The sequence below is a fragment of the Microbaculum mangrovi genome, assembly GCF_051390635.1.
Taxonomy (GTDB): Bacteria; Pseudomonadota; Alphaproteobacteria; order Rhizobiales; family Tepidamorphaceae; genus Microbaculum.
The window spans coordinates 795,332-843,656 of sequence record NZ_JBPODT010000004.1 but is presented as its reverse complement, the minus strand read 5'-3'; the positions used below and the strand labels follow the sequence as shown (position 1 = coordinate 843,656).

Annotated in this window: 44 protein-coding genes, 1 pseudogene, 1 CRISPR repeat array and 1 riboswitch (1 of these 47 only partly in view); of the genes and pseudogenes, 18 read left to right on the top strand and 27 right to left on the bottom strand. The window is 63.6% G+C overall.

What is annotated here, in order from left to right; genetic code table 11:
* Window positions 1–200: 200 nt before the first annotated feature.
* Window positions 201–500: direct repeats of the CRISPR family, unit length 36 nt; unit sequence ATTGTAGCCGCTTAGAGATCGAGGGCCAGCCGCAAC.
* Window positions 501–950: 450 nt separating this feature from the next.
* The 5 genes from ACSF9G_RS20710 to ACSF9G_RS20690 form a co-directional block, all read right to left on the bottom strand.
* On the bottom strand, window positions 951–1,934 hold the full coding sequence (locus ACSF9G_RS20710; RefSeq protein WP_436644018.1) for a DUF6925 family protein: 984 nt from the start codon (window positions 1,932–1,934) through the stop codon (window positions 951–953).
* A gap of 17 nt (window positions 1,935–1,951) precedes the next feature.
* On the bottom strand, window positions 1,952–2,767 hold the full coding sequence (locus tag ACSF9G_RS20705) for an ABC transporter ATP-binding protein (RefSeq protein WP_436644017.1): 816 nt from the start codon (window positions 2,765–2,767) through the stop codon (window positions 1,952–1,954).
* On the bottom strand, window positions 2,764–3,795 hold the full coding sequence (locus ACSF9G_RS20700) for a FecCD family ABC transporter permease (RefSeq protein WP_436644016.1): 1,032 nt from the start codon (window positions 3,793–3,795) through the stop codon (window positions 2,764–2,766). Before ACSF9G_RS20700 ends, ACSF9G_RS20705 begins: the two co-directional genes overlap by 4 nt.
* Window positions 3,792–4,574: an ABC transporter substrate-binding protein gene (locus tag ACSF9G_RS20695; protein ID WP_436644015.1), complete on the bottom strand. Its 783-nt coding sequence runs from the start codon at window positions 4,572–4,574 to the stop codon at window positions 3,792–3,794. Before ACSF9G_RS20695 ends, ACSF9G_RS20700 begins: the two co-directional genes overlap by 4 nt.
* Window positions 4,575–4,697: 123 nt before the next feature.
* Window positions 4,698–6,692 carry a TonB-dependent receptor plug domain-containing protein gene (locus tag ACSF9G_RS20690; protein ID WP_436644014.1) on the bottom strand — a complete coding sequence of 665 codons (1,995 nt, stop codon included), beginning with the start codon at window positions 6,690–6,692 and terminating at the stop codon, window positions 4,698–4,700.
* A gap of 118 nt (window positions 6,693–6,810) precedes the next feature.
* Window positions 6,811–7,009, bottom strand: a riboswitch (cobalamin riboswitch).
* A 546-nt stretch (window positions 7,010–7,555) separates the two neighbouring features.
* On the opposite strand from ACSF9G_RS20690, the gene ACSF9G_RS20685 reads away from it, so the two are divergent.
* Window positions 7,556–8,782 carry a M24 family metallopeptidase gene (locus tag ACSF9G_RS20685; protein ID WP_436644013.1) on the top strand — a complete coding sequence of 409 codons (1,227 nt, stop codon included), beginning with the start codon at window positions 7,556–7,558 and terminating at the stop codon, window positions 8,780–8,782.
* A gap of 120 nt (window positions 8,783–8,902) precedes the next feature.
* Here the strand turns inward: ACSF9G_RS20685 and ACSF9G_RS20680 are convergent, their stop codons facing one another.
* From ACSF9G_RS20680 to ACSF9G_RS20660, 5 genes are all read right to left on the bottom strand, one after another.
* Complete coding sequence (locus ACSF9G_RS20680; RefSeq protein ID WP_436644012.1) at window positions 8,903–9,697, bottom strand: ABC transporter permease; 795 nt, start codon at window positions 9,695–9,697, stop codon at window positions 8,903–8,905.
* Between the two features lie 3 nt (window positions 9,698–9,700).
* Entirely contained in the window at window positions 9,701–10,513 is an 813-nt protein-coding gene (locus ACSF9G_RS20675; RefSeq protein ID WP_436644011.1) for an ABC transporter permease, read from the bottom strand.
* A 95-nt stretch (window positions 10,514–10,608) separates the two neighbouring features.
* A complete protein-coding gene (locus tag ACSF9G_RS20670; protein WP_436644010.1) occupies window positions 10,609–11,697 on the bottom strand; it encodes an ABC transporter substrate-binding protein in 1,089 nt (362 codons plus the stop codon).
* Window positions 11,698–11,782: 85 nt separating this feature from the next.
* Window positions 11,783–12,853 carry an ABC transporter ATP-binding protein gene (locus tag ACSF9G_RS20665; protein ID WP_436644009.1) on the bottom strand — a complete coding sequence of 357 codons (1,071 nt, stop codon included), beginning with the start codon at window positions 12,851–12,853 and terminating at the stop codon, window positions 11,783–11,785.
* A 1-nt stretch (window position 12,854) separates the two neighbouring features.
* Window positions 12,855–14,126 (bottom strand): M24 family metallopeptidase, encoded by a 1,272-nt coding sequence (locus ACSF9G_RS20660; RefSeq protein WP_436644008.1) that lies wholly within the window; start codon window positions 14,124–14,126, stop codon window positions 12,855–12,857.
* Between the two features lie 226 nt (window positions 14,127–14,352).
* Here ACSF9G_RS20660 and ACSF9G_RS20655 point away from each other — a divergent pair, with 226 nt between their 5' ends.
* From ACSF9G_RS20655 to ACSF9G_RS20645, 3 genes are all read left to right on the top strand, one after another.
* A complete protein-coding gene (locus ACSF9G_RS20655; RefSeq protein WP_436644007.1) occupies window positions 14,353–14,787 on the top strand; it encodes a cupin domain-containing protein in 435 nt (144 codons plus the stop codon).
* A 29-nt stretch (window positions 14,788–14,816) separates the two neighbouring features.
* Window positions 14,817–16,127: an NAD(P)/FAD-dependent oxidoreductase gene (locus ACSF9G_RS20650; RefSeq protein WP_436644006.1), complete on the top strand. Its 1,311-nt coding sequence runs from the start codon at window positions 14,817–14,819 to the stop codon at window positions 16,125–16,127.
* A 101-nt stretch (window positions 16,128–16,228) separates the two neighbouring features.
* Window positions 16,229–16,852: a TetR/AcrR family transcriptional regulator gene (locus tag ACSF9G_RS20645; protein WP_436644005.1), complete on the top strand. Its 624-nt coding sequence runs from the start codon at window positions 16,229–16,231 to the stop codon at window positions 16,850–16,852.
* Between the two features lie 199 nt (window positions 16,853–17,051).
* Here the strand turns inward: ACSF9G_RS20645 and ACSF9G_RS20640 are convergent.
* A pseudogene (locus ACSF9G_RS20640) lies at window positions 17,052–17,221 on the bottom strand (IS3 family transposase); the annotation flags it as partial.
* A gap of 340 nt (window positions 17,222–17,561) precedes the next feature.
* Between ACSF9G_RS20640 and ACSF9G_RS20635 the strand changes: the two are divergent.
* Window positions 17,562–17,852: a hypothetical protein gene (locus ACSF9G_RS20635; protein ID WP_436644004.1), complete on the top strand. Its 291-nt coding sequence runs from the start codon at window positions 17,562–17,564 to the stop codon at window positions 17,850–17,852.
* Between the two features lie 319 nt (window positions 17,853–18,171).
* Here the strand turns inward: ACSF9G_RS20635 and ACSF9G_RS20630 are convergent, their stop codons facing one another.
* Entirely contained in the window at window positions 18,172–19,422 is a 1,251-nt protein-coding gene (locus ACSF9G_RS20630) for an MFS transporter (protein ID WP_436644003.1), read from the bottom strand.
* 290 nt (window positions 19,423–19,712) lie between these two features.
* On the opposite strand from ACSF9G_RS20630, the gene ACSF9G_RS20625 reads away from it, so the two are divergent.
* From ACSF9G_RS20625 to ACSF9G_RS20590, 8 genes are all read left to right on the top strand, one after another.
* Window positions 19,713–21,227, top strand: coding sequence for a YfcC family protein (locus tag ACSF9G_RS20625; RefSeq protein ID WP_436644002.1), 1,515 nt, complete (start codon window positions 19,713–19,715; stop codon window positions 21,225–21,227).
* A 44-nt stretch (window positions 21,228–21,271) separates the two neighbouring features.
* The gene (gene arcA, locus ACSF9G_RS20620; RefSeq protein ID WP_436644001.1) at window positions 21,272–22,498 is read left to right on the top strand and encodes an arginine deiminase; all 1,227 of its coding nucleotides are present in this window, start codon (window positions 21,272–21,274) and stop codon (window positions 22,496–22,498) included.
* Between the two features lie 22 nt (window positions 22,499–22,520).
* Window positions 22,521–23,522 carry an ornithine carbamoyltransferase gene (locus ACSF9G_RS20615; RefSeq protein WP_436644000.1) on the top strand — a complete coding sequence of 334 codons (1,002 nt, stop codon included), beginning with the start codon at window positions 22,521–22,523 and terminating at the stop codon, window positions 23,520–23,522.
* 3 nt (window positions 23,523–23,525) lie between these two features.
* Window positions 23,526–24,458: a carbamate kinase gene (gene arcC / locus ACSF9G_RS20610; protein WP_436643999.1), complete on the top strand. Its 933-nt coding sequence runs from the start codon at window positions 23,526–23,528 to the stop codon at window positions 24,456–24,458.
* Between the two features lie 62 nt (window positions 24,459–24,520).
* Window positions 24,521–25,894: a porin gene (locus ACSF9G_RS20605; protein ID WP_436643998.1), complete on the top strand. Its 1,374-nt coding sequence runs from the start codon at window positions 24,521–24,523 to the stop codon at window positions 25,892–25,894.
* A gap of 25 nt (window positions 25,895–25,919) precedes the next feature.
* The gene (locus ACSF9G_RS20600; protein WP_436643997.1) at window positions 25,920–27,251 is read left to right on the top strand and encodes an amino acid permease; all 1,332 of its coding nucleotides are present in this window, start codon (window positions 25,920–25,922) and stop codon (window positions 27,249–27,251) included.
* Between the two features lie 127 nt (window positions 27,252–27,378).
* Window positions 27,379–27,750 carry a hypothetical protein gene (locus ACSF9G_RS20595; RefSeq protein ID WP_436643996.1) on the top strand — a complete coding sequence of 124 codons (372 nt, stop codon included), beginning with the start codon at window positions 27,379–27,381 and terminating at the stop codon, window positions 27,748–27,750.
* Between the two features lie 85 nt (window positions 27,751–27,835).
* Window positions 27,836–29,065, top strand: a complete 1,230-nt coding sequence (locus ACSF9G_RS20590; RefSeq protein WP_436643995.1) for a cation:proton antiporter — start codon at window positions 27,836–27,838, stop codon at window positions 29,063–29,065.
* A 115-nt stretch (window positions 29,066–29,180) separates the two neighbouring features.
* Here the strand turns inward: ACSF9G_RS20590 and ACSF9G_RS20585 are convergent, their stop codons facing one another.
* From ACSF9G_RS20585 to ACSF9G_RS20575, 3 genes are all read right to left on the bottom strand, one after another.
* Complete coding sequence (locus tag ACSF9G_RS20585) at window positions 29,181–30,200, bottom strand: AraC family transcriptional regulator (RefSeq protein ID WP_436643994.1); 1,020 nt, start codon at window positions 30,198–30,200, stop codon at window positions 29,181–29,183.
* 186 nt (window positions 30,201–30,386) lie between these two features.
* Window positions 30,387–30,704: a hypothetical protein gene (locus tag ACSF9G_RS20580; protein WP_436643993.1), complete on the bottom strand. Its 318-nt coding sequence runs from the start codon at window positions 30,702–30,704 to the stop codon at window positions 30,387–30,389.
* Between the two features lie 25 nt (window positions 30,705–30,729).
* A complete protein-coding gene (locus ACSF9G_RS20575) occupies window positions 30,730–31,056 on the bottom strand; it encodes a DUF1476 domain-containing protein (protein WP_436643992.1) in 327 nt (108 codons plus the stop codon).
* 322 nt (window positions 31,057–31,378) lie between these two features.
* On the opposite strand from ACSF9G_RS20575, the gene ACSF9G_RS20570 reads away from it, so the two are divergent.
* Both ACSF9G_RS20570 and atpC read left to right on the top strand, forming a co-directional pair.
* Window positions 31,379–31,891, top strand: a complete 513-nt coding sequence (locus ACSF9G_RS20570) for a hypothetical protein (RefSeq protein WP_436643991.1) — start codon at window positions 31,379–31,381, stop codon at window positions 31,889–31,891.
* A 151-nt stretch (window positions 31,892–32,042) separates the two neighbouring features.
* On the top strand, window positions 32,043–32,444 hold the full coding sequence (gene atpC / locus ACSF9G_RS20565; protein WP_436643990.1) for an ATP synthase F1 subunit epsilon: 402 nt from the start codon (window positions 32,043–32,045) through the stop codon (window positions 32,442–32,444).
* A 34-nt stretch (window positions 32,445–32,478) separates the two neighbouring features.
* On the opposite strand, the gene ACSF9G_RS20560 is transcribed toward atpC, so the two are convergent.
* The 9 genes from ACSF9G_RS20560 to ACSF9G_RS20520 form a co-directional block, all read right to left on the bottom strand.
* On the bottom strand, window positions 32,479–33,132 hold the full coding sequence (locus ACSF9G_RS20560; protein WP_436643989.1) for a hypothetical protein: 654 nt from the start codon (window positions 33,130–33,132) through the stop codon (window positions 32,479–32,481).
* 23 nt (window positions 33,133–33,155) lie between these two features.
* Window positions 33,156–33,950, bottom strand: a complete 795-nt coding sequence (gene ppk2, locus ACSF9G_RS20555) for a polyphosphate kinase 2 (protein WP_436643988.1) — start codon at window positions 33,948–33,950, stop codon at window positions 33,156–33,158.
* 71 nt (window positions 33,951–34,021) lie between these two features.
* The gene (locus tag ACSF9G_RS20550) at window positions 34,022–35,251 is read right to left on the bottom strand and encodes an HlyD family secretion protein (protein ID WP_436643987.1); all 1,230 of its coding nucleotides are present in this window, start codon (window positions 35,249–35,251) and stop codon (window positions 34,022–34,024) included.
* Between the two features lie 3 nt (window positions 35,252–35,254).
* A complete protein-coding gene (locus ACSF9G_RS20545) occupies window positions 35,255–35,728 on the bottom strand; it encodes a hypothetical protein (RefSeq protein WP_436643986.1) in 474 nt (157 codons plus the stop codon).
* Window positions 35,729–36,410: 682 nt separating this feature from the next.
* Window positions 36,411–36,878 carry a phage terminase small subunit P27 family gene (locus ACSF9G_RS20540; protein ID WP_436643985.1) on the bottom strand — a complete coding sequence of 156 codons (468 nt, stop codon included), beginning with the start codon at window positions 36,876–36,878 and terminating at the stop codon, window positions 36,411–36,413.
* Window position 36,879: 1 nt separating this feature from the next.
* Window positions 36,880–38,184 carry a site-specific DNA-methyltransferase gene (locus tag ACSF9G_RS20535; protein ID WP_436643984.1) on the bottom strand — a complete coding sequence of 435 codons (1,305 nt, stop codon included), beginning with the start codon at window positions 38,182–38,184 and terminating at the stop codon, window positions 36,880–36,882.
* A 530-nt stretch (window positions 38,185–38,714) separates the two neighbouring features.
* Complete coding sequence (locus ACSF9G_RS20530; RefSeq protein WP_436643983.1) at window positions 38,715–39,440, bottom strand: hypothetical protein; 726 nt, start codon at window positions 39,438–39,440, stop codon at window positions 38,715–38,717.
* The gene (locus ACSF9G_RS20525; protein WP_436643982.1) at window positions 39,433–39,669 is read right to left on the bottom strand and encodes a helix-turn-helix domain-containing protein; all 237 of its coding nucleotides are present in this window, start codon (window positions 39,667–39,669) and stop codon (window positions 39,433–39,435) included. Before ACSF9G_RS20525 ends, ACSF9G_RS20530 begins: the two co-directional genes overlap by 8 nt.
* Before the next feature lie 74 nt (window positions 39,670–39,743).
* A complete protein-coding gene (locus tag ACSF9G_RS20520; protein ID WP_436643981.1) occupies window positions 39,744–40,802 on the bottom strand; it encodes a hypothetical protein in 1,059 nt (352 codons plus the stop codon).
* A gap of 390 nt (window positions 40,803–41,192) precedes the next feature.
* Between ACSF9G_RS20520 and ACSF9G_RS20515 the strand changes: the two genes are divergently transcribed.
* Genes ACSF9G_RS20515 through ACSF9G_RS20505 form a run of 3 tightly spaced genes read left to right on the top strand, consistent with a single transcriptional unit; the run spans window position 41,193 to window position 43,473 of the window.
* Window positions 41,193–41,636: a DUF2924 domain-containing protein gene (locus ACSF9G_RS20515; protein ID WP_436643980.1), complete on the top strand. Its 444-nt coding sequence runs from the start codon at window positions 41,193–41,195 to the stop codon at window positions 41,634–41,636.
* Window positions 41,636–43,030: a recombinase family protein gene (locus ACSF9G_RS20510; protein WP_436643979.1), complete on the top strand. Its 1,395-nt coding sequence runs from the start codon at window positions 41,636–41,638 to the stop codon at window positions 43,028–43,030. Before ACSF9G_RS20515 ends, ACSF9G_RS20510 begins: the two co-directional genes overlap by 1 nt.
* On the top strand, window positions 43,030–43,473 hold the full coding sequence (locus ACSF9G_RS20505; protein ID WP_436643978.1) for a hypothetical protein: 444 nt from the start codon (window positions 43,030–43,032) through the stop codon (window positions 43,471–43,473). Before ACSF9G_RS20510 ends, ACSF9G_RS20505 begins: the two co-directional genes overlap by 1 nt.
* A 100-nt stretch (window positions 43,474–43,573) precedes the next feature.
* On the opposite strand, the gene ACSF9G_RS20500 is transcribed toward ACSF9G_RS20505, so the two are convergent.
* The 3 genes in view from ACSF9G_RS20500 to ACSF9G_RS20490 are tightly spaced (at most 7 nt apart) and all read right to left on the bottom strand, a layout consistent with a single transcriptional unit that may run on beyond the window.
* On the bottom strand, window positions 43,574–45,766 hold the full coding sequence (locus ACSF9G_RS20500) for a DEAD/DEAH box helicase (protein ID WP_436643977.1): 2,193 nt from the start codon (window positions 45,764–45,766) through the stop codon (window positions 43,574–43,576).
* 7 nt (window positions 45,767–45,773) lie between these two features.
* Entirely contained in the window at window positions 45,774–47,087 is a 1,314-nt protein-coding gene (locus tag ACSF9G_RS20495; protein ID WP_436643976.1) for an ATP-binding protein, read from the bottom strand.
* Window positions 47,084–48,325, bottom strand: partial view of a tellurite resistance TerB family protein gene (locus ACSF9G_RS20490; protein WP_436643975.1) — the 3' portion only. It continues 1,023 nt past the right edge of the window; 1,242 of the gene's 2,265 nt are visible here — the last part of the coding sequence; its start codon lies off the right edge, out of view; it ends in the stop codon at window positions 47,084–47,086. Before ACSF9G_RS20490 ends, ACSF9G_RS20495 begins: the two co-directional genes overlap by 4 nt.

Here is a 48,325-nt window from a genome sequence, read left to right as displayed (position 1 = left end):
GTTGCCGCGGAAGGGGAAGATCCACATCGTCGCGATAACCGACAAGCAGTATGGAAACGCACGAATCTTCACGGGACGAAAACGGGAACGCAGCGCCGGAAACCCGGATCAGCTCACGCTCTTCTGATGCCGGCGCGCGGCTTCTTCCTGTTCTGCACAAGGAAAAAGCCCCTGAAAATCAGGGGCTTGTCCAAGGATCGATTGTAGCCGCTTAGAGATCGAGGGCCAGCCGCAACCGCGAAGAGCTTCGCGGCGCGCAATTGCAGATTGTAGCCGCTTAGAGATCGAGGGCCAGCCGCAACTGGCTTTGCCTTTCCCTTGGTTCGCCGTCCATTGTAGCCGCTTAGAGATCGAGGGCCAGCCGCAACGCCAGTGATATGTACGCTCGTCGGTGCATAATTGTAGCCGCTTAGAGATCGAGGGCCAGCCGCAACAACGCGATCGCGGACGCCGTCGACGCGGCGATTGTAGCCGCTTAGAGATCGAGGGCCAGCCGCAACGGGCAGGGCGAGAACTGCACCGACGGCACGATTTTAACGGCTTAGGCCCTGTTCACGAAGTGGCTTCACGACACAGGTTCAGCTCAGGGCCAATGCCATAGGCCTACCGCTAGCCGCCGATATCACTGGCGGAAAAATCCCCGACGATAGGGGCTATGCGCTCCGGCCCCGAAGGTCCTGCTGGGGGATCGCGGCTATGACGGCGATCGCATTCGAGCCGACATCGCGGCGCGCTGCGTGACGCCCGCGATAGCGGGGCGGAAAACACGAAAGGTCCCCATCCCGGTCGACGCTTTCATCTACGCCCAGAGAACCGGGCGAACGCTCGATCAACAAGCTCAAATGCTCACGCCGCCTGGCCACGAGATACGACCAAACCGCCGACAGCTCTCTCGGCTTTGTCCGCATCACCAGTGTCCGGCTCTGGATCGGACACTTTGTCAACAGGGCCTAGAACGGCAGTGCCCCTGAAGAAGCGATCGCCGCGTGTTGCCGTTCCGCCAACTTCACGCAGGCGGAAACGTGACGGCCCCTCGGCGGTTCGCCTCCAGGTTTCTCGTCCTTTTGCAGGGCCATGAGCAGCCGCGTCTTCAGGGACATCAGTTCCGGATCGCCGAACGACCTGAGCAAGGCCTGGAATTCGACAAAAGCACGCCGGTCGAACGGCTTTGCCCTGCCCATGATGTCGACGACCGGATTCGGCGGATGAATATAGGCGCACGGCACCAGATGCTCCGGGATTGGGACCGTCCTGGCGTGCGTCTGTCCGGTCCGCAGGAGCTTCGGCATGAGATGCGTATGCGGCCCCTCGGGGCTCCTGCCGTCGGCCGGCGGGATCGGTTGGAACACCTCGATCCGCCCGAACCGGCAGGTGAAGACCCGGTGCGGACTGATGTCCGGCATCGCCGGCCCCAGCGGATTGCCCGGCGCAAAGAGCGACGTTCCGCACCACTCCCGAAACCGCGTGACGACGGCCGGGTCGGATACCCGGACGCAGGCGTCGACCTGCAACGTCCCGAGCCCCAGGTCGAACAGGATGGCCTCGCGATCGCGTGGCCGTACGGCGGCGACGTCGGGGCCGAGTTCCGTCAGCACCGTCCGGCGGCTCGCCGCGCACGTCGCCCGCGGGAGACAGAGCGCGACCGCATGCGACCAGCGGTCCGGTGCGCTGTTTGGCGTTTCGTAGGCGAACGCGACCATGTCCGCGTCGAAGTCGAGCCGGATCGCGCCGCGGTCGGTCGCGGCGCACACGTGATCCGACGCGGTCCCGAGCTCGATCGGCTCGCCATCGTCGTACAGGAACTCCGCGATCGCGCCGAAGGTCCCCAGGCTCCAGGCTGTGCCGGGGTCGCGCAGCTTTTCGGCGATCACCGTCGCAAGACAGGTGGCCCTGTCCGCGTGGGGGCCCGAAGCTACGGTCGTGTCGTCGGTCATCGTCATCTTCCTTCGCATCAACGTGTCGCGTCGGGACCGGCGGAACCGATCCGGCTCCACGGCACGACGAGGGACTTGCCGGCCGCGCACACCCGATGCGCGACGACCCGATAGGCGGTTTCGAGATTTTCGTCGGTCAGCACGGCGTCCGGGGCGTCGTCCGTCAGCAAGCGCCCCTGTGCCAGAAGGATCAGCCGGTCGCAGAACCGCAGCGCCAGCGACAGGTCGTGCAGCACGACGACGACCGTGGTTCCGGCAGCGGCGAGATCGCGCAGCAGATCCATAACCTCGAGCTGGTGATACGGATCGAGTGCGGCGATCGGCTCGTCGGCGAGAAGCACGTCGGCCTCCACGGCAAGCGCGCGGGCAAGCAGCACTCTCATGCGCTCGCCGCCCGACAGGGTCGCCGCCGGCCGGTCCCGCAGCGCCGTGATATGGGTCGCCGCCATCGCGGCCTCGACCGCCGCCCGATCACGCTCGCCGCCACCGCGCCCGCCCCCGCGCCCACCCCCGCGCCCAAGATGCGGCAGCCGGCCGAGCGCGACGACGCGCTCGACCTTCAGCGGCCAATGCACGCGGCCCGATTGCGCCAGGTAGGACAGCCGGCATCCCAGGACATCGCGTCCCATCCGGTCGGCCGTGAGGCCGTCGTAGCGGACGTCTCCGGTATCCGGCGCGTCGAGCCCCGCCAGCACCCTCAGCAAGGTCGACTTGCCCGCGCCGTTCGGGCCGATCAATCCCACGACGCCGGGCCGGTCGACGGTCAGGGTCAGCGGCGCCAGGATCGTTTGTCCGCCGCGCCGAACGGAAATGTCGCGTGCCGCGATCTTCATTCGACGTCTCCACGCATGCGCCACAGGAGCGAGAACAGGAAGGGGGCGCCGATGATCGCCGTGACGACGCCGAGCTTGAGCTCGGGCTGAACCGGCAGGAGACGCACCAGAATGTCGGCGGCCAGGGTCAGGACGGCGCCACCAAGCCCGCTGGCCAGGACAAGCGGGCCCGGCCGGTGACCGACGAAGGGACGCAGGATGTGAGGGACGACGAGCCCGACGAAGCCGATCGCGCCGGCCACCGCGACCGCGCTGCCGACCGCGAAGGCCGACGCGAGGACGAGCCGGACACGCAGCCGCGCCACGTCGAAGCCCAGGCTGCGCGCCGTGTCCTCCCCCAGCGACAGCGCGTCGAGCCCCCGGCCGGCGCTCAGCAGAAGCGCCCACCCGACCGCCATGAAAGGCATGGCCAGCATCACGTGATCGAGGCTGCGGTCGGCGAGCGACCCCATCAGCCAGAAGACGACCTCCATGACGGCATAGGGACTGGGCGAGAGGTTGAGCGCCAGCGCCGTCAGCGCTCCCGACAGGCTACCGATCGCGACGCCGGCGAGGATCAAGGCGGTCGTTCCCGCCCCCTGCCGCGCGAGCAGAAGCAGAAGCGCGGTCGCGACGCCCGCGCCGGCAAGCCCGCCGAGCGCCAGTCCGATCGAGAGAAACCCGGCCAGGCCCCAGTAGAACGCGATCACGGCACCGAGCGCGGCCGCGCCCGAGACACCGATGACGCCCGGATCGGCCAGCGGATTGCGCAACAATCCCTGCAGCGCGGCGCCCGTGGCCCCGAGACTGAAGCCGACCATCAGTCCGAGCAGCGCGCGTGGCAGCCTCAGCTCCACCATGACCAGCGCACCGACCGTGTCGCGTCCGGACATGGCATCCAGGGCCGCGGCAAGCGGGTCGAACGGCACGTACCCGATGGCAAGGGAGACGACGAACAGGATCGCCGATACGATGCAAAGCGTTCCGAGCAGGACAGGGGTCACGGTCTCCGCCGCATGGCGGCGCGCGGTCGGGACATCGGAACTCATCGTGCCGCCTCCGTTTGCGGGTTCGGTCGCGACCGCGCGTTCGCGGCGGCAGACTTCAACAGTGCCATCGCCTCCGCCAGCTGCGGCCCGGCACAGGTCCACAACCGCGTCGGCACCTCGACCACCGTCGCGGTCTCCTTGAGCGAGGCCAGCGCGGGGTGATCGAGAAGCGCCTGCGCCATGGAGTCCGGCGCGTCCGCATCCGCGTTGATGATCAGGACGTCGGGCCTTGCCGCGACAATCCGCTCCAGCGGCAGTTGCCCCAATCCATCGGTCCGGAGGTCGGCGGCGAGGTTTGCCAGCCCCGCGCGCTCCAGCAGCGTGTCGACGAGCGATCCGCGTCCCACCGTGAACCCGTTGGGACGCAGGACCAGTGCCGTCGGGGCAGGACCGCCCTTCGCGGCACCGCCCTCGCTCAACGCCGTGTCGAGCGCCGCAAGCATCGCCTCGCCCGCCGCCGCGTTGCCCAGCACGGTCGCCACCATCCGGACCTGCGCGCGCACCTCGTCCAGTGTCCCGGGAACCCCGAGATCGATGACGGGAATGCCGATCCGCTTGAGAAAGCCGACCGTCGTCCGCGTCGTATGAATCCCCGCGACGACCAGGTCCGGCGATAGCGGAACGATCTCCTCGGCGAGCCCCCGGTTCACGGGCACGGTGCCGGCGGGCGCTTTCACCGCGGATCCAAGGCTGTCGCGGGCAAGCCAGGTCACCGATTTGACCTGACCGGGATCGGCCAGCCGCAGCACCAGTTCGTCGGCGCACAGGTTGATCGACACGACCGACCGGGGTTCCGCCTCCGCCCGCGCCGGGAGCTGGACCGCCAATGTGGCGGCCAATATGGCGGCGACGGTCAGGGCCGCCGCTAGGCCTGTGTGCACTGCCGCGAAACCACGCATCGCTCAGAACGTCAGTCGCAAGCCGGCATAGGCCGCGCGCCCCGGCGTGCCGTAGCCCCAGACCTCCTGGTATTGTTCGTCGAACAGGTTGTCGACGCGACCGAACAGTTCCGCGGTGTCGCTGAGCTTGTAGGAGCCGGCGACGTTGACGAGCGTATAGGCGTCCAGCGTCACGACCGACCTGTTGTAGACGGCGTCGTAGACCCAGTCCGTCTGGGCGCCGTTGTAAACGACCGAGAGATTGGCGTTCGCGCGCCCGTCGAGGAACGCGTAGTTGACGTCCAGGCTCGCCAGATGCGGCGGTCGCCGCACCAGGTCTGCACCCGTCGCGTCCTTGCCATCGGTGTAGGTGTAGGAGGCCCGAACGAAGAGGTTGTCGAGAGGCGACACCGAGACACCGAGTTCGACACCGTGGATCCTGGACTCGCCCGGCATGTTGACCGACGTCGTGCCGGCACCGGTGATCAGATCCGCTATGCGCATATCGAAGTAGGTGGCGTCGGCCACGACGCGTTCGCCCCACAGGGCCTGATCGATGCCCACGTCCCAGCCGGCCGCCTGCTCCGGCTTGAGGTTGGGATTGCCCCGGTAGGTCTGCGTGTATCCGTAGAGCTCGAACATGGTCGGGTTCTTCACGCCCGTGCCATAGGAGGCGCGCAGCTTGGTGCCGGTCGTGTCGATGGTGTAGGCGCCGGTCAGCCGATAGGTATCGGCATCCTTGAAGAGATCGTTGACGTCGTGGCGAACGGCCGCCGTCACGAACAGGCTGTCGAACAGACCGAGTTGGTACTGGCCGACAAGTCCCGTCGACTCGATCGTCCGGTCGAGATTTGACCAGAGGCCGTCCACCTTGACGCCTTGGGTTTCGTGTTCGGCCAGAAACGTGAGCGTATGGCTCGCCGGCACCGTCTCCTGTTCGAGGTAGAGATTCGACTGGTAGTCCAGCTTGTTCTTGTCCCCCTGATACGTGCTGGTGACCGCCTTGTTGGTGAGGTAGTCCGTCGTCTGGTCCGTCCGCGTCGCGCCGAAGATGTGCTCCCAGCGCCCCTCGAACATGCGGAAGGTGCCCTGGACCCGGCCGAACAGCTGCTGGCCGCGCGAATCGTTGAACGCGTCGATCGGGCCGATGCCGCCGATGTCGGCGTCGCCTTCCCGCATGAAGTTCGTGACGCGCCCGACGAATGCCAGGTCGATATCCTCGGTCGGATGGATCCCGAACTTGATGAGGCCGGTTCCGTTCCGGTAGGCGTCCTTCTCGACGTTTCCGTTCGCCTCGTCCGCGCTGGATATGCCGTCGGTGGACAGTCCCACGGCGCTGACGAGCAGATCGAACGTGTCGTCGCTGGCGCTGACCGAGGCATGGCCGCGGAAGGTGCCGAACGACCCGCCTTCCGCCGATACCGTGGCGCTCGGCGCCCCGTCGCCACGCTTCGTGACGATATTGATCACGCCGCCGATGGCATCCGAGCCGTAGAGGGCGCTCTGCGGACCGCGCAGCACCTCGATGCGGGCGACGTCCTGGACCAGCAGGTTGCCGAAGTCGAATTCGGACCCGAAGGCGGGATCGTTCATCTCGATGCCGTCGATCCGGACCATCGTCTGGTTCCCTTCGGCGCCACGGATGCGGACCTGCGTGAAGTCGCCGAGTCCGCCCGTGCGATTGACGGCAACGCCCGGCACCTGGCGCAGCACGTCGGAGACGACCCGGATTTGCTGCTCCTCGAGCTCTTCGCCGGTAATGACCGTGACCGTGCTGCCCACCGCGCGGTCCGGCGTGGCGGTCCGGTTCGGGCTGACGGTGATCTCGTCGAGCGCCACGGCGGCCGCTTCGGTGACGGGCACGAAGCGACCGTCGAAAGCGGTTTCGTCATCCGCTTCCTGGGCATCTTGGGCAGAGGCCCGCGGCGCCGGCGCCAGGGCCAGCGCGGCAATCAGGATGACAACGGAAACGGAATGGAGTCGCGGCTCGGACGAGCCGGTGAGAACGGATTTCGGCATTTCAAGACCTCGGGCGGTACGCCAGGTGGCACGTCACCGCGAACGAAGTCTCGCCGGTCATCGCCCGAAAGCGATGGCGGCTTGCCAACCATCGAAACACCCCGTCCGACGTCGTCGCGTGTGACCACGGCTGACGGCAGGTCTCCTGGCTCGCGGGTTGTCACCGATCCGTCGCCTTCCCGGTGCCCGAGGCCCAGTGGCGTATTGACGGACGACTATCCGCTTACAGTTGCGGGGGCAGCCGCAGATTCGGATCGAACGATCCTCACTGCGTTCCCTTTTGATCCCCGAGGGGAACCGTCGCGCAGGACGCTAGGCACGTTTCGATGATATGTCAATTAGGCGGCCAAGGCGGGGGATGCCAAGCCGTGCACGCGCAAACGGCACCGCCCGGTTCCGGCCGGGTGAACGCATATGTACAGGACCGCGTGCCCTGTCGCCGATGCGGACATAGCTGCCGCTACACGTTCGGCAGAGGCTGGCGATTCGGCCGGACATCACGCGTTTGCCCCCGACGGCCGGACGCTCCCACACTTCGCCAGATGCACCGCCAAGCGCCAATCCAATGGCATGAATTCACAGCTTCACGAGTAGATCGCCTGAAGACGGCTGGCGGAGAATGTCAGACGAAAGCGAACTGATCTCAGTTTGTCCGGGGAGCGCTGGATTTCAGGCTACGCAGAGTCGCCGCCAGTCTTCGAGAGCGGCGGTTCGGTAGGCCGACGCTCGAAAAGCCCGGAGATAAACGAAGGGACTTGATGGCGGCACAGGCGTGCAGAGAGGAAAAAATTATTGAGATAATATTTTTTATTGCATTATAAAAAAATGCCCGTCGCACGGGCGCGCAACAACGGGAGAACAGCATGGATAAGGGCATTCGCGAGGGCATCGACTGGGAGCAACCGTTTCCCGACGAGGAGTATGCGCAGCGCCGGGCGCGGGTACAGCGCGCGCTGGAGCGCGCCGGCTATGACGGCATGCTGGTGACGGCGCCGCGCGATTATCACTACCTAACGGGGCACGATCACATCTGGCAGTATCGCCACGCGGTGATCGGGCTTTACTTCGACACCGCCAGCGGCAGCTTCGTGTTCTTCGACAACACCAGCCACAAGGTTCTGATCTCAAACACGCCGCAGATCACCGACATTCTCTACAACTCACGCAGCATTCCGGCGGCCGAGCAGGCGGTTGAGCTGGCCGAGAAGCTTCTGGCGCGCGGCTGGGGCCGCGGCCGGGTGGCAATCCAGACCTGGGGCTATGGCTGCCATCCCGACCATGTGCGGACGGTCGGCCGGCGTTTCGCCGCCGCCGGGGCGGAGATCGTCGAGGATTCCGACCTGATCGAGGACGTGCGGCTCTACAAGAGCCCGCGCGAGGTGGCGGTGATCCGCGAGGCGGCTGCGATATCGGTGGCAGCGATGGAGGCAGCGCGCGACTTCATGCGACCGGGCGTGGCGGAGACCGAGATCGACGCCGTGGTGTGCTACGAGTTGATGAAGCGCGGCTGCGGCCACCCCGGCATCCGCAACATGTTCGGCAGCGGGCCGCGCTCTGGCTGCCACCATAGCCCGGCGACGCACCGCCGGCTGAGACAGGGCGACGTTGTGCATGTCGACTTCTCGGCCAGCCTGCACCGCTATCACGCCAACATCTCGCGCAGCTTCGCCGTCGGCGAGATCGACCAGCGCTGGCACGACCTGTTCGACCGTTCGGCCGACTGCAGCAGGGCGATCGTCGAGGGCGTCGGGCCGGGCGACCCGTTCAGCAAAGTGCAGAAGGCGGCCGACGCCTTCATCGCCGCCTCCGGCGTCGACCGGGCACGCTACGAGTGGTTCATCGGCGGCTACACGCTGGGCATCGCCTTCCCGCCGGACTGGGTGCACCGTCACCGCCCCGAGCCCTTCGAGCCGGCCGACGATCCGGCGATGGAGCCCGGCATGGTGTTCAACTTCGAGGTCCAGTACGACGTCTTCGACGGCTGGCCCGGCGGCTCCGGCGGCGGCTGGATCGATTCCTACCTGATGACCGAGGACGGTCTCGAGATCCTCACCGAGATGCCGCGCAACCTGATGGTCGTCGGCGGCTGAGCCGGCGCCACCGCTCCTCCCGAGACAAGGCGAGACGGCCGGCAGCGCAGCTACCGGCCGTTTTCTTTCGGACCCCGGCATTCGCGACGAGACTGCGCGACCAGCCGCCGGCCGGGCGCGTCAGCCGCGGCAGCGGCGGGACTGATGGAGCAGGAAGAGGGCGCGCACGATCACCACGACGACGGTCAGCGACATCAGCAGCACTGCGGTCGCGGCGATCACCGGATCGACATTGTAGCGCAGCCCGTCCCAGATCCGTTTGGGCAACGTGACGACGTTGATTCCGCTGATGAACAACGTCACTACGATCTCCTCCCACGACAGGATGAAGGCGAGGAAGGCGGCACTGACGATGCCGAGGCGGATGTTGGGGACGACGACGAACAGGACCGTCTGCCAGGTGCCGGCGCCGAGACCACGCGACGCGAGCACCATGGAGCGGTCGAGGCGCACGGTCGAGACGTAGACGGCGAGCACGCTGTAGGGCACCGCCATCACCGTGTGGGCAAGTACCATGCCGGGGAAGCTGTCGATCAGCCCGATCCGGCCTTCCAGGAAGAACAGGATCACCGAAGAGACGATCTGCGGCGCCAGCATGGGCAGCAGCACGACGGCAAACAGCAGCTTGTTCCAGCGACTATTGTCGAGCCAGCTTCCCACCACGAAGGCGGTGGCGAGCACCGTGCAGATGGCGGCTGTGGTGAGCGCGATCGTCAAGCTGGAACCGGTCGAGCCGAGCCAGGCAGGGTCGGTAAAGAAACTCTCGTAGTGGCGTAGCGACCACTCGCCCTCGGGCATCGACAGATAGCGGTTGGGCGTGAAGGAGACTGGAAAGACGAGCAGCAGCGGTGCCGTCAGGAAGCCGAGGACGGCGACCAGCAGGACACGCATATAGGGCGACGAACGCAGCACCATGATCTAGCGCTCCTGCGGCAGGGCGGTGCCGCCGAGCCGGCTGAGAAGCCATAGCAGCACCGTGACGACCGCGACGATGACGACGGCGAGAGCGGCGGCGAGCCCCCAGTCGGAGAGCTGGAAGAGCTGCTGGTAGATGTATTCAGCGATCATGACGACGCGGCCGCCGCCGAGAACCGCCGGCGTGACGAAGAAGCCGAGCGACAGAACGTACACCATCACCGTCGAGCCGATCGTGCCGGGCAGCGTCAGCGGGAACAGCACCTGCCAGAAGGTGCGCAGCCGGCCGGCGCCGAGCCCGCGCGAGGCAAGCAGAAGCCGGGTGTCGAGCTGCGAGAAGCTCGACATAATGGGAAATAGCGCATAGGGCACCATGAAGTGCACCATGCCGATGATGACGCCGAGTTCGTTGCGCACCAGCGGCAGCGGCGCCTCAATGAGGCCGGTGACCATCAGCCAGTTGTTGAGTACGCCGTCGCCGCGCAGCACCAGGATCCAGGCGAAGGCGCGGATCAGCGGCGACACCCAGAACGGGATCAGCACGAAGACTTCAATCAGGATACGGCCGGTGCGCGAGGCGAATGCCCAGCCGGTCGCGATGACATAGGCCATCACCACCGACAGTGCGGTAGTGATGGCGCAGATGCGGAAGGTTTCGAGCAGGATGCCCTGGACATGGTCGTCCTGGGCGATCCGGGCATAGTTGGCAAGACCTGGGTCGGGCCGGCTCACGCTCCAGTAGACGACGCCGAGAAAAGGCAAGGCATAGACCGCCAGGAGCAGCACCGGCAGCGACCATTTGAGCGTCGTCTTCACGATGTTTGCTGCGCCTTGCGGCGTCCCTTGATTGGCATCGTCGAGGGGGCCGGTCCGACTGCCGTGCGCCGCCGGGGCGCACGGCGGATGCGGGCCTAGCCGGAGATTAGCGCGGTGTAGCGGTCAAGCGCCGCGCCGTAGTGATCGGCGTACCAGCGGTTGTCCGTCATCACCTGGCGGTCGATGTTCTGCGGATCGGCCGGATTGAGGCGGGCCAGCTCCGGCGGCAGCGAGGCCGTCGCCTCGGGATTGACCGGGCCGTAGCGGTAGTGCTCCATCAGAAGGCGCTGCGGCTCCGGCGCGATCGAGGCGTTGATGAACTTCATCGCGTTCTGGCGCCCGGCCGGATTGCCCTTCGGCACCGCCCAGTTGGACAGGTTTAGCAGCCCCTGGTCGTAGGTGAAGCGGGCGCGACCGCCGGTGTCCTCCTCCAACAGGATGGCGCGGGTGTGCCAGATCTGCACCATGGAGACCTCGCGGTCTCGCAGAAGCTGCTGCGATTCGGCGGCACTGCCCCAGTGGGTGAGGATGTGCGGCTTCAGTTCCTCGATCTTGGCCAGCGCCCGGTCGACGTCGAGCGGATAGAGGTCCTCCGGCGCCACACCGTCGGCCAGCAGTGCGGCCTCCAGGTTGCCAGACATCCATTTGTAGAGCGAGCGCTTGCCGGGATACTTCTCTACGTTCCAGAAGTCGGCCCAGGACTTCGGCGGATCGTCGCCGAAGCGCTCGTGGTCGTAGGCGATCACGGTGCTGTAATAGGCGTAGGGTACGGCGTGCTCGAAGGTCTCGGGCTGCAGGCGCGCCTTGTCGACGATGTCGTAGTCGATCGGCTGCAGGTAGTCGCCGGCCAACCGGAAGGCGGAGTAGAGCTCGGTGTCGCAGACGTCCCAGCGCACCGCGCCGCTTTCCACCTGCGCCTTGATGGTGCCTTCGAGCGGTCCGCTGCCGTCGATCTGCAGCGGCAGGCCGGTGGCCTCGCGGCAGGCCTCGGCGAAGGCTCGATCATAGGCGTCGATTGCGTCGCCGCCCCAATTTGCGAGAACGAGACGCTCGGCGGCGCGCGCAGGCAGCCCCGGCAGGGCGGCGCCGGCGGCGAGCGAACCGGCTCCGGCAAGGAAGAGGCGACGGCTGACATGCGGAGCGGCGAGCGCGCCGGCGAGGCTGGACGGTCTGCGTATCTTCATAGTGTCATTCTCCCTCTGGGTTATCCATGTTCCTGTTTTTGAGCATCGCACTCCGGGTCGTTTGTCGTGCCATTGCACTCCTGGCTCACGCGTCGTGCAGCGGCACGCCAGCCCCAGCGGGCCAGGAGACCCAGCACGCTTCGCCGCGGCCGGTGACGACGAGCAGCGCCTCGTCGTCGGCGCGTACGCGTCCGATCAGCGCCAGGCCACCCGGTCCGGTCAACGAGAGCTGCACCTGACTGCCCTGGAACAGCCGCTCGTTGACGGTCGCGGGAACCGAGACGGCGCCCTCTCCTGCGGGCGTCGACGACACGGTAACGAACTCCGGCCGCACCGAGACCAGGTCGCCGGGGCGCAGCCCCTCGACGGCCGCGCCGTATTCGGCCAGAAGATCGGCCGGCACCAGGTTGGTCTCGCCGAGGAAGGTGGCGACGAACTGATTGGTCGGCCGGTTGTAGATCGTCTCCGGTGCGTCTACCTGTTCCAGCCGGCCATTGTTGAAGATCGCGATGCGGTCCGACAGGGCGAGTGCCTCCTCCTGATCGTGTGTGACGAAGATGAAGGTCTTGCCAACGTCGCGGTGCAGCTTCTTGAGCTCCGACTGGAGCTGCTTGCGCAGGTTCTTGTCGAGCGCGGCGAGCGGTTCGTCGAGCAGCAGCACGTCGGGGTCGAACACCAGCGCGCGGGCGAGCGCGACGCGCTGCTGCTGGCCGCCGGAAAGCTGGCTCGGCTTGCGGTCGGCGAAATCGGTCAGGCCGACCTGCGCGAGGACGCGCTCGATGGCCATCTCGCGCCTGGCCTTGGGCCAGCGGCGAATCTTCAGCGGGTAGGCGATGTTGCCGCGCACGGTCATGTGCGGGAACAGCGCGTAGCCCTGGAAGACCATGCCGAAATTGCGCTTCTCCGGCGGCAGTGCGGAGATGTCGGCGCCGTCGCGGCGGATGCGGCCGGACGACGGCTCGACGAAGCCGGCTATGGTCATCAGCGTCGTCGTCTTACCGCTGCCCGAGGGACCAAGCAGCGTGACGAACTCGCCGCGGCCGATCTCGAAGCTGACGTCGGCCAGCGCGGTGACCTGACCGTAGCGCTTGCCTATGTTCTCGAGGGCGAGGAAACGGGTGCGGTCGGCGGAGTCGGAAGCGATCGAGTCGGCCATGCTACGCGATCACGGTGAGATCGTAGGGGACGCCGGACAGGAGCCGGGCCTCCTGATCGGTGAACAGGAACGACTCGATCATGAAGTAGAGCCCCTCGTGGCGCGGCAAAAAGAACTGGTTCTCGTAGTTGACCGCGGTGCCGGGTTCGAACACACGGTCCTGGTTGATCTCCGACAGCGGATCGAAGACGAAGTTGCCGACCCAGTCGGGCGGGAAGGCGATGCCCATCTCGTAGCCGCCGATCCAGCCGCGCCGGTCCCACAGACCGGCGTCCTTGTAATAGGCGACGAGGGCCTCGTTGAGTGCGCGCACCGGCAGGCCCGGGCGCAGCATGTCGCGCACAACATCCATCGAGCCGGCGGCCTTGCGGCAGACCTCGACGGTGTCGGGCGCCGGCTCGCCGATCGCATAGGTGCGCGCCTGATTGATGTGATAGCGGTTGTAGACGCCGCACACGTCGACAGTGACGATCTCGCCCGGCGCGATCTTGCGGCGGCCGGCCAGCGCGTGCGTACAGTTCGCCTTGCCGCCGGACAGGACCGGCATAGTGATGCCAGGGTTCTCACCGCCGGCGGCGGCCATGGCGCAGACGATCTCGCCGTAGACCTCGAGCTCGCTGATACCGGGGCGCAGCACCTCGCGCGCCCGCTGCTGCCCAATGTCGGCGATGCCGGCGGCCTCAAGCAGGCAGTCGATCTCAGCCGGCGACTTCACCCAGCGCACGTCGCGCAGGATGTCGCTGCCGTCGACGACCTCGGCCCCGGCGGCGCCGAAAGCGGCTTCGAAGCGGGCGCTGACGGCGCGGTTCAGCCGGTGGCTCCAGAACTCCAGGCCAACGTTGCGGCCGAGCCAGCCTTCGCTCTTCAGCGTCTCGGCGATGAACGCGATGCCGTCGCGGTAGGAGTCACGGGGAAAGAAGCGCGTGTCGTCGGAGATCGTGTAGATGCGGGTGAGAATGGCCTCGCGCTCGCCCTCGAACAGGATGAAGCGGTCGTGGTCGACATGCACCGCGACGCCGGAGCACGGCGGCCACTGCTTCGGGCTCTCGGCCTGGTACCACTCGGCCTGATAGCCCGTCAGGTAGTACATGCTTTCCGGCGAGGTCAGGTAGAGGCAGTCGATGCCGCGCTCGGCCATCAGGGCGCGCACGCGCTCCAGGCGCCGGCGGTATTCCTCGCGGGTGAAGGCGATCTCCTGCTCCGGCCGGGCGGAGAAGTAGACCTCGTCGCGATAGGTCGCGGATGCGCCATCCGCTCGCGCTTGCCGTTGCACGCAGGTTCCCCCCCATCGTCAGGCGGCAAAGGATGCTGTCCGGTGGCTGGCACGGCCGGAGACCGGCCGCCTCCCGCGGCTCCCATTGGAAATAACTTATATTCCATCAAATACTTTATGACAATAAAAAATTGTTCCCTTGGCGGGCGCGGCGCGCTAGAAGCGGGCAGGGGCGCGGCGCCGCATAGCGGCGGCCGCGGCAAGCAACGAAGCATGAGGGACAGGCATGATCGCGTACAAGGCGGGCGGCTCGAAAGTCGCCCTGACGCCGCTTTCGGCGAAGCCGCAGATCGTCGAGGGCGACCCGATCGAGGCGAGCGCGCGCGTCGTCGACGCGGCCGGCGGCGGGCCGATCCGCAGCGGCGTCTACGAGGTGACCCGGGGACGTTTCGTTATCACCTTCGCCTTCCACGAGCTCGCCACCGTGCTCGAGGGCGAGGTCGAGCTGGTCGACGCGGCGGGCAACGCCGTCACCTACGGGCCCGGCGATTCCTGGTTCTGCGAGAAGGGGGAGACGGTCACCTGGAACGTCCGCAGCGAGCGGCTGAGGAAGTGCTTCATGGCGGTCGATCCAGACCATCTGCGGCGCGACGGCGCGACGCTCGAGGCGCTGACCTACAAGGGGCCGCCGACGGACGGCGGCGTTCCGGTCCTCGGCTGAGAAGGCCGCAAGACGCGGGGGAGCATGCGATGGCGGAGAAGACCTATCAGGACAGGCTGATCGAGGAATCCCTGTGGCTGCGCACGGCCGGCCCGGCGCCGCAGTTCGCCGCGCTCGACGGCGATGCGCGCTGCGACGTGGCGGTGATCGGCGGCGGCCTGCTCGGCCTGTCAACGGCGCTTCACCTGGCCGAGGGCGGCGCCTCGGTCGTTGTTCTGGAGGCGGCGGAGCCGGGCTGGGGCAGCGGCGGGCGCAATGGCGGCCAGGTCAATCCCGGCCTCAAGATCGATCCCGGCGAGGCGGTCCGCCGCTTCGGCGAGGACCGCGGCGAAGCGCTGGTCGCCTTCGCCGGCGCGGTCGCCGACGAGACCTTCGCCACGGTCCGCCGCTGCGGCATCGACTGCGACGCCAGCCAGCACGGGTGGCTGCAGCTCGCCCACACCGACCGCGCGCTGCCGGCACTCGAGCGCCGGGCCGAGGAATGGCGTGCGCGCGGCGTCGCCGTGGAGACGCTTGCGGCCGGACGCGTGGCCGAGTTCGCCGGCAGCGAGGCCTATGCCGGCGGTATCCTGAACCCGCATGGCGGCACCGTGCAGCCGCTCAAGCTGGTGCACGGGCTGGCGCAGGCCGCGGCGGCGCGCGGCGCGGCGATCCACGCCCGTTCGCCCGTCGAGCGGCTCGCGCGCGAGAGCGGCCGCACCGTGCTGGTGACGCCGCACGGCCGCGTGACGGCCGAACGCGTGCTGGTGGCGACCAACGCCTATACCGGCCCGCTGGTGCCCGGCCTGCGGCGCGACCTCTTGCCGGTCAGCACCTTCCAGGTGGCGAGCGAACCGCTGCCGCCGCATCTTGCCGAAACCATTCTGCCCGGCGGCCATCACGTTTCCGATACGCACCGCTCGCTCTACTACTTCCGCAAGGACGCCGAAGGCCGTTTCGTCATCGGCGGGCGCGGTGCCTACGCGGCACGCGGCATGGACGGTGCCTATGCGGAGTTGCGGCAAGTCGCCGCGCGCATCTTTCCCGCGATCGCCGACGTGCGCTGGGAACACCGCTGGGGCGGCCTGGTCGGCGTCACCGAGGATCATCTGCCGCATATCGCGGAGCCGGCGCCAGGCGTGCTTGCGGCGGTCGGCTTCAACGGACGCGGCGTGGCGCTTGGCGTGGCGCTGGGGCCGCATCTGGCACGGCGGCTGAGCGGCGGGCCGGAACAGGCCATGCCACTGCCCGTCGGGCGGCTGGCGCCGATCCGGCTGCATGGCATCAAGGTGGCGGCGCTGCCCTGGGCGGCCGGTTTCTACGGCCTGCTCGACCGGCTGGACGGCGGCCGGGTCGTCTGAGGCGGTGGGCAGCAGGCCGACTTCCCGGCCTGCCCTGGCCCATGAGGCTTTTCATCGGTTATAAGTTTTAATCAACGATTCCTTTCGGTTTGGGGTGGCGAGTGGCCGGGCTGCGCGCAAGACAAAAGACGAAGCGGCGCCAGAAGATCCGGGACTCCGCCTTCGCGCTGTTCGTCGAGAAGGGCTACGCAGAAAGCAGCCTGCAGGAGATCGCCGAGCGCGCCGAGGTGACGATCCCGACGATCTACAACTATTTCGGCTCCAAAAGCAGCCTGCTGCTCGAGATCGCTGTCGAGAAGCAGGAGGGCATGGAGGAGAAGCTCGACCGCTTCATCGCGACCAAGATCCGCGATGATCCGGTGCGCGCCACCAGCGGCTGGATCAAGCTGGTCACCGAGGGCGCGCTGGAGGCGCTCGACCGCGAGGTCTGGCGCTCAATCTATCAGACGGGGCTCGGCGACGACAATCTCGGCCCGTTCCTCGACCGGCTGCAGGTCTTCTACCTTCGCAAAGCGGTCGAGTTCCTGCAGGCGCTCAAGGCGCGCGCGCTGATCGACCCCGAGGTCAACGTCAAGGCGCAGGCCAAGATCCTCGACTCCATCTGCGAGCATTATTTCCGCCGGCTGATCTTCGGCGACGGTCGCGTGCGGGAGCGTTACATCGCCGAGGTGCCGCTGCTGGCGACGGAGCTGTTCCGCGGCATGGTGCGCAAGGACGCCGGGTAGCGCCCGTCGCGACGATCGCGCTACCGCGAACTGCTCTCAGTATGCTCAGGAATGTCAGAATTCAGGCAGCGCAGAGTTGCCGCCAGTCTTCGAGAGCGGCAGCGCGGTTCTTCTTAAAGTTAGCCTGGGAGTAGAGACTGCGCTCCAGGTTGGAATGATTGGAGACAGTGGAGTTGGAGTTCCCCGGTTTCGTTGACAGTTAAAGGCTTGCGGACTCCAGTCTGGTTTGGGCGCTCCTTTCGTAGGTGATGGGTGACTGGTAGCCGAGGGCGGCATAGCGCCTGGCGGGATTATACCACCCTCGATGAACTGGAAGACGGCTAGGCGAGTCTCGGCCTTGGTCTGGAACTTGCGCCGGTCGAGCAACTCGCGCGGCAGATCCTCCACGCTGTGCCCGGCACGCGCCAGGCCAACGATCTGCTCTCTGAACTCAGGAGGGCAAGGGCTTCTCGTTCCTGGCACGATGAAACTCTCCTGTCACAACTCGGATTGTGTCCATCAAAACGGGGGAACTCCACATCGGCCCGAATCCGCCGACTTCGCTGAAGTCTGGGAGTATGGGAAATTCGGATTATGAGTATCAGCCATCTCAATGCCTCCTTTAAGCGTTGTGAGATGGCTGGCGCGAAATATCACGTCTTTAACACTTGTGACCTGAGCCCGGACATCCGGCTGTCTCCCTGCAATTCGGGCTTGCCGATGTGAATCTGTGAACTCTGATGAAGCTACGAAGGATTCACGGTTCTATGACGAACGCGATCCCCCCTCCACGAAACCGGCATTTTGCCCTTGGTTCCGCGATCTTCCTGTGGGCCAACACAAGATGTCCGATGGCAAGTCCCGGAGACTCGGTATCCGTCTAGCTCCCGCTGACGCCGGCGCAAACTTCCTTTCTGCGGAGATTGCAAAGGTCGCGTGGAATGCGTGCGCTTACCGGGAGCCGGGTGCCTCATTGAAGAGGGCCGGCTCTGGGGAAACCACCTTTGCAGCCAGGCGCTGACATTTACCAGCAATCGCGAGTAGGGCACAAAGTGCCCCCCAATAAACTCAATATAATTCAATAAGATAACAAGACAACTGGCGGAGCAGTGGGAACCGGGTTCCAACGTTCTCTGGGCGTTGGCGGTTCATTGCGAGCCATTAAATGAACGACACTCAGCCGCAGCTTGACCAATGCTGCTGAGTTTCGCGCGGAGCCGATTTCGCGCCATTGCTCGAGAGAAGGGGCCCGGTTGAACTTGACGACGTTCCAGATCAGAAGGCTGCAAGATCACTTAGGTTGACTGCAGGTGCTGAGGATCTGCGTCTGGTCGACACGTTCACGGCATTGCCGCAGGTCGGCGGAGCATCAAACCGAGCAACCCAAGCACCAGCAACGCCAGCGACGTCGGGATTAGGGCGGTCAGGAAGACATCACGGGCCGGCCAGCTAAGCGATACGAGCAGCCCGCCCACAGCCGGCCCGAGGATCGAGCCGACGCGACCCATCGCGGTCGCGCAACCAACGCCGGTTTCGCGGAGATGGGGCGGATAGAAGGAAACCGCGAGCACGGCCTCGCCGAGACAGCCGGTTATCGTCCCAGCGCCCAGTCCCGCAATCAGCAGCAGCAGGACCGTTGTCGACATGTCGAACTGGCTGATCGCGACAATACATCCCATGGTGAAGACGAGGAAAAGGGCGAGCAGCCGCTTTGTGCCGACCGCCGCTACAATGGTCGCCATGAACAGGTTGCCGACCAGGCCGCCTGTTCCGAACGCCGCTGTGCCGAGCGGAGCCTGATCGCGCTCGAAACCGAACTCGAGCAATAACGATGGCGTCCAGAAGATCAGGGCGTGGGTCACGACGAAGATCAGGAACGAGAATGTCCACAGCAAAGCCGTCAGCCCGGCCAAGTTGCCTGCAAAGAGCTGCGCGAACAGGCTCGAACCCGTTCGTTGCCGTGACGGTCCGTCCACCTGCGGCTCGGAGGCGCGCAGAACGCGCACGAAAAACGGCAGGGCGAGCAGCGGCAGAAGGCCGCCTGTCATGAACACCGCTTCCCATCCGTAGGCGCGCAGCAGGGGTCCGCCCAGAAGGCCGCCTGCGACCGCGCCAGCGGACAGCCCGCTAGCGACCAGCATGGTCGCTGTCTCTTTGCGGCGGTCGGCGACTAGGTGAGTGGCTGCCACGATCGCGATTGGCACGGCGCCGCCGAGCCCGATTGCGGAGAAAAAGCGCAGGGCACTGAGCGACGTAACGTCCCAGGCCACAGCAAGAGACAGGGTGCCGAAGCCGAACAACGCCACGCACCCGGCCCCGACCGCGGGGGTCCCAAGGCGTTGCGCCAGGGGACCGCAGGCCACATAGCCGATGACAGCGCCGACGCTGGTGGCGACAAAAGCGGGCGTGAACGCCGAGACCGGAACATTCCATTCACCGGCCAGCACGGGCGCGACAAAGGCGATCGACGTCGTATCGAACCCGTCGAGAAGCAGGACAAAGAAGCAGATCGCAAGCCCGAAGCCACGCCGGATGTCCGGGACGGATTTGCTGCCGCCGGAGGCGGTTGCCGTCGCGTCCTTCGCACTCATGCGTCTGCTTTACTTGAGTTTCGGCGAAACGCGATCCGGTCCGCTACGACGCAGTGGCAGTGCTGCATGCTGGGCCTCATCCGACCATCGCCAAATCGCTTTATTCCGCCCCTCGCGCAGGGCCTTTCCGCTCCAATAGGCAGCCGCCCGCCGCACGGACGGACAGAGCCAATCGAATCCGCAAAGCCTGTCGCAACTGATCAAGCGACCACCAACTTAAGCGACAAAATAGACCTTAGGGAAGGGCCGATTTTCGCGGGGAACGAGTGGCGGAAGGGGCGGAGGCGACTATGGGCAAGTTCAAGTTTCCGACTGCGTTCACGATACTTTTCGTCCTGATCGCGATCGTCGCACTGCTGACGTGGATCGTTCCTGCCGGCCAGTATGACCGCCAGCTCAATGAGGCACTCGGATCGGAAGCGCCGGTCCCGGGCACCTACCACGAGGTCGATCCGAACCCGCAGGGTCCGCTCGATATCCTGCTCGCACCGATCGCGGGAATGTACGACCCCGAGATCCTGGGATCGTCGTCATCCGCGGCGATCGACGTCGCGTTCTTCGTCCTCGTCATCGGCGGATTCCTGATGGTCGTCACCCGGACCGGTGCGATCGATTCCGGGATCGGCTGGCTACTCAACTCGCTTAAGGGCCGGGAGATCATCCTGATCCCGATCCTGATGATCGCCTTCGCGTTCGGCGGGACGAGCTACGGGATGGCGGAGGAGACGCTCGCCTTCTATGCCCTGATCATTCCCGTCTTCATCCGCGCCGGCTACGACGCCGTCACCGGGGTGGCCGTCATCATGCTCGGTGCGGGGATCGGCACGCTCGGTTCCACCTTCAACGCGTTTGCCACCGTCGTTGCTTCGGAGGGCGCGGGCATCCCGTTCACCAATGGCATCGTGCTGCGCTTCATCATCCTCGGTCTGTGCCTTGCGGCGGGTATCTCGTTCGTGATGCGTTACGCGCGGCGGGTGAAGACCGACCCGTCGAACTCGTTCGTGTTCGACATGCACGAAGACAACCGCGCGCACTTCCTCAAGGGGTCGGAGTCAGGCGACAGCGCGTTCCCGGAAATGACGCGTATCCGCTCGATCATCCTGATGTTGTTCGGGCTGACCTTCGCAGTGATGATCTACGGCGTGGTCGGCCGCGGCTGGTGGATGGCGGAGATGTCGGCGTTGTTCCTGCTGATGTCGATCGTGATCTGGCTCGTCGGCCGTCTCGACGATGCTTCGCGAATGGACGAGCATCAGTTCGTCGACACCTTCGTCGATGGCGCCCGCGACCTCCTGGGCGTCGCGCTGATCATCGGCGTCGCGCGCGGCGTCGTCGTCATCATGGACGCGGGCCGGATCACCGACACGATCCTGAACGGCGCGGCCAAGCTCGTCGGCGGACTGAGCGAAGTCGTCTTCATAAACGTGATGCTGTTCCTGCAGATGGCGCTGTCGTTCGCGGTGCCGTCTTCGTCGGGACTGGCGACGCTGACAATGCCGATCATGGCGCCGCTGGCAGACTTCGCCCAGGTCCCGCGCGACCTCGTCGTCACGGCGTACCAGTCGGCGAACGGATGGGTGAACCTGTTCAATCCGACATTCGCCGTCGTCATGGGCGGGCTCGCGATCGGGCGCGTGTCCTACGACCGTTGGGTGCGGTTCGTCGCCCCGCTCCTGTTGATCCTGCTGGTGATCATCATGGTCGCGCTGAGTATCGGCGCGATCACTGCGGATGTCCCGGCTGCGCCGGCGGCAGAGCAGCCCGCAACAGAACAGCCCGCGACGGGGGCCGCCCCGGCGCAGTGAAACGATGACGACCGGATCAGGTTGCTAGCAAGGGAGAAAGGTCGATGCAGTTAGGTGTACATTCGGAGATCGGCAAGCTCCGGAAAGTAATGGTGTCCCGGCCTTCGCTGGCGCATGAGCGCCTGACCCCGGCGAACTGCGACGACCTGCTCTTCGATGACGTCATCTGGGTTCAGAAGGCCCGGACCGACCACGCCGACTTCGTCCTGAAGATGAAGAGCCACGATATCGAGGTCTTCGACATACAGGACCTGCTGACGGAAGTCTTCGATACAGTTCCCGCCGGCCGCGCCTTCGTGCTCGACCGGCGCATCACCGACAACTTCGTCGGGCCGGCGCTGGCGAAAATCCTGCGGCCCTGGCTCGACGAGCTCGACGGGCACGCGCTGGCGCGGCATCTGCTCGGCGGCATCGTGCGCGACGACCTGCCCGCCGACCTGGTGTCACCGGTGATGCGGGAGGCGCTTTCGGCGACGGAGTTCATCCTCAAGCCGGTACCCAACGCCCTGTTCCAGCGGGACCCGTCTTGCTGGATCTACGGCGGCGTGACCTGCAATCCGATGTTCTGGCCCGCGCGCAAGCCCGAGACCCTCTACCAGCGCGCCGTCTACAAGTTTCACCCGGAGTTTACCGGAAACGAGTTCGAGATCTGGTGGGGCGACAGCGATGAGGATTGGGGAAATACCAGCATGGAGGGCGGCGACGTCATGCCCATCGGCAAGGGCGTCGTGCTGATCGGCATGGGCGAGCGGACCACCCGGCAGGCCGTTAACCAGGTCGCCAATCGCCTGTTTGACAAGGGTGCGGCGGAGCGCGTCATCGCCTGCGCGATGCCGAAGTCCCGCGCGGCGATGCACCTCGACACGGTTTTCACCTGCCTCGACCACGACAAGGTGACCGCGTTCCGCGAGGTTGTCGACGAGATCGTCTGCTTCTCGCTGCGCCCCGACGGCAATGGCAGCGTCGAGATCACGAAGGAGAAGGGGCACCTCTTCGACGTCTACAAAGAGGCGCTCGGTCTCGACGACCTGCACGTCATCGGCACCGGCGGTAACGAGTTCGAGATGGAGCGCGAACAATGGGACGACGGCAACAACGTCGTCGCGCTCGAGCCCGGTGTTGTCGTCGGCTACGACCGCAACACCCACACCAACACGCTGCTCAGGAAGTCCGGCGTCGAGGTCATCACGATCCCGAGCCAGGAACTCGGGCGGGGCCGCGGCGGCGGGCACTGCATGACCTGCCCGATCCTTCGCGACGCCGCATACTGACGATCCATCGGAGAGAAGCACCATGTCGTTCAATCTCAAAGGCCGCAGCTACCTCAAACTCGCGGACTTCTCGCAGCGAGAGATGCTTTACCTGCTGGATCTCGCGCGCGATCTGAAACGGGCCAAATATGGCCATTCCGAGCAACCCGCGCTCGTCGGCAAGGAAATCTGCCTAATATTCGAAAAGACATCGACCCGGACCCGGTGCGCTTTCGAGGTCGCCGCGCACGACCAGGGCGCACACATCACCTATCTGGACCCATCGGGCAGCCAGATCGGCCACAAGGAATCGATGAAGGATACCGCCCGCGTTCTGGGCCGCATGTTCGACGCGATCGAGTTCCGCGGGTCGGGCCAGGAAATGGTCGAGGAACTCGCCCGGTACGCCGGCGTGCCGGTCTACAACGGATTGACCGACGACTGGCACCCAACCCAGATGCTCGCCGACATGCTCACCATGGTCGAGCACTCCGACAAGCCGCGCACCCAGATCTCGTACGCATTCGTCGGCGACGCCCGCAACAACATGGGCAACTCGTTGCTGATGCTCGGCGCCATCATGGGCTGCGACGTGCGGATGGTCGCACCGAAGAAAAACCAGAACCACAAGGACGTGGTGGAACTGGCCAAGGCCCGCGCGGCCGAAACCGGCGCCCGCATTACCATCACCGACGACATCGCCAAGGGCGTCAAGGGCGTGGACTTCGTCCACACCGATGTCTGGGTCTCGATGGGCGAGCCCGCCAGCGTCTGGGAAAGCCGCATCAAGCTGCTCAAGCCTTATCAGGTCAACAAGGCGCTGCTGAAGAAGACCGGCAACCCGAACGTCAAGTTCATGCATTGCCTTCCCGCCTTCCACAACACCGATACCAAGGTCGGCAAGGACATCTTCGAGAAGTTCGGCATTTCCGAGATGGAGGTGACCGAGGAGGTTTTCGAAAGTCCCGCCAACATCGCGTTCGAGCAGGCCGAGAACCGCATGCACACGATCAAGGCGATTCTGGTCGCAACACTGGCGGGGTAAGGCATGAGGCTTGTTGTCGCATTGGGTGGCAACGCGCTCCTGAAGCGCGGCGAGCCCCTTACTGCCGAGTACCAGCGCAGGAACGCCAGGATCGCCGCCGAGGCTCTGGCACCGCTCTGCGCTGATAACGAACTGGTGATCACGCACGGAAACGGGCCACAGGTCGGGTTGCTTGCGCTGCAGGAGATCGCCTTCGAGGGCGAAGACTATCCTCTGGACGTTCTCGGTGCCGAGACCGAGGGCATGATCGGCTACATGATCGAGCAGGAACTCGGCAATGTGATCCCTTTCGAGAAACCGATCGCGACCATACTCAGCATGGTCGAAGTCGACGCCGACGACCCTGCCTTCGACAACCCGACCAAGTTCATCGGCCCCGTCTACGACGAGGAAACCGCCAGGAAAGAAGCCGCCGAGAAGGGGTGGACGGTGAAGCCGGACGGCGACAGCTGGCGTCGGGTCGTGCCCTCGCCTGCCCCGAAGCGGATCTTCCAGGTACGGCCGATACGCTGGCTGCTCGAGAAGGGTACGGTGGTAATCGCCGCCGGCGGCGGCGGCATTCCGACGATGTACGAGCCGGGAAAGGAGCGGCGCCTGATCGGCGTCGAGTGCGTCGTCGACAAGGACAGCGCGTCGTGCGTGCTCGCCAAGGAACTGAAAGCGGACGTCCTTGTCATCGCGACGGACACCGACGCCGTATATCTCGACTGGGGCGGCCCGGACCAGAAGGCCATCCGCTCGGCATCGCCCGACGCGCTCGACGCCTTCGAGTTTCCGGCCGGATCGATGGGTCCGAAGGTCGAGGCCGCGCAGGACTTCGCCCGCTCCACCGGCGGCCGGGCGATCATCTGCGCGCTATCCGATGTTCCGGCTGCCCTGCGCGGCGAGAAGGGCACCACCGTCACCGAGGAGGCGGGGGATGTCCGGTTTCATTGAAGGACACGGCGGACCATGCGGCGGATCGCGGAGAGCTTGAAAGGCAAATGGGGACTTTGGCTATGAGGACACTCAGACTTCTACTGGCGGGCGCGGCGGCACTGGCCTTGAGCACCGGCGCCCATGCCGCCGACATGACGATGGATATGAAAGCCCCCCGTGAGCCTGTCTACCGATGCGACATCACCGGTTTCATCGAACTTCCCGGGACCGACATCTGCTTCAGGGTCGGCGGATACGCACTGGTCGAGTATTACGCTTCCGAAGATCAATGGGACATCTACAACACGAGCGCGGCCTACGGCATCGTGCCAGATGGGCACACGCTCGAGGATACGGTCGGCATGTATGCGGTCGGCCGGGTCAACTTCGACGCCCGCACCTCGACCGAATACGGCACAGTCCGGGCGTTCATCGAGATGGAAGCCTATGACGACGACACCCGCACAGGCGGATCATTCGGTCTTCGGCACGCTTTCGTCCAGTTCGGCAACTGGACCTTCGGCAAGACCTGGTCGACCTTCCTATATCTGGATGCCAGCCCGGTATATGCCGACGCGTTCATCGTCACCGGCGACAACTTCATGCGCCGCAACCAGATTCGCTACACACAGGAGTTCGGCAGCGGCTTTTCGGTTTCGGTGGCCGTCGAAGACCAGAACTATCTCACGCCGGCGGCAATCAGCGCGGCCGGCCTCTACGCGACGCCGCCCGCACCCAACTTTGTGGTCAATGACCGCAACGAGGCGCCCGATGTCGTTGCCAACATCCGGGTCGACGGTGACTGGGGCTCAGCCCAACTCTCCGGCGCGGTGACGAACAACAGGTTCCGCGAGGTTTCGGCCGGCGGCACCGCACCGGCCCCGCTAGTCGGCCAGCAGACGGATTCTGACCTCGGTTGGGCGGCGCTCGCCGGTCTCGTGCTGAACACGCCGGCAACGGGCGAGGGCGACTACTTCGCGATCATGGGCATGTATACCGACGGCGCCTTCCAATACAACGACAACGTTTTCCTGGGTGCGACGAACGTCGTCTGGGGTCTGTGCAACACGGCAGTTCCCGCGGTCGGTGGCTGCATCATCGATACCGTCACCGCCTGGTCGGTCCTCGCCAGCTTCACCCATAACTGGTCGCCGACCTGGTCGTCGACGGTTGGCGCAGGCTACGCCAACATCGACGCGCCGCTAACCGTCGCCGACGTGACCGCGGTGAATTTCGCATCAGACTTCCAGATGCAGACCTACGAGATATTCGGTAACGTCTCTTGGACGCCCGTACCCAGACTGACGTTCATGCTCGACATTCACTACGGGCACGTCGACTTCGACGGCACGGGAACCTTCGGCGGCGTGTTCAGCCCCCTCGTGGCCAACCCGCTCGCCGACGACAACCAGGGCGCTTTCGCCGGCGCGTTCGAAGTGAAGTACAACTTCTAGAGAACCCACACGGCCGGAGGACACAATGGCGAGTGCGGCCAAGAGCCTGGGCGTCGCCGCCTGCACCGCGATCGTCGTCGGCAACATGGTCGGTTCGGGGTTCTACCTGTCGCCCGCGGCCGTGGCGCCGTACGGAAACCTCGCCATTCTCGCCTGGATCGTCATGGGCGGCGGTGCCATCTGCCTCGGTCTCACCTTCGCCAAGCTTGCCCGGCTGGCGCCCGAAACCGGAGGGCCGTATGCCTATACGCGGATTGCTTACGGCGACTTCCCGGGGTTCCTGATCGCCTGGGGATACTGGATCTCGATCTGGGCTTCGCTGCCTGTGATCGCGATCGCCTTCGCCGGCGCCATAATGGATCTGTTTCCGGCCCTGACCGGCCGGCCCGTTGCCGTAGCCCTTACGCTCGCCGCAATCTGGGGCGTGGTCTACATCAACCTGCGCGGCGTGAAGGAAGCCGGCGTCTTCGCGCAGATTACCACCTACTCGAAACTCATCCCCTTCGCGGCCGTCGCGCTGATCGGCCTGTTCTACATCGACACGTCGAACTTCACGCCGTTCGACCGGGAGAACATATCGCTGTTCAGCGCCGGCGCGGCCCTCGCTCCCCTGACGATGTTCGCATTTCTCGGTCTCGAATCGGCGACGGTTCCGGCCGGCGACGTGAGGGATGCCGAGCGGACGATTCCCCGCTCGACGGTGCTGGGCATCACCATCGCCGCGCTTCTCTACGTGCTTGGAACTGTTTCGGTGATGGGGGTCGTTCCGCAACAGCAACTCGTCAATTCGACGGCTCCATTCTCAGAAGCCGCGCGTATCATGTGGGGCCCCCTCGGCGCTATCGCGATATCACTGGCCGTGATCCTGTCTTCGATAGGAGCACTCAATGGGTGGACGCTGCTGATGGGACAGGTGCCGATGGCAGCGGCCCGCGATACGCTGTTTCCGGCGGTTTTCGGCAATCTGTCCGAACGCGGCGTGCCGGCTGCCGGAATCTTGATCTCGGCGGCGCTCGCCACCATTCTCGTCCTGGTGCAGGCCGTCGGGTCGTCCGGCTTCTTGGCGTTCTACCACCTGGTCGTCGGATTGAGCACGATGGCCGCTGTCGTCCCCTACGCGTTCTGCGCGCTCGCAACCGGCCTCGTCGCGGCCAAGACGGGAAAGAGCAAGACGGTTGCCCCGGTGACGATCGTCGAAATCATCGCATTCATTTTCGCGGCCTTCACACTCTATGGCTGCGGCGCGGAGCCGGTTCTCTACGGCTTCATGCTGCTGGTGCTCGGAATTCCGGTCTACGTCTGGCAGCAGCGCCGGACGTCCGGTTCCTGTACGCCCACACAGTCGCCTTCATCTTGATAGCGGTAGCCGAAGCCGGATATGGGAGATACGTCACCCCGGCAGCGCCGAAACTGATAGTGTGGAACGGCATCATTCGACATCGAGACACTTGGCAATCCGAACCGACCGATGGAGACCCGTAGCTATGATCCTTTCGCACCTATCGACACGCCACCGCGCGACTGCGGCTAAGAGCATTTCGAAACTGGCCGGCATGGCCTTCGGCTTCATGCTGCCGCTGGTCGCCGGCATCGGCCAGCCCTCGGCCCAGGACGTCACCTTCGCCGACTTCCCGGTCGTGATCTACTGCGAGTTCGAAGGTGTTCACCGCGCCTACTATTTCGCCCGGGTCGGCCCCGACGGGCATGCGATCTACATATCCCCTGACCGGCAGGCCGGAACGATAACGGTCGACGGCGTCGCCGTGCGCATCGGCGGGGAAAGGTCGGGGAGTTGCGCCGGCAAGACGCTCGAGGATCTTCGCGGCTCTGGCCAGGCGTTCGATATCGCCCGGTGATGGGCGGGCTTCGTACCCAGCACAACTTGCGGCGACAATTTCCCGGGACGCCGCACCATACGCAGCGCACTTACGGCTCGGTCCCATGCATCATCATACGCTGCTGATCTTCTTCGCTCTGTTGATCTTCGCCTTCGGACTGTTTTCGAGGCTGGCCGAACGAAAATCGGTCACGGGACCGATGGTCTTCGTCGCGGTCGGTGTGCTGGTAAGCCCTCTCGGCCTCGGACTGCTGGACGTGCACCCCGAGATCGAGCCGGTCCGGCTGGTCGCCGAGCTTGCACTCACCTTGGTGCTGTTTACCGATGCGTCTCTGATCGACATCAAGGCGCTCCGCAAGGCTCCCGCCATACCCGCGCGCCTCCTGCTGATCGGTCTGCCGCTGACGATGCTGTCGGGTATCGGGCTTGGAGCACTCATGTTCGGATCGGCCTCCTTGCTGGCGATCGTGTTGATGGGGCTGATCCTGTCTCCGACGGATGCGGCCCTTGGACAGGCGGTCGTCAAGAGCAAGTCCGTACCGCTCCGGATCCGCCAGTCGATCAGCGTCGAAAGCGGCCTCAACGACGGAATAGCTCTGCCGCCGATCATCGTGTGTCTGGTGCTGCTCGGCGCGGAAGCCGGAGATCATCAGAACGGGGTGTTGGGCTTCGTCGCCAGACAGGTGACGCTGGGCCCCCTTGCCGGCCTGGCGGTCGGCTGGGTCGGCGGAAAGCTCATTCAGTTCATGGCCGATAAAGGCTGGATGGAAGAGACGTTTCAGCGGTTGTCTGCACTGCCGCTCGCCATTCTCGCGTACACGATTGCGGAAAGCGTCGGAGGTAACGGCTTCATCGCCGCATTCTTCGCAGGCCTCGGACTGACGGTCGGAGCACCCTCCGCCGTACTCCGCCACCGGATCCAGGAATTCGCGGAGACCGAGGGTACCCAACTCATCCTGGTCGTTTTCCTGTTGTTCGGCATTTCTATGGTTCCGGCGGCGGTGCCTTACTGGGGCCTGCCCGAAGTCATATACGCACTGGCCAGCCTGTCGGTGATCCGGATGGTCCCGGTGGCAATCTCGCTGATCGGCGCAAGGCTCGACTGGCAGTCCGTCGCCTTCATCGGCTGGTTCGGGCCGCGCGGCATCGCCTCCGTGCTTTATCTGCTGATTGCAGTGTCGGTGACCGGCTTCGCCGGGTACGAACAGGTCATGTCGGTCATTGTGCTTACTGTTGTCTTCAGCGTTTTCGCGCACGGAGTGACAGCGATGCCGCTCAGCGAACTCTACGGAGCAACCCAGACGGCTGAGCAGCATCCGACACGCAAAACATGATCCTCTAGGTTGGAAACGAAGCCGCCTCGAAAGGCCGAATCGAACGCATGATCGAACCCGCTGTCTCGTCTGCCGTTCCGGTCAGTTGGGTTCGGCTGCGGCGCCTGGTAGGGCCCTAGTTGCGCATCTGACTGGCCCTGCCGGACGGCACGGCGAACGGTTCGCGCTCGACCCGGTTGCGCCATTCGGTCGGCGTACAGCCCGCCCACCTTCGAAAGGCGTGGTTGAATGCCGCCGGCTCGGAGAAATCCAGTGCCGCGGCGATAGCCGAAAGCCCGAGCTCCGTATCCGAAATGAGCTGGCAGGCGACCTCGAATCGCACTTCCCCCATCAGCCGGCGTACGGTCGTTCCCTCGGCCCGCAGGCGTCGATTGAGCGTGCGCCGATTCAAGTCCAGACTGTGTGCGATGCTGTCGACCGTGCAGTGGGCGTTTACGAGCTGCCGGCGGATCAGCCGGCGCAAACGATCGGAAACGCTGCGGTCGGAATCCCTCCCGAGGAAGCGCACCTGCGTCATCAGCTCGCGCAGCAGATCCGGATCGGCGCCCGGAATAGGGGTTTCTAGGAGCGAGGCGGGAAAGACCAGTGCCGCGATCTCCTGATCGAAACGCACCGGCGCCCGGAAGAAATGCCAGTAGGAATCGAGTCGCGACGGCTGCTTGCGCGGTATCAGCACCTCGAGCGGAGACCATTCCGGGCCGGCCAGATCGCGCAACACGCTAACCGTGGTGGCAAGCCCGCCTTCGGAATACAGGCCGGCGCCGACCATGCCGCGCTTGTAGGGAAGGAAGCAGAACAACGCGAGATCTTCGGACACCTCGAGATACGGCACGGCGCCGCGGTTCTGGATGCCAAGGTGCGCTTCCAGTTCGGCGAGTGCTGCGCCGACCGTCGCCGAGTTTCGCATGACCGCGCCGACGAGGCCGAGCGAATCGATGTGAGCCCGCGCGCCGATCAGCAATCCGAAGTGGCCGCACTCGGTTTCCCGCGCGCAGTCGGCTATCAACTGACCGACAGAGACGAATGGTACAAGGTTGTTACCGTCTTCGAACAATCCCGGATTCAGGCCCGAAGCCGAAATCAGCCGGTCCGGGTTTGCACCCAGGTCGTGCAGCACATTGTAGGCTTCTCGCATGACCCCCAGGTGGAGGTATCCTGGCTGTATCGGAGCATTCGGACCGAGCCTGCCGATGCGACCTGGCGATCCGAGCGGACTGTTTGTACTTCCCCCAGCCGATGCACCGCCTCCGGACATGCTATCGCTCCCCCTTACTTGCGATATCAAATAGCGAGTTGGCTACGTTACGTTAGCACCCTTCGGTCACAGAGATATGGAAATTTCCGCGCCGTTCGCGTCGCCCGCCGGCAACCGAAAATCTTCCAGCCTTCCAAAATCCTGCGGGCCGGATGCGCATCGGGGGGATTGCGGCAACCGCGGACTATCGATCCGCATGCGCACGACCGCCACCTGGCCAAGTCGCGTCAGTGTAAGCTTGCGGTCGTAGCGCTCGGCGAGGCCGGCCGCCACCAGTTCATCTCCGGCGCTTTCTTCGAAGTGAGTTATGTCGCCCAGCGCACGAAGGGCATTGAGCGTACCGAGAGCGTCCGGTGACAGGTAGACCGCATTCATGCTAGCCATCCGGCGATCTCCTGAACCCGACGGGCTACCTTCCGCCCGACGTGACCTGAGTGATCGCGTCGTGGAGCAACTCGGTCAATCGGTACCTGATCTGGTGCTCGGACACGTCCCGGCCGGAAGCAGAAAGATCGTCTCGCACCTTCGAGACCACGATCTCTTCGCCGGCCCTGTCGGCGACCTTGTTGCGGATGTCTTCGACATAGGCATCAGCCGCGTCACCGGTCAGCCCGAGCTGGTTGGCCGCCCACTGTCCGAACAGTTTGTTTCGCAGTGCCAGCGCCCGGAAGCGGGTTTCCTCGTCGCGGACGAATTTCTTCTCGAACGCCATCTCCCGATCATTGAAAATCGTCATGGGCTCCTCCCACACCGCAGACCGTCCGCAAGGATAGGTCGGCGACTAATTTCTGAATTGATCGCTTGCGACAGTGCCTGACGGCAAAGTGTCTCAACCGATCAAGCGCAGCGGTGGCAGGCCGGCAGAATCCACAGGCGGTTTCAGGTCGGAAAAGGCCGGGGCGCGTACGCATCCGGTTGCCGACATGCTCCGCTCGAACAACCATACGAGGGTTCCGGTGTTGCGGGAAGCTTCGGTGACGGGTCCGTGCCGGGGTCTGACGGGCCGGAAGAACAACCGACGCCGACAGGGCGCAGCGGAAATACGGAGATCGCACGACATGACTTCATCGAACGCAACGACTGTAGACCATTCAAAGGCGCACGAGCTCGACGACGAGACCTTCATGACGGCGAAGGAATTGCGCTCCTACATGAACAAGACGATGGCGGCCAAGGCGTCGAAGGACGTCGATGCAATGCAACAGGCAGCGAAGGCCAGGGACGAGCTCATCAAGACACTCTCGCAGCCCATCGAGCTCACCGACGAGCGGATCCACGAGATCATAAACAGCCTTCGTCTCAAGGTGCGCACGGCCGTGGCCCGCGGCGATACCGAACTGCTTGTCATGCGCTTTCCCAGTGCGCTGTGCAGTGATCGGGGCCGCAAGATCAACAACGGACTGGCCGGCTGGCCCGACACGCTCGTCGGCAAACCGAGGCAGGCCTATGAGCTCTGGCGCGATCGGCTGCAGCCGGCGGGATACCGGTTGAAGGCGATGATCGTAGACTGGCCCGGCGGCATGCCGGGAGACGTCGGCTTCTATCTCGATTGGGCCGATGCAACCGGATAGCGATCAGACGGTCGAGCGGCCATTAGCCGACGGTTTCCTAGACGTGATCATCGTCAGACCGGCGATCGGAATTCGTGCGGCCTGTTTCGCCGTCGGGTCTACGGCATGATCGAACGATCAGGCCGCACCGTCATCTGGAAGGGGTGTTCCTGTGGCGACGTTTAAATTTGAACTGATAAGTCCGCAGCGGATTCTGTTCGAAGGCGAGGCACGGTCCGTCAGCCTGCCGGGTGCCGAAGGAGACATGACCGCATACCCGGGCCACGAACGGCTCGTTACCATGATCAATCCCGGCATGATCGACGCCGTCGACGCGGACGGAAACGCGTTCCGGGCATTCGTCAGCCGTGGATTCGCCGAGATCACGGAAGTCTCCGTGACCGTGCTCGGCGAAGTCCTGATCATGGAAGAGGATCTGAGCCAGGCGCACATTGACGAGGAGATCGTCCGGCTTCAGGCCGAAATAGAAGAGTCGACCGACGAGACGGATCGATCGACTAGGCGGTCACTGATCATGCGGTTGGAGCAGATCAGGATTTCCGGTTTGCGTTAGACCGGCCAATGCCGCCCGGACCATCAGCGTAGCCTCACCCGCGTCCGAATTCGTCATACAATATGGTCACGCTGACGATCAGCACCCACACCGGGAACAGGAAGATCGTCCAGTAGACGGACTGGCTGGCGATCAGCAGAACGGCCGCGCACGTATAGCCGGCGAAGGCCACCCACCGCGCGGTGAAGCGTGTCCGCAGGATCAGGGTCGACGCCGTCAGCGTGAAGACCGCCGCCATCTTCAGCGCGTAGATGCTCGCCAGGTTGTAGGCGAAGAACCGCACCAACCGTATCGCCGAGACCTGCTCGGCCGCCGGCGGCGCATCGGCGAGATTGAACACGATGGCGCCGACCGCAGAGGCGGAGACGAAGATCATTCCGACAAACAGCAGGCCGCTTCCCAGGAAGACGGTCGCGAACAGGCGGTCTTCACGCGAGCCGAGACGGTCGCGCAGCACACCGACGAACCAGAGAAAGGCGATGCCGGAAAACGGGATGAGGTTGAGCGCGACTCCGACTTTCCAGGCCTGTGAGCCGAGCCAGTCACTCGTATCGAGCGATCTGATGCGGGCGAACTCGAGCAGCAGGATGAGGGCGGCAAGGAAGAGGACGGAAAAGAGTATCCCGGCGACTGCGGCGGCGCGCGGAGTTTCAAGACGTTTGGATTTTCCGTCGACCCCGGCTGGCATCCTTCGTGTACGCCATCTCGAGTTCAGTATTTCTCGGGCACGGTGCGCTTCGCGAAATCGGCCTCTTTGTACCCCTTTGGCCTCTGTCGCTTCGGCAGCTTGACCTTTTCGCGCCTGATTTCCTTGTAGGGAATTTCCGACAGCAGGTGGCTGATGATGTTGAGCCGCGTTCGCCGTTTGTCATCAGAGAATGCCACGTACCATGGCGCCCAGGCCGTGTCGGTCGCAGCCAGCATCTCGTCGCGCGCCCTGGAATAGTCGTACCATCGGCTGTAGGACTTCACGTCCATCGGCGACAGCTTCCAGATCTTCCGCTGGTCAGTGATCCGCTCCCCGATGCGGCGTGTCTGTTCTTCCGGGCTGACCTCGAGCCAGTATTTGATCAATATGATCCCGGAATCCGCCATCGCCTTCTCGACCAAAGGGGCACCGGACAGAAAGCTCTTCGCTTGCTCCTCTGTGCAGTACTCCATGACCCGCTCGACACCGGCGCGGTTGTACCAGGACCGGTCGAAGATCACGATCTCGCCCCCGGCGGGGAAGTGCGGCACATACCGCTGCATGAACATCTGTGTTTTCTCACGCTCGGTCGGCGGGGGCAGAGCGACGACGCGAAACGTGCGCGGACTGACGCGCTCCATGATCGCCTTGATGACGCCGCCCTTGCCGGCGCCGTCGCGGCCTTCGAAGACGACGCAGATCTTCGCACCGGTCGCCTTCACCCACTCCTGCAGCTTCACGAGTTCGACGTGGAGGTCGGCCAGCAATTTCTCGTATTCTTTTCTCTTCAGCTTTTCGGTTTTTTTGACCACGGACATTCCTCTCGCGTTACCACCCGATCGGAGTTTGCCTGGACAACGGCTTCACGGAGGAGGCGTTTGCCGGCATCTCAATGCCCCCCGAGGACAAGTGTCTGGACGGGCAGCAGCAAAGCCTGGATTCGAAGGATCGCGGCGTGCACGAGCCCGACCGCGTCGACGGCATGAAGCGCAAGGCGATGCAGTGTGCCGAGATCTTCCGAATCCAGCCGGTCGTGAAAACTGGTGTAGGCATTGGCGATGCAGCTGCCGCCCTGCGGCAGGGTATCGAATTGACCGGGATAGAGCGGCTCCATGATGACCGTGATCGTACCGGACGGATTGATCTGGCTGATATCGATCAATTGGTCGGTCGGCCTGACCTGACCTGTTGCGATGACGCCCTGAACCTCGGTCACGACGACAGGGATGATGGTCCACGGCTTTGCGATACAGGTGACTTCGCCGATCATTCCCACCTTCATGACCTGCGCCTCGATCTGGCCGAAGCCGGCCAGCAGACCGGTAACTTTCCGGGCCGGGACCAGTATCCCGGCGGGCCTGAGCATCGGGTTGACCACGTCGCCGGGCCGCAGTGCGAACTGCTGGACGACACCATCGGTCCCGGCGACGACCAGCGTCTTGTCGAGTTCGACCTGCGCCTGGTTCAGCTCGGCCTCGGCGCTTGCTTTCTGGGCCGGGAGTTGGGCTTCGATCTGCGACTGGATGGCGTCCCGGCTGGCAATTGCCGCGTCGACCAGCCCCTGCTGCGTATCGACATTCACCCGCGCCCGGTCAACCTCGCGCTGCGGGATGGCACCGGGGTTGCGTTGAGACAACTCGGAACGACTTGCGTATTCGTCTTCGGCCTGCTGCAGCGCACCCCGCGCCTGGGCAATCCGGCCTTCGGCTTCCGCTAGCTGGGCCCTTGCGACGACCATGGTCGCGTCGATCTCAGTGATCTTTCGGCTTGCCGTTTCGACCGCGGCCTCCTGTTTGCTGCTGTCGAGTCGGAACAACGGGTCGCCGGCGCTGACGCTCTGGTTGATGTCAACGAATGTTTCCGCCACCCGTCCATTGATTTCGGGCAGTATCGTGACAGTGCGGAAAACCGAAGTGGCCGCCTTCGTGGAGGGATGGAAATAGAAGATCGTCGTGATCAGGCTGACAGTGAGGATCAGGCAGAGGGTGATCCCCCATCGCAGTTCGTACCAGACTGAGAACAGCGTGATCTCGCGCCCGATGCGCTTGCCCTGCGCGAACCTGCGATACAGATAGTCCGGAAGGATTGTGACCATCGAGCAGAGAAACAGCTCCAGCATCGCTCACGCTCCTGCTTTTTCGGCTGACCCTGCCTCAGCTGGCGCGGCATCGCCCGCGACTGCCGGCGGTGTCGCTGCAGGAATCGGCTCATCCGGCTCCTCGGCACCCGGTGCGACCGGCTCCCCGGACATAGCGTCGTGTCGCGCCATCCGGCTCAGTGACCGGGCCATCGACGTTAGCGGGGTCGTGAAGTCGGGCAACGGCACCAGTGCCAGCAGAAGGGCCGCAATCCAGAAGGCATGGTTGTGGGTGAACAGTGCAATAAGCGCCAGTACGGCGACAATCTCGAACTGTATCTTCTGGCCTCGGTGCGCCATGTGCTCGGGGAGCGCATGAAGCTTGAAATAGAAGACTCCAATGCAGACGACAGCGAGCAGGACGAATATCGCCATCGCCACGAACAAGACGTCTGTCTGTCCCGGCGCCGTGACGAAGGAAGGCAGATGGTGCGGAGCGAGCGGATGGAGCGTGTTCATCTTTGCCGAGAGCTCTCCATGTCGACCCCCTGAATGGCCGCCGCAGCCCAAGCCCGTACGCTCAAACGACCGACTTTCTGAACTATTCGCCGGTCATTCGAACCGGTGAAGCCTCGCGTGGATCGATCGCATTCGCTTGATCGATTGCGACAGGAGCTTCGCACCGGGATCCGAACGGAAGGTTCGCCGTGGCCTGAACAATCGACCAAAGGGTGGCCCTGAGGTGGATTGGGAACTACTGGCCCTCTCCAGAACGAGAGCGAATATTCACCAATCGGCACCCGCGTCTCTGGCTGCTTTCCGCTTCGGAGTAGACCTCCTCTTTGGCGTAACGAAACACGCCCACACCAGCGGTGTGCGGCAGGTCATCTACTGCGGAGAGGTCTTTGTCAGCTAATGCGCCGTCCTTTGGAAGGGCAGGATCGTCTTGGTGATTGCATCCGATTTGAACGAATATTCCGACGTCCGTGCCGTGTCGCGCCTCGCCCGAAGCATGCGCCGCCCCCCTGATAGGAATGCTTCACCGTTGGGGTGAAGCCACTCATGCGAGGCCACCTATGAACACGCTTGTCGACGTTCGATATTTCTGACCGCCGTTAGGAAAACGATCGCTTTAAGGCTATCGGACATTTAATGATTGAAGCCGTAAATATTGTTCCCGCCCTATTTCAGCGGCAATCTTTCAGTTCTTCGGTACAAGATCGGCATCCCCCTCAAACAGCTCCCCCTGCTCCTTGGGCGGCGCGGCGATCCTTCCCCGGCTCGCCGGTGTGAACCCGAACTCGGCGGAGATCCGGAGCATGAGCTCGGCCTGACGGTTGGCGATCGCGACGTAGGGCGACTGGATCGGAAAGCCGCTCGGCGACTTCACCATCGCGCCATACTTCTGGATCGCTTCGATCGCTTCGACCCACATCGCGTAGGCGTTGCAATAGGCTGCGAGCGCGGCCCGGTCGAGATGGGTTAAGAGGTTGAGCTTGCTGAGTTCTCCGACGAGGCGGTCCCACTCATGCTTCGCAGCGTCGCTCAGTTCCGGCGGACAGTCGGGGACCGCAGGCTCGGGCCGCGGCTCATGGTGATTGAGCGGGCGCTTGCCGGGGTTGCCCGTGAGGACCTTCAGCTTGGTCGGCTTAGGCTTGCGTCCCCGCATTTCAGGAGCCCTCGTCTTCGGTGGCGTCAATGGTATCGGCGGTTATCTCCTCGAAGGTTCTGCCGTCCGCCTCGCGCATCGCGGCCTTGCCGGTGAACGCCTGCCAGCGCCTGACGGCGACGTCGACATAGAGCGGGTCGAGCTCCATTCCCAGACAGACCCGGCCGCAGGATTCGGCGGCGATCAGCGTCGTGCCGCTGCCCATGAACGGCTCGTAGACGGCCTGGCCCGCGTTGGAGTTGTTCAGCATCGGCCGCCGCATGCACTCGACCGGCTTCTGCGTCCCGTGAACGGTCTCCGCGTCCTCGTTCTTGTTGGGGATATTCCAGACTGTGGTCTGCTTCCGGTCGCCGGTCCAGTGACCCTTTTTCCGCACGGCGTACCAGCAAGGCTCGTGCTGCCAGTGATAGTCCCCGCGCCCGATCACCAGCCGGTCCTTCGCCCAGATGATCTGGGCGCGGATCGAGAAGCCTTCCGACTGGAGGCTCGCGGCGACGGTCGTGGCGTGGAGGGCGCCGTGCCAGACGTAAGCGATGGAGCCCGGGAACAGCGCCCAGGCCTCGCGCCAATCGGACCGGTCGTCGTTCCTGACTCTGCCGGTACGCTTCGAGGTACTGACGCCCCGCTGGTGGCGCCACTCCGGATCGTAGTCAACGCCGTAAGGCGGGTCAGTGACCATCAGCAGCGGCTTCACGTCGCCGAGGAGTGCCTCGACCGCTTCAGCGTCGGTGCAGTCGCCGCAGGCGAGCCGATGGTCGCCCATGAGCCAGGTATCGCCGGGACGGGTAGCGGCGACTGTCTCGACCTCGGGGACGTCATCTTCGTCTGTCAGACCCGCAGTCGTGTCACTGAAGGCCGAGGCCAGTTCGGCCTCGGTGAAGCCGAGCGCTGACAGGTCGGCGCCGAGATCGCTCAGGTCCTTCAGCTCGAGTGTGAGCATTTCGGTGTCCCACCCGGCGTTCAGCGCGATGCGGTTGTCGGCGAGCACCAGCTGCCGGCGCTCGATCTCCGAGAGGCCGTCCAGCACGATCACGGGGACCTCACTCAGGCGCAGTTGCCGCGCAGCGGCAAGCCGCCCATGGCCGGCGATGACATCGCCGTCGGGAGAGGCGAGGATCGGGTTCGCAAAGCCGAAGGCACGGATCGATCCGGCGATCTCCGCAATCTGCGCTTCGCTGTGGGTCCGCGCGTTACGGCCATACGGAACCAGCCGGTCGATCGGCCAGTAGGTGACTTCGAGCGCCCCCTTCGCGTCGACCGCCTCGACCGGTTTGCGCCGGGACCGTTTCGCGCTGGCGTTAGCCATCAGCTACCCCCCCCCGGGGTGAATTTCGCGACGTTTTTGCGGAGTGGCCGAGCCGTCCCGCAACGACGGTCCGGCCGATGGAAAAAAAAGTTCTTCCGAAACCTGCGCGCAGAAAAAGTTCGCGGAGCCACCGGTCCGCGATCGAGAATCCTTGGACTTTTGACCCGCCCCCCGCCCCCGAGAGCCAAAACCGCACCGAAGCAGTCGGTTTCCGCAACCGGCCAGAACACGCTCCGTCTGAAATCTCGCCGCACCGGAAAAAAATCTCTGAATGAGGGGGGAGCGGGTACGGCGCTTCGAGGGTTCCGAACTTTCGACCCGCCCCCCCAGGGTCGCATCGTGAATCCGAAGCGACGCGTGACGGGCAACCGAAGTGCTGAAAAAAGTTTTCTGATTTCCGCGAAAATGCACACGCCCTTAGCCCGCCGGTCTAAGCACGAAGGCGCCAAAGATCTGGATACCCCCGGGGGTCCTGCGGGCGCCCCGGATGGCGTGCGTCCCGCATTCGCGAGCGAGGCACATTTCGCGTTTCACGGCTGCGCCTCCGATTCGGTCATACCATCGCTGTGACCGGCGGCCGCGTCGCGTCCGAGGTCGTCGAGCCATTCGGCCGGAAAGTTCCAGCCAGTCTGATTGCCGTGGGTGTTGGACGTGTACACGGGAACGCCATGAGGGTTGCGCTCGAGACGCCACCGCGTGACGAGGCTGGCCCACCGATCGTCGGTCTTGGCGACAAACACTGTCCTGCTCGCCGACACCGCACTCGCAATAAGATCGGGCGGAACGGACGTGGCGCTGGTCGGGCCAGTGTCCTGGGTAAGACTCTGGGTACTACAAGGGTAGGAGGGCAACGACGTTCGACCTTTTGGTTCCTGGCAGTGCCCCTTTCCAGGAACAACGTTCGACCTATCGGTCGCGGAAATAGGCGTACTCTCGTTCGATGTATCCAGTAGCGGCCGATAAACGTTTGCCCGACCGGAGGCGGGCTCGTAGCCCACGGCTCGCTGCCGCGGCCGCCTGACTTCAAAATAGGAGCCGGCCTCAAGAACCTTGATCGACTTGTCGATAGTTTTCGTGCAGGCGCCGATCTTGGTGGCGAGCGTCTCCCGGCTAATGATCGCTACACCGGTTCTGCGGTTAACGTGCCAGACGATCGCCAGGCCGACCCGCACAACGATCGGCGTGAGTTCGCGGTCGAACAGCAGGCGATCGAGCCACGCGAGTTTCTCCCTCAAGGGGAAAGCCTCGTTAGCCATCGTCACCGTCCCGTTGCGTCGAGAAAGGCGCGCCGACGATGTTCACCTCGATCCAGTCAATCAGATCGCAGCGACGATAGCGGATTGCTCTTCCTGCGGTGCAGTACGCGGGGCCCTTGCCGGTACGACGCCAAGCCTGAAGCGTCCGAGCCGACAACTTCAGGAAGTCGGCTGCTTCAGTCTCGCGGAGCAGGACGTCAGGGTCCGGAAGATGGATCGTGTTGCGCATGCCTCACCTTTCGAGGTTGGGAAGCATGGCAATGATTCGCTGACCCGGTTCGGGTCAGTTCGGGTCAATCGGGGTCAGTTGAACTCGGAAAAGCGGACCTTCGACCTACAGCGCTTGATAGTAGAATCACTGATTGTTTTACGCAGTCCGCTAGCGGCCAGGAATGCGCGGACCCTGTCGTTTATGGCGCCCTTGGGCTCCCCTCTGGTACCGAACGGAAACTCGGTCTGCAGCGCCCTGAAGACGGCATCTTCGCCTTCCGTGAGCTCAATCACCACAGTCCACTCACCTCTCGCCTTACCCAGAGCCGGCTGAAGTCCGTCTGCTAGATCGGGCGCTGCGCGGCGGAATTGCACTGCTCGCCATCGGCATTTGAACATGTCGGTGGGTGGGTTCTGCGAGTTCTCGTCAATCTGGATGACGTCGCCTTTCCAAAAGTCGAGGTAGTAAGATTGATGCGACCATATCGTCGACAGGATAGCTTCGGCATCGCCTCGGCGTGCCGGGTCCCCAACGGCGATGAGGCGACCGGCGACAAGCGGAGCGAAGAACGCCAGCTGGCGTTCGAACAGGATCTGCTGAGCGCGCGCAACGTAACGATTGACGGGACCGTCTATTAGGTAGGGCCAGGAGTCCCGGTCTTTAGGATCCCGCACAACCCAGCTGCGTCTGAGATTTAGCGGCCACTTTCCGCTTTGCACCATCGCATGATGGAAAAGTCTCACAATCGAATCATATTGGGCGTCACTCTTCCGGGCTTTGGCGTGAGCCACTACGAGCTCCGGATCATCTAGTACAAATTTCTGGAATGCCTCGCGGATCGACATCCGATCCAGGACATTGATCGCGTCCGGCGAATGTATCGTCGGGAAGCAGACGACAGTCCGGTAAGCGGGCGAGCGCGGATCAACACCCGCCAGTTCGGACCCTTCGTAGTCACGAATCTCAAGTGAAGCGATTTCTGCCGCCGGAATTGGTTGAGGTTCAGCTCGGCTTGCGGGGCGTCCAAACAGCCGCAACCGGTTCTCCTGGACCATGGTCCAAAATCGATCGGCTCCGTCCTCGGGGCGCTTCGCCCCCGTCACCCTTTCGATCGCCTCGGCCAGTGTCCAGCCGACGAAATCTTGAGCCATCAGCGCGCTCGCAATCGAATCAATATTCAAAAGGGTGCCACCGGAACGCGTCGCGGACGAATCTCCAGGAAGTTTTGCACAGGTATCAATTGCCTTTGTCTACGATGACTTGCGACCAGCTTCGACCGCATGCGCACTGATCTCAAAGCGTCTGGAATCGCATCGAGAATTTGTCAGTCTCGATTGCATGGCAGACGCATTTCCAACCCTCCGCTCGACAGGCGATCTGCGAGCCGAACTCGCCGAGATCCTCGCCGCTGGTGTGCTGCGGCTTCGCGCCCGGCAGTCAAGCGCGAACAGCAGCGAGAACGGAGAGAGTTCGCTGGACTTCGCCGCCGACCAGAGCGTGCATGCGAAACCGGTGATGAAGAGACTCGGGAGGCATGACGAATGACCAACAGCGTGCTGGCACGGCTGGCGAAGCTGAAGACGACTCCGACTTCGGAGCTGCGCGATCAGTGGCGTGAGTTGTTCGACACCGAGCCGCCGCGCTTCAATCGCCGCTTCCTCGAAAGCCGTCTCGCCTACCGCATCCAGGAACTGGAATACGGTGGCCTCAGGAAGGAAACGATCGAGAGACTACAGGCGCTCGGGGAACGACTCGACGGTGGTAATCCGGTCACCCGACGCACCCGGGTCGACGACCGTCCCATCACTGGCACAAAACTCATCCGCGAATGGCAGGGCGTCGAGCACTGCGTGACCGTCCTCGACGCCGGTTACGAGTATCTGGGCCAGCCTTACAAGTCGCTTTCGTCGATCGCCCGCGCGATCACCGGGACGCGATGGAACGGCTGGACCTTCTTCGGGCTCCAGAACAGGACGCGTCCGTGATGGCCAGAGCCACCAGTGGCAAGAACAACGACGGCACGCAAAAGACGGGTCGCAAGTCTGCGTCCATCCAGCGACCGCGCGACCGGAGACTGCCGGTGAGGAAGCGCTGCGCGGTCTACACGAGAAAGTCCACCGAGGAAGGCCTCGACATGGCGTTCAACTCGCTGGACGCCCAGCGGGAGGCCTGCGAAGCCTATATCCTGAGCCAGCGCGCCGAGGGCTGGACGCTGGTGCCCGACTACTACGATGACGGCGGCATCTCCGGGGCGACGCTGGAGCGTCCGGCGCTGAAGCGGCTGATCGAGGATATCGAAGCGGGCCTCGTCGATGTCGTGGTCGTCTACAAGATCGACCGGCTAAGCCGCTCGCTCATGGACTTCGCCAGGCTGGTGGAGGTGTTCGACCGCCACGACGTGACATTTGTCTCGGTCACGCAGTCGTTCAATACGACAACGTCGATGGGCAGGCTGACGCTTAACATCCTGCTGTCGTTTGCGCAGTTCGAACGGGAGGTCATCGGCGAGCGGATCAGGGACAAGATCGCTGCCTCCAAGCGCCGCGGCATGTGGACCGGCGGTATTGTTCCGCTTGGCTACGACGTCAGGGACCGCAAGCTCGTCGTCAACCAGGAAGAAGCCGCCAAAGTCCGCATGATATTCGAGCGCTTCGCCAAGCTCGGCTCTGCCACCCTCCTCGCTCGCGAGCTGATCGCCGAGGGCGTCACCAACAAGCAGGGAAAGACCTTCAATAAGGGGTCGATCTACAAGCTAATCTCGAAGCGCATCTACCTTGGGGAGATCGCCTACAAGACCGATATCTTCCCCGGTGAGCACGAAGCGATCATCGACAAGGCGCTCTGGAACAGGGTCCACGCGATCCTGAAGGAGAGCCCGCGCAAGCGGGCCAACAAGAACCGGGCCCAGACGCCCGCTCTCCTTAAGGGGTTGATCTACTCAGCTTGCGGCCAGGCGATGACGCCGACGCACACCCGCCGCCGTGGGCGGCTCTACCGCTACTATGTCTCGACCCGGGTTCTCAAAGGTGAGCAGTCTGGCGACTCCGTCGACCGTGTTCCCGCCGCACCGGTCGAGGCCGCCGTCGTCGACCAGATGCGAGCCGTCCTTCAGTCGCCGGAGGTCATAGTCGATGTCTGGCGCACGCTTCGCGGTGAAGGCCACGACATCAGCGAAGCCGAAGTGCGCGAGAGTCTGGTCGCCTTCGATGACCTATGGGCTGAGCTCTTCCCGGCCGAACAGGCGCGCATCGTTCGACTCCTAGTCGAACGTATCGAAGTTGATGAAGACGGTCTCGACATACGGCTTCGCACCGCCGGCATCCGCAGCCTGCTCGAGGATCTGCGAATTGACGAAGGCTGTCCGGAGGATGCGGCTTGATGGCGGAGTCGGACCCTAATTCGGCGACCATTCTCACCCGCAACGGTAACACTGTGACGTTCCGCGTGCCTATGGCTTTTGTTCGCCGGGGCGGTCGCAAGGCGATCGTCGCATCGGATGGATCGACTGACAGCCCTGGCGTCATAACACCACGGTCGCGCATCGACAACACGATGATCAAGGCACTTGCCCGCGCGTTTAGGTGGCAACGCCTTCTCGATAGCGGGGAGTATGGATCGATCGCTGAGCTCGCCGATGCCGAGAACCTCAACTGCTCCTATGTTAGTCGAGTCCTGCGGCTGACCCTGCTCGCCCCAGATGTAATCGAGGCGATCCTCGATGGGCGGCAGCCTGACAAGGTGACACTGAAAGCATTGATATTGCCATTTCCGGCTGAATGGGAGCGGCAGAGAGAGATCTTACGATCTCTACCATCTCATTGACGCTTGTGTAGCGAGCAGTTTTGCACGCCGACGCCCATTAGCTTTGGCGAACAGTCGGCACCCATACACCGCAGATATGATCCCGGACGCGAATTCTTAGCTATGCCGTCAATGACGACGCTACTCCTGCTATCTCCCCAACAATGGCGTCGTTTCTTTGTGCCCAAAGATACCGTAAAACTCGAGTTGGCACATAGTTGTCGTATTTAGCAGTTCTTAGATTTCCCACCTTCTCAGCCAAATCATAAGGAGAAATAGAAGGCATTGCGGCCATCTGTTGTAGAGCGAGGAGAACTTCGTTTGGCGCCGCATCGGATACGGTCAAACCAATGTCGTGAACACTGCATTCAAAACCAACCGCCGATAGACCAATGGAAAACGCGGAGTTGAAGGCGGTACCGCGCCATAGAAGCACGTGCGTGTCCTTGCCGGACTGAACTAGCCGTTCGCGATCAAGCCCCAACGCTCTGAATGCTCTGCGCCCTTCTTGGAGCAGATCGGCGGCCTGCTCATTCAGATATAGCGGAACCTCAGCCGTCAGATAGACCGCCTTCATCTCTGCTACGAGACGGTCATGGAGAGGCTCGAACGCAGTTCGATCAAATCGCGGAATGCGCGCCAAGGGATGCGGGGTCACCTCTAGAACCTTGGCGCGGTCATCGACAACCACAACCCGCCACCGCCGTCCAGCGAACGCCAGCATGCTACCAATTCCAACTGCATTCGAGATTGGAATCGTGCCCAGAGCATGGCCCGCATGCACCAAACGCCACTCCTGATCTGTTTCGAAAATAGCGTAGAAGTCGCGTTGCGAAGTGAGTTTCTCGCCAACCTCACCAAGCATGATCGTCCCGTCGGGCGCCTGCTCGATTAGGCGGCTTTCCGGGGAAGCCATGCCGCGAAGCATGTCCACATATCCGGACTGGCCGATGATGGAGAGCGGCCCGCCGCCGCAGATCGTGTCGTAGAGGCTCTTGGCCCGCTGGCCTCCGCGTTCGACGATGATCGACAGCGTTTGATGCAAAGCCACGGTCGCTACCGCGGGATCGATCCTCGGCGGCTCGACGAAATGCTCTACGAGCAAGCGCACTGCTGCGGCTGCCCGAGCGACTTCGAGCCGCAACCTGTCGAGAGGATCGGTGTCTGGCGTGAGGTGTTTCTCACGCACGTAAACGCGGAGAACAGCGGGAACGCCTTTTCGGCGCCCGCTCCGCCCGAGCCTTTGACGAAGTGACGCGATCGATCGTGGCGCGCCGAGTTGGGCCACTGAGTTTACGGAGCCAATGTCTATGCCCAGCTCGAGGGTTGTCGTGGCGATCGCCGTGGTCGGGAGATCTCCCTTTTTCAGCCGAGCCTCGAGTTCTTCCCGTAGTTCCCTAGAAAGGCTGCCATGGTGAGGCAAGAATTCGTTCGGGACACCGGCTCCTTCGGACCGAAAGCGCAAACGATCCGCCAATGATTCAACGCTTCGGCGAGACCCCGCAAATATCAAATTGTTAGTCCCGCGTAATGTCGAAAATAAGTGATCGGCGATACGGTCCAAAGCATCAGCCTCTCCGGTGACCGACTCGAGATCGTCGACTCCATCCTCACCGGGAGGCTCGACGTAGCCTCGAACCTGGAGTCGGAGTTCAGAACCGGCCGCCGAGGATTCAACGAGCGCAACGGAGTCCGGATGCTCCGGATTGAGCCATCTGGCCGCGGCATCGAGGTCGCCGATGGTCGCCGACAGCCCAATCCTCCGAGGGCGAATCTTGGAAATTTCGTCGATACGTCTGAGGAGACTCGCAAGGTGCAGGCCGCGAGGCCCCTGAAGGAACGCGTGGAGCTCATCGACTACGACAAATTCCAGCTTGCCAAATAGCCGGAGCGCATCTGTAGCGCGTCGCACGAACATTGCCTCGACAGATTCCGGGGTTATCAGCGCTATGCCGCGCGGGTCTCTCAATAACTTCTTCTTTGCGGAATGAGGGGCATCGCCATGCCAACGCACGACGTTGATCTCCATCCTTTCACATAAGAGATCAAGGCGACGGAATTGATCATTGATCAGCGCCTTGAGTGGGCTGACATAAAGTATGGAGAGATCGGAGTTAGCCTTACTTGCCGTTGCAGTGAGTATTGGTAGGAAAGCCGCCTCTGTTTTGCCCGCTGCTGTTGACGCAGCGATCAGAACATCGCCGGTACCATCCAATATCGCTCGAATGGCTTGGTCCTGAACGTCCCGTAACTCCTCCCATTTCTGCTCCCAGATCCAGCGTCGGATTTCAGGGTGGAGCCTATCGAAGGACAACGTCCGCTCACAGTCGAAGGGTTGTCAGGTCGTCGTCGGTGCCGTCCTCGGTCAGCTCCGTGTCGCGTGTTCCCTCGAGATCAGGAAGTACTTCGGTCTCGCCTAGCAGCTCCCGCCATTCGGCGCCCGGGTTTTGTTCGAGGACCGCAAGGAACTGAACGAACGTTTTGATCGTGTTTCGCGGCGTCCTGAAATAAGCCTCTCCAATGCGTTGATTGCAATGCACCATAAATGCCTGCAGTGCTTCGTCCGGGACGAGGAACTTCGCGGGGTCGCCCTGAGCGAACACCGTACGAAGGTTAGATAGAAGCACGTACAGGTCTTCGGGGGTCAGACTCTGAAGCCGCAGGATCGGGCCGGACATATCCACGAGGCCGTTCGTCGCGAATGCATTCTCCGCGAGGCGCGATTGCAGCGCCTGATAGCTGTAGAGGCCCCGACGTGTGTCCATGAGGAACTCGGGTGTCCCGCCGAATGCGAAACCGATCCCCTCGACATTGCCCTGGAGGACATCGTTGACGATACGCAGGATCTGCTCGAAATTCTGATTGCGAGCTTGGGAACTCTGAAGCTTGTAGAGGTTCACCATTTCGTCGAGCACGACAAGCAGGCCGACATATCCGGATTGGCGAACGAACGCCGCCAGGAGCTTCAAAGAGTCATAAACGTTGCTGTCGTCGATGATGGTTCGGACGCCGAGAGCCTGCCTCGCCTCTGTTCGAGTTGAATACTCGCCGCGTAGCCAACGGAGGGCCGAAACCTTGAGGGCGTCGTCGCCTGTCTCGCTGCCTGTCCAATAGGCCTTGATCACAGTCGCGAAATCGTAGCCGCCGACGTGCTCTTGCAGGAAGGCGAGCCGTTCTTCGATGAGGTGCTCGACGGGTATGCCTCGCTGATCGGCGTGTTTGACACATTCCGTGATGAAGCGCTCGACAACGCTCGGTAGGGCCCCGCCTTCCGGCTTCGTGCGCGTCGCCATGTTCCGGACGGCTTCGGCATACAGCCCGCGCGCCTGCCCCCCCGTGGCGTGGATCCTGCGATCAGGAGCGAGGTCCGCGTGGATCGTGAGGCATTTTCGTTCGAGCGCAATCAGCCGGACGAGGTTCAAGAAAAAGGTCTTGCCGGCGCCGTATTCCCCTATGACAAAACGAACCGCCGAACCATTGTCCGCTATCCGATCGATGTCCCGGACAAGGGCTGTCACCTCGTTCGCCCGGCCGACCTGGATATGGTGTAAACCCGCTCTCGGAACCACGCCCGCCGCCAACGCCTGCAAGATAACGTCGCGCTCTTTTGGCCGGATCGTCTTCTTAGTATTCACCGGTTCACTCCCATTACTTCGAGTTCCGATCGAATATGCTCGACGATCACGATTGAATTGTCTCCTTCGAGCACCGGTTCGTCAAATTGCTCGAATCCCCACTCATTGATCGTTTCTCTCGCGCCGTCGGGCAGCAGCCGGAGGTCCCGCGCGTAGCGCTCGAATACCGACTCGTCCAACTCCCCCGCCGAAAGGACAAGCGTAAGCAGACGTGTGTGCGCGGCGTCGAGTCCCGGATATGCCGGCCCTTCGCCGGCAACAGCAGGCGGGACCGGATCGGTGCGGACTGCTTCGATTGCTTCCTCATCGACGAAAATCTCCGTAAGGAGCGCCGAAACGGCGTCTGTCTCCCGCCTTATCCGTTCCAATCGTGCCTCATCGATGGCGATTCCGGAGACCGGACCGGCCGGCTTCGGAGGGATCGGTACACCGGGGACCCATTTCTCAGGTGAGACCGTGACCGGTTCATCGACCCGGACGGCGCCCCGGTGGATGGCGGAATAGACGTCATCTTTGGGGAAGCCGAGCGTCTTGAGGAGCTTCTCGAGGAACTTCACTTCCTCGGGCGACACATGTCCGTCCGCCAGAGCAGCGCCAATTGCCGACTGAGCGACGCGATTGCGTTTATCTTCAGGCAACTTGGCCAGCCTCGACATGATCGCCTTTTGCTTCGGCGTGTCCTTAAGCAGTGTCGCCGCATAAGCCAGCAGACGCGTGCGTTCTTGTGGGGAAAGTCCGGGCGCCGCGCGCAGATCTCCATTCAGCAACTCTATCTCCGCCCGCGTCACTTCCCCGTCCGAGGCCGCGGCGAGAGCAGTAACATCGACATTGATCCTCGCGGACACATACTCTGTCCGGTCGGGATCAACCGGACCTCCGCGCGGCGCCTTGAACAGCACCACGCCATTGTCCGGACCGATCGCTACTGGGCCGTAGCGCCGGTCGGGCTCGTAGCCAATATCCAGGCGGTCGAACAGCTCTCCCATTTGAGTCATAGCTGCCGCGGAGAGCTTCCCGTTGGCGGGGACGTCGAGGCCAAGCATCTCAAACAACTGTTCCGCTCGGGCCGCGGCTATGGATCCGCCCGCAAACAGGTGCTCGACTTGTTGTCTGGTCTCTCTCAAACCTTGTAGGTCCACCGCACCGAATAAGGCGTTCGGAAGAAGGAGGACGGCTTGAGGCGTGCCGCGCGCCTCGGGTCTCCTGCCGAGGAGACGGCTATAGGAGTCGAGCTCGTC

Bases quoted from the DNA above. Each gene is read 5' to 3' on its own strand.
- ACSF9G_RS20670 (WP_436644010.1), bottom strand. From the start codon at position 11,697: ATGAAGATACGCAGACCGTCCAGCCTCGCCGGCGCGCTCGCCGCTCCG.
- ACSF9G_RS20595 (WP_436643996.1), top strand. From the start codon at position 27,379: ATGATCCTTTCGCACCTATCGACACGCCACCGCGCGACTGCGGCTAAG.
- ACSF9G_RS20510 (WP_436643979.1), top strand. From the start codon at position 41,636: ATGGCCAGAGCCACCAGTGGCAAGAACAACGACGGCACGCAAAAGACG.
- ACSF9G_RS20600 (WP_436643997.1), top strand. From the start codon at position 25,920: ATGGCGAGTGCGGCCAAGAGCCTGGGCGTCGCCGCCTGCACCGCGATC.
- ACSF9G_RS20650 (WP_436644006.1), top strand. From the start codon at position 14,817: ATGGCGGAGAAGACCTATCAGGACAGGCTGATCGAGGAATCCCTGTGG.
- ACSF9G_RS20585 (WP_436643994.1), bottom strand. From the start codon at position 30,200: ATGCGAGAAGCCTACAATGTGCTGCACGACCTGGGTGCAAACCCGGAC.
- ACSF9G_RS20655 (WP_436644007.1), top strand. From the start codon at position 14,353: ATGATCGCGTACAAGGCGGGCGGCTCGAAAGTCGCCCTGACGCCGCTT.
- ACSF9G_RS20515 (WP_436643980.1), top strand. From the start codon at position 41,193: ATGACCAACAGCGTGCTGGCACGGCTGGCGAAGCTGAAGACGACTCCG.
- ACSF9G_RS20580 (WP_436643993.1), bottom strand. From the start codon at position 30,704: ATGGCTAGCATGAATGCGGTCTACCTGTCACCGGACGCTCTCGGTACG.
- ACSF9G_RS20665 (WP_436644009.1), bottom strand. From the start codon at position 12,853: ATGGCCGACTCGATCGCTTCCGACTCCGCCGACCGCACCCGTTTCCTC.
- ACSF9G_RS20545 (WP_436643986.1), bottom strand. From the start codon at position 35,728: ATGAACACGCTCCATCCGCTCGCTCCGCACCATCTGCCTTCCTTCGTC.
- ACSF9G_RS20705 (WP_436644017.1), bottom strand. From the start codon at position 2,767: ATGAAGATCGCGGCACGCGACATTTCCGTTCGGCGCGGCGGACAAACG.
- ACSF9G_RS20710 (WP_436644018.1), bottom strand. From the start codon at position 1,934: ATGACCGACGACACGACCGTAGCTTCGGGCCCCCACGCGGACAGGGCC.
- ACSF9G_RS20590 (WP_436643995.1), top strand. From the start codon at position 27,836: ATGCATCATCATACGCTGCTGATCTTCTTCGCTCTGTTGATCTTCGCC.
- ACSF9G_RS20605 (WP_436643998.1), top strand. From the start codon at position 24,521: ATGAGGACACTCAGACTTCTACTGGCGGGCGCGGCGGCACTGGCCTTG.
- ACSF9G_RS20700 (WP_436644016.1), bottom strand. From the start codon at position 3,795: ATGAGTTCCGATGTCCCGACCGCGCGCCGCCATGCGGCGGAGACCGTG.
- ACSF9G_RS20630 (WP_436644003.1), bottom strand. From the start codon at position 19,422: ATGAGTGCGAAGGACGCGACGGCAACCGCCTCCGGCGGCAGCAAATCC.
- ACSF9G_RS20560 (WP_436643989.1), bottom strand. From the start codon at position 33,132: ATGCCAGCCGGGGTCGACGGAAAATCCAAACGTCTTGAAACTCCGCGC.
- ACSF9G_RS20535 (WP_436643984.1), bottom strand. From the start codon at position 38,184: ATGGCTAACGCCAGCGCGAAACGGTCCCGGCGCAAACCGGTCGAGGCG.
- ACSF9G_RS20540 (WP_436643985.1), bottom strand. From the start codon at position 36,878: ATGCGGGGACGCAAGCCTAAGCCGACCAAGCTGAAGGTCCTCACGGGC.
- ACSF9G_RS20530 (WP_436643983.1), bottom strand. From the start codon at position 39,440: ATGGCTAACGAGGCTTTCCCCTTGAGGGAGAAACTCGCGTGGCTCGAT.
- ACSF9G_RS20570 (WP_436643991.1), top strand. From the start codon at position 31,379: ATGACTTCATCGAACGCAACGACTGTAGACCATTCAAAGGCGCACGAG.
- ACSF9G_RS20680 (WP_436644012.1), bottom strand. From the start codon at position 9,697: ATGGTGCTGCGTTCGTCGCCCTATATGCGTGTCCTGCTGGTCGCCGTC.
- ACSF9G_RS20520 (WP_436643981.1), bottom strand. From the start codon at position 40,802: ATGGCTCAAGATTTCGTCGGCTGGACACTGGCCGAGGCGATCGAAAGG.
- arcC (WP_436643999.1), top strand. From the start codon at position 23,526: ATGAGGCTTGTTGTCGCATTGGGTGGCAACGCGCTCCTGAAGCGCGGC.
- ppk2 (WP_436643988.1), bottom strand. From the start codon at position 33,950: ATGTCCGTGGTCAAAAAAACCGAAAAGCTGAAGAGAAAAGAATACGAG.
- ACSF9G_RS20690 (WP_436644014.1), bottom strand. From the start codon at position 6,692: ATGCCGAAATCCGTTCTCACCGGCTCGTCCGAGCCGCGACTCCATTCC.
- ACSF9G_RS20505 (WP_436643978.1), top strand. From the start codon at position 43,030: ATGGCGGAGTCGGACCCTAATTCGGCGACCATTCTCACCCGCAACGGT.
- ACSF9G_RS20575 (WP_436643992.1), bottom strand. From the start codon at position 31,056: ATGACGATTTTCAATGATCGGGAGATGGCGTTCGAGAAGAAATTCGTC.
- ACSF9G_RS20685 (WP_436644013.1), top strand. From the start codon at position 7,556: ATGGATAAGGGCATTCGCGAGGGCATCGACTGGGAGCAACCGTTTCCC.
- ACSF9G_RS20525 (WP_436643982.1), bottom strand. From the start codon at position 39,669: ATGCGCAACACGATCCATCTTCCGGACCCTGACGTCCTGCTCCGCGAG.
- ACSF9G_RS20615 (WP_436644000.1), top strand. From the start codon at position 22,521: ATGTCGTTCAATCTCAAAGGCCGCAGCTACCTCAAACTCGCGGACTTC.
- ACSF9G_RS20625 (WP_436644002.1), top strand. From the start codon at position 19,713: ATGGGCAAGTTCAAGTTTCCGACTGCGTTCACGATACTTTTCGTCCTG.
- ACSF9G_RS20550 (WP_436643987.1), bottom strand. From the start codon at position 35,251: ATGCTGGAGCTGTTTCTCTGCTCGATGGTCACAATCCTTCCGGACTAT.
- arcA (WP_436644001.1), top strand. From the start codon at position 21,272: ATGCAGTTAGGTGTACATTCGGAGATCGGCAAGCTCCGGAAAGTAATG.